Here is a 56,704-nt window from a genome sequence, read left to right as displayed (position 1 = left end):
GGAAACACGCTTGCAACCGGTACGACCACCACTGGAGGGGTACTACTCCAGGGTCATGGCCTATCTCTGCGTCGCGCTGGTATTTGCCACCATTGCCCATGAGCGGGGGCTGACCCCCCTTATCGGCGGCGTGGTTCTCTACGCCCTGCTCTACCCCCACGTGCTTCGCCTGCTGACCCGCTGGCGGCAGAAGCGCGGCCGGAGCAATCTCAACCTGATCCTGCTGGCACTGGATGCACTGCATACCGGCGTGTTCATCACCCTGACCAATTTCAGCATGGTCCCCAGCATGATCTTCCTGCTGCTGATCAGTTTCACCAGCATGGTCATCGGCGGACCGCTGTATCTCTTCGTGGCGCTGCTGCTGGGCCTCACCGGGACTGTTATCTCGGCAGCGATACTGGCGCCGGTGCCGAACCTGATCACCAGCCCGCTGCTCACCCTCTGCACCCTCGCCGGCGGCGGACTGTTCACCGTGGTGATGGCCAGCTTCATCTACCGTCAGGGCCGCCGTCTGGAGCACGCCCAGCATCTGGTCAGCGCCGAGCAGGAAAAGGCCGAGCAGCTGGCCAACAGCCTGTCGAAATACCTGTCACCCCAGGTCTGGCAGTCGATATTCTCCGGCAACCAGCGGGTCACCCTGGAAACCCGGCGCAAGAAGCTGACCGTGTTCTTCTCGGACATCCGCGGCTTTACCGAGCTGGCAGAGGAGATGGAAGCCGAGGCGCTGACCGATCTGCTCAACAACTACCTCAACGAGATGTCACGGATCGCCCTTGAATATGGCAGCACCATCGACAAGTTCATCGGCGACAGCGTGATGGTGTTCTTCGGTGATCCGGTGAGCCGGGGCGCCAAGCAGGATGCCGAGGCAGCCGTGTCCATGGCGATAGCCATGCGCAAGCACATGAAGGTGCTGCGTCAGCAATGGCGCAGCCAGGGCATCACCCGGCCGCTGGAAATCCGCATGGGCCTGAGTACCGGATACTGCACCGTGGGCAACTTCGGCGCCGACATGCGCATGGATTACACCATCATCGGCCGTGAGGTGAACCTGGCCAGCCGGCTGGAGAGCGCCGCCGAGGCCGGCGAGATCCTGATATCCCATGAGACCTGGTCGCTGACCAAGGACCTGGTCATGTGCCGTGACAAGGGCCAGCTCAACGTCAAGGGTTTCAGCCGGCCGATGCAGATCTACCAGGTGGTGGGGCTGCGCCGGGATCTGGGCGCCGCGCCGACCTTTGTCGAGCATGAGCTGCCCGGCTTCTCCATGTATCTGGACACCAACGGCATCCGCAATTACGACCAGGAGGAGATCGTCCGGGCCCTGGAGCTGGCGGCGCGCAAGCTGCGTGACAAGGTGATCATGTAGGCGCGAGCGGTCCGCTGCTCATACCGCCTCGGGCAGCTTCTCTTCCAGCCCATCCGCTTCAGGCTGCTGCGCCGAGTCAGACTCCGTCCAGCGGTACTGGATGATGCTGCCGTCCCAGTTCTCGATCAGCGCAGTACAGGACTCAACCCAGTCTCCGCAATTGTGATAGGTGACGCCCTTCACTTCACGGATCTCGGCGTGGTGGATGTGGCCGCAGATGACACCCTGAAAGTCACGTTTGCGGCACTCATGGGCCAGCGCATCCTCGAAATCGCTGATGAAGTTAACCGCCTTCTTCACCTTGTACTTGAGGAATCCCGACAGCGACCAGTAGCCATAGCCGCAGCGGCTGCGCCAGTAGTTCAGCCAGCGGTTCAAGCGCAGGCTGAACTCATAGGCGTGGTCGCCGAGGAAGGCGAGCCAGCGGTGGTAGCGAGTGATCACGTCGAACTGGTCACCATGGGTTACCAGTAAGCGGCGACCGTCGGCGGTGCGATGCTCGGCCTCGTCCACCAGCAGCAGATTGCCGATGTTGAGTGCGCCATAGCGGCGCAGGAACTCGTCATGATTGCCGGTCACATAGACCACCCGGGTACCGTGCCTGGCCATGCTCAGGATGCGGCGGACCACATTCGTGTGGGACTGTGGCCAGTACATGCTCTTGCGCAGCCGCCAGCCATCTATGATGTCGCCAACCAGATACAGATGATCGCAGTCGAACTCCCCGAGAAATCCATCGAGCTTTTCAGCCTGACAATCCCGCGTGCCCAGATGCACATCGGAAATCCAGATGCTGCGAACCCTCTGCCTGCCCGATGCAGCAAACTCTTCCACCTGGGTCATGAGACACCCCCTTGCCATCCATGCGTCCACCCTAGAGCCCATGGGTGAATGCCGCATGACACCTGTGTGACAGTCGGGTGACGGTCTGCAGGGGAACAGCGCGACGGGGTGTTCGCCAGAATGGAACCCAAGTCCGTATACTATGCCGCGTCCATTCCGCACCACTGCCAGACATCAGGCCTTACCATGTTCAGACCTGCGCTTTTCCTGTTGCTCATCCTCTTGCCCCTGCTGGGCGCGGCACAGCCCATGCCCTCGACCGAACTCCGCACCGGGCTGGTGCTGTCCGGCGGCGGTGCCCGCGGACTGGCCCACATCGGCGTGCTGAAGCAGATCGAGAAAATGGATATCCAGATCCACGCCATTGCCGGCACCAGCATGGGTGCGGTGATCGGTGGTCTCTATGCCGCCGGCTACAGCGCCGATGAGCTGGAGCGCATCGCCCTGGAAATGGACTGGCCCGCCACCCTGAGCGATGCGCCCCAACGTGAGGACGTGCCGTTCCGGCGCAAGCAGGACGACCGGGATTTCCTGGTCAAGCAGCGCCTGTCGTTCAAGAATGGCAAGCTGAGCTTCCCGCTCGGCCTGCTGCAGGGGCAGAACCTCGGGCTGGCCCTTGAAAGCCTGCTGGTGCACACCAACGACATCGACGACTTCGACCGTCTGCCGATCCCCTTCCGCGCTGTCGCCACCGACATCGCCACCGGCGAGGCGGTGGTATTCGATCACGGGCATCTGCCCCAGGCCATCCGGGCCAGTATCGCGCTGCCCGGCTTCTTTGCGCCGGTCAGTCTCGACGGCCGCATGCTGGTAGACGGCGTGCTGTCGAAGAACCTGCCGGTCGATGTCGCCCGGGAAATGGGCGTTGACCGGGTGATAGTGGTGGACATCGCCACCCCGCTGAAGCCGGCCAGCGACATGCACAGCATCCTCGACGTGATGGACCAGACCACCACCCTGCTGACCCGGCACAACACCCAGGAGCAGCTGGCGACCCTGACCGAGGCGGACATGCTGCTGCAACCCGAGCTGGGCGCCATCGCCTTCAGCAGCTTCGCCGAGGCCCCGCAGGCGATTGCCGCCGGTGAACAGAGCATTGCCGAGTCGCCCCTGCTCAGTGCTTATGCCCAGCCGGAAACTGCCGGCCGGTCCGGGGGCAACCTTGCGCGCCAGCGCCCCCAACGCCAGCCGATCATCCACGAGATCCGCGTGGTCAACAGCGGCAAGGTGGCCGATGCCGTGGTGCGCAGCATGGTGCGCCAGGAGGCGGGCGAGCCGCTGAATACCGACCATCTGGCCAAGGACATGGGCACCATCTATGGCACCGACTACTTCAGCCAGGTGAATTACGAGATCCTCCATGAGGGCGAGCAGAATACCCTGCTGATCCGCACCCACGGGCGGCAGACCGGGACCGACTTCCTGCGTCTGGGTCTCAATCTGGTGGACGACTTCGAAGGGGGCAGCCAGTTCACCATCGGCGCCAGTTTCCGCGTCAATGGCGTCAATCCGCTGGGCGCCGAGTGGCTCACCCGGCTGCAGCTGGGCGAGCATCAGCAGTTCTACAGCGAGTTCTACCAGCCACTGGATTACGGCTCCCGCTACTTCGTCGCCCCCTTCGTGGATGCCGAGGCGCGCAACGTCGAGGTGATCATGGACAACGACCCGGTCGCCGACTACCGCCAGCAGCGCTACGGCGCCGGCATCAATTTCGGGCGGCAGATCGCCAATAACGGCGAGGTGCGCTTCGGCCTGTCACGCTACGACGGCGAGTCGGAGATCCGCGTGGGCGACCCGGAGCAGCCGACCCTGAAATTCAACGAGGCGTTCTATACGCTGCAGATTGACCGGGACACCCTGGACAACGTCAACTTCCCCCGCTCGGGGGATGCGGCGCGCATCATCTGGCGCCAGTCGGAGCCGGACCTCGGGGCTGACGAACGCTACCAGCAGCTGGAGGTGCGCGCCAGCCGAGCCTTCGCCCGGGGGCCGCACAGCCTGCAGCTGGGCGGTTTCCTCGGCCGTACGAATGATGACGTGGACGTGGCGCAGAGCAGCTTCATTCTCGGCGGGATGGGCGAGTTCTCGGGCTTTCGCGAAAATGGCCTGGCGGGGCAGAACTACAATCTGGCCCGGGCGATCTACTACCGGCGCCTGAACCCCAGCAGCATGCCGCTGACCATCCCCATGTACCTGGGCGGCACCCTGGAATACGGTCGCGTGTACAACCGGGGCCACAACGGCCTGGACACCGGCTACATCGGTGCGGGAAGCCTGCTGCTGGGGATGGATACCTTCCTCGGCCCGCTGTTCCTGGGTATCGGCGCCAACGAGGAAGGCGAGAGCGCCATCTACATGAATCTGGGCCAGACGTTCTGACGCTGACGTGCCCCCGAAGGGAGGCGGGGGCCGCGCAGCTCAGCCGCTGATCTCCAGCACCAGCGCTGCCCGGATACAGTGCAGCACGCCCTCTTCCAGCGGCTCGTCCAGTTCTGCGGCCACCGCCCGCACACTGGGCAGATCGTCTTCCGCGTCGTTGAGGAACAGGTCCTGGATCCGCTCGAGCTGCCCGGGCGGCAGATCCACTGCGTGATGCAACTCGATGTGACCGGCGCTGATCGCCTGGGCCAGCTTCTGGTACACCTGCCTGATCGGCAGTCCCGCCTGCCGTGCGATCTGCTCCGGCTCCATGCCGGACAGTGCCAGCGCCTGGATCTCCTGCGCCTCGTGCGCCGGCGCTGCGCCGCTATCCCCAGCGTCCCCCAGCAGCACCTGCAGGAAGTCGGCACCGTAGCGCTCCAGCTTGTGCGCGCCGATACCGCTGACCAGGCCCATGTCCTGCATGGTGGTCGGGCGCTGGCGCAGCATGTCGACCAGGGTGGAGTCGGCAAACACCACGTAGGGTGGCACGCCCTGCGCGTCGGCTAGGCGCTTGCGCAGCGCACGCAGCTGCTCCCACAGCTCCCGGTCCGCCTCGGCGATGACCGGCTTGTCGCCCTTGCGGGTCGGCAGTGTTGCCGAACGGGCAATATCCTTGCGCAGTGCCAGTGATTCCTCCCCGCGCAGCAGCGGGCGGCAACTTTCGGCCAGGCGCAGACTGCCGAAGCCGTCCAGATCAATCTCGACCAGTCGACGGGCAATCAACTGGCGGAACACCGACCGCCACTCCTGCTCGGTAAGCTGCTTGCCGATGCCGTAGGTAGACAGATGCTGATGGCCGGCGCCGCGTATCTTCTCATTGTCCCGGCCCAGCAGAATGTCGGTCAGATGGCCGACACCATAGCGCTGGCCGCTGCGGTAGATGGTCGACAGCGCCATACGTGCGGCCTCGCTGCCGTCCCAGGTGTCCGCCGGCTCGATGCAATTGTCGCAATGCCCACAGGGCTGCTCCAGGTTCTCGCCGAAGTACGCCAGCAGCGACTGGCGACGGCAGCTGGTCAGTTCGCACAGCGCCAGCATGGCGTCGAGCTTGTGACGCTCAATGCGCTTGTGCCGCTCATCCCCTTCGGAACCGGCCATGATCTGGTTGAGCAGCAGCACGTCCTGCAGCCCATAGGCCATCCAGGCATCCGCCGGCAGCCCGGCGCGTCCGGCACGCCCGGTTTCCTGGTAATAGGCCTCGATGCTCTTGGGCAGATCCAGATGGGCGACGAAGCGCACATTGGACTTGTCGATGCCCATACCGAAGGCGATCGTCGCCACCATGATCAGCCCTTCCTCGTTGAGAAAACGCTTCTGGTGAGTCGCCCGCAGCTCCGGTGGCAGTCCGGCATGGTAGGGCAAGGCCGGCCAACCCTGCTCGCTGAGCCACTGGGCAGTGTCCTCGACCTTCTTGCGCGAAAGACAGTAGACGATACCGGCGTTGCCCCGCTGGTCCCGCAGAAAGCCGAGCAGCTGCTGGCGTGGACGGTCCTTGGACACGATGCGGTAGAAGATGTTGGGCCGATCGAAACCGGAGACGAAACGCCTGGCCTGCTCGAGCCGCAGACGCTGGGCGATTTCCTCGCGGGTGCGTTCGTCAGCCGTGGCGGTCAGCGCGATGCGCGGCACCGCCGGGAACAGCTCGGCCAGTTGCCCCAGTTGCAGGTATTCCGGCCGGAAGTCGTGCCCCCACTGGGACACGCAGTGCGCCTCGTCAATGGCGAACAGACTGATGTTCAGCCCCTGCAGAAACTGCAGGGTGCGCGGCTGCAGCAGGCGCTCAGGTGCCAGATACAGAAAATCCAGCTTGCCCTGGCGCAGCTGGTCGGCGATATCCCGGCGCCCCTGCACATCCAGTGTCGAATTGAGCGCTGCGGCGCGCAGCCCCAGCTCGTTGAGGGTGGCTACCTGATCGTCCATCAGCGCAATCAGCGGCGATACCACCACGGTCAGCCCCGGGCGCAACAGGCCCGGAATCTGATAGCACAGGGATTTGCCGCCGCCGGTAGGCATCAGCACCAGCGCATCACCGCCATTGGCTACCTGGTCGATGATATCCGCCTGCTGGCCGCGAAACTCGCCATAGCCGAAAACATCCCGCAGCTTCTGTAACGCTTGCTCGCGCATGATTCTCCTTGCATGATAACCGTGCACAGCCGCTGAGGGCTGAAAAGGGGCGAGTATATCAGTCCTGGGGATGACCGCTGTGGCCGGTGTCACGGGTTGCGTATATACCGTTGCCGCTTTGGCAAAAATCCGGTCACAGGCGTACAATGCCGATCACTATTCATGATGAGGTGTGCCATGTCCTTTGCCGACCAGCTCGAGCGCCTGCAGCAGTTCCTTGATGCGGACGATCTTCACGATGAAGCTCTCGATTATCTTGCCGGGCATGGTTACCTGACCGCCCTGTCCATCAGCCCCGTGGAAGTGCCCGAACAGGAGTGGATGTTCGAGCTGTTTGCCGAAGAGCCTAAGTACACGGACGACGCGCAGAAAGCCGATATCGAAACCACCCTGCGCGAGCTCAAGGCGCTGATCGGTCGTATTCTGGCCAGCGACGAGGAGCTGGAACCGCCGTGCGAGCTGACCCTGGGCGATGAGCCCGACCTGTCGGACCTGCGCAGCTGGTGTGTCGGTTTTCTCGAGGGTGTGTTCCTGCGTGAGGAGGACTGGTTCGCCCGTGACGAGGAAACCGTCAGCGAACTGCTGCTGCCAATCATGGTGGGCTCCGGCCTGTTCGAGGACCAGCCCGAATTTGCCGAGATTGCCCAGGACGAGGAAATGGTCCAGGACATGCTCGATCATATCCCCGATGTGCTGACCCAGCTCTACCTGCTGTTCCAGGCCCCCGAGGAACAGCCCCGCCCGGCACTGCTGGATCCCCGTCACTGATATAGACCCGTCAGCATCTGCCATGATGCTGGCTGCCGGATTTGCAGGCGCCCCGCCGGAACGCGCGGGGCGCTGCTAGCCGCGCAAAACCCCAGCACTACGGACACATCGGATCCATCATATGGATCAGGCGCTGGGACATGCGGCAACTCCGGTCTCAGCTGGCGTTGGGGCTGGCCAGCTCGGGTGGCAACCCGATCGGATGCGGCTGGTTGCGCATCTTCGCCAGCTGTATCTGGCGCTGCCGCTCCTCGGCCCGACGGCGGGTTTTCTCCGGCAGGCTATCGTAGCAGTGCGGACAGCTGATGCCCTGCTCATAGAATGGCGATGCCATATCCTCGGCAGACACGGGATGGCGACAGGCGTGACACTGATCGAAGGAGCCCGGCGCCAGGTCATGGCGAACGGTGACCCGGTTATCGAAGACGAAGCATTCACCCTGCCACTTGCTCTCCTCGGCCGGCACGTCCTCGAAATACTTCAGGATACCGCCCTTGAGATGGTAGACCTCTTCGAAGCCCTCCCGGAGCATGAAGCTGGAGGCCTTCTCGCAGCGGATGCCGCCGGTGCAGAACATTGCCACCTTCTTGTGCTTCTGCGGATCGAACTGTTCGCGCACGTACTCGGGGAATTCGCGGAAGGTCCTGGTCTGCGGATCGATCGCACCCTCGAAGGTGCCGATGGAAACCTCGTAATCGTTACGGGTGTCGATCAGCAACACCTCCGGATCGCTGATCAGCGCGTTCCAGTCCTTCGGTTCGACGTAGGTGCCGACCCGCTCGTTGGGACTGACATCCGGAATGCCCATGGTGACGATTTCCTTCTTCAGCTTCACCTTGGTGCGGTAGAAGGGCATCTCGTCGCAGTACGACTCCTTCCAGTCGAGGTCACTGAGACGCTCGTCCCGACGCAGCCACTCCAGCAGCGCACTGGTGCCTTCGCGGCTGCCGGCCACGGTACCGTTGATACCTTCCCGCGCCAGCAACAGTGTGCCCTTGACGCCATGCTCGTTCATGGTATCCAGCAGCGGCTGGCGCAGCGCTTCGAAATCTTCCAGGGTGACGAATTTGTACAGCGCCACCACGACTATGTCGGACATGCAGACCCCTCTACTCCAGTTTGCGCCCGCGTAAAGGGCGTACTTTGAAAGGCGGCGATTCTAACAAAGAATCAGCCGGGTCAGACGACCATCCGGCCATTTTCAGCGATCAGTCTTGCTGCCTCCCATGCAGTCGGGCGAATCGGGAGCGCCACTGCGCGCCTGCCATTCGGCAGGCGAATAGGTATGCAGGGCCAGCGCATGGATCTGCTGCATCAGATCGCCGAGGGTGCGGTACACGGCCTGATGGCGCTTGACGGCATTCAGACCTTCGAACTCCTGACTGACGATCACCAGTTTGAAGTGAGATTCGGAGCCCGGCGGCACGGCGTGCATATGGCTCTCGTTGAGCAGCTCCATGTGCAGCGGTGCGAGGCGCTGCAGCGCCTGTTCCAGGGCGGACTGTGTTGTACCCATGTCATTTCTCCTGAAGACGTTTCCCGGCATTGTACCTGTTTGACCCGCTACTCTCTCCCCGCTGCGCTGCCGGTCTGCCGGGCCTCCACCTCCGCAGCCATCTCGACGACCAGCTGTTCGAGCTGGGGTGCGATCACCTGCTCCACCCGCCGGCGGGCGATACCCATGGAAGCACGCGTCAGCTCGGGCAAGTGCTTCATCAGCTTGCTGCCGGCAGGTGACTGATAGAACACCGCCAGCTCATCGAATTCCTGTTCGCTGAACACCGGCAGATACAGCTCGATCATCTCGTCGCGCATCGCCTTCCAGCTCAGCTGCGCATCCAGCATCACCTTCGCCCGCTCGCGGTACTCCCGCAGAATGGACTCGTATTGCATGGAGCCACCCATCTGGGCAAACCGGGCGGCCAGCACCTGCTCGGCCTGGCGATAGACCGGCGCTGTCATCTCCTCGGCATTGGCCAGTTTCAGAAAGCGCTCGGCAGCGGCGCGGTGGGATTCGGCATCCGCCATGACAGCAGGCGCCAGCAGCAGGCTGCTCAGCACCAGGGCACAGGTCTGTCGCATGGGCAATCGTTCCTGGTTGTCGGAGTATCTATACTGGCAGGCGATCCATCCATTCTCCAGCACAGGGGCAATCATGAGTACGCGCATCGAATCAGACAGCATGGGTAACATCGACGTCCCGGCCGACCGCTACTGGGGCGCACAGACGCAGCGGTCCCTGCAGAACTTCGCCATCGGCCAGGAGCGGATGCCGCTTGCCGTGGTGCACGCCCTGGCGCTGATCAAGAAAGCCGCAGCGCTGACCAACCAGCAGCTGGACAATCTGGACGACGAGCTGGCCGGGTTGATCTGCCGCGCGGCAGATGAGGTCCTGGCCGGCCGGCTGGACGATCACTTCCCACTGTCGGTATGGCAGACCGGCAGTGGCACCCAGAGCAACATGAATATCAACGAGGTGCTGGCCAACCGTGCCAATGAACTGGCCGGCCAACCCCTGGGCGGCAAGAGCCCGGTTCACCCCAACGATCATGTCAACCGTGGGCAGAGCTCGAACGACACCTTCCCCAGCGCCATGCATGTGGCGGCGGCACTGCAGGTCACTGAACAACTGCTCCCCGCTGTGACAGCCCTGCGCGACAGTCTGGATGAGCAGGCCCGCCGCCATGCCGAGCTGATCAAGATCGGCCGCACCCACCTGATGGACGCCACACCCGTGACCTTCGGTCAGGAGCTGTCCGCCTTCGTTGCGCAGCTGGATATGGGCACCCGGGCGCTGGAGCAGTCGCTGCCGCAGGTCCTGGCCCTGGCACAGGGTGGCACTGCGGTGGGCACCGGCCTCAACGCGCCACCTGGCTTCGCCACCCTGTTTGCCGATCAGGTTGCCAGCCTCACGGGCTTGCCTTTTACCAGCGCCCCCAACAAGTTTGCCGCACTTGGTGGCCATGAGCCGCTGGTGCAGCTGCATGGAGCCTGCCGGATGCTCGCTGCCACGCTGATGAAGCTGGCTAACGACCTGCGCCTGCTCGGCAGTGGCCCCAGGGCCGGTCTGGCCGAAATCCGCCTGCCCGCCAACGAGCCGGGCAGTTCGATCATGCCGGGCAAGGTCAACCCGACCCAGTGCGAGGCGCTGTCGATGATCGCCTGCCAGGTGATGGGTAATGATGTAACCCTCAGCATGGCAGCCAGCCAGGGTCAGCTGCAGCTCAACGTATACAAGCCGGTGATCATTCACGCACTGCTGCAGTCCATACAGCTGCTGACCGATGGCTGCGACAGCTTCCGCCGACATTGCGTGGAAGGAATGGACCCGGACACCGGGCGCATGCAGGAACACCTCGACAACAGTCTGATGCTGGTCACCGCGCTGAACCCGGTGGTCGGTTATGACAAGGCAGCCGACATTGCCAAGAAAGCCTATGCCGAGGGCACCTCGCTACGCCAGGCTGCACTGGCGCTGGGTTATCTCGACGAGCAGGCATTCGATCGTGCAGTACAGCCGCGCAAGATGCTGGGTGAGCACTCGCCGCGTGGCGATCAGCGCTGAGCTCGGCGCAGGCGCCGGGTCTTCCATTGGTGTAGCAGCGTCGGCGCCAGGGCAATCAGCGCCGAGCCTGAGACCACCAGCAGCGCGCCGAGGTAGGCGAGGCTGTTGAGCAGTTCAGGCTGGATCATTGCCGGCCACAGGGTCGAGCCCAGCGCCACCAGCGCGAAGGTGAACAGCGGCGTGGTTGCCACCGTCGCGCCGACCCGGGATGCTTCCCAGTGCACCAGCGCCTCGGCAAAGGCCCCGTAGGCGATCAGTGTATTCAGGCAACAGCCCAGCAGCATCCACAGCTGCAGGGCATCGAGCCGGAAAATCTGCTCCGGACTCGCCAGCGGCAGCATCAGCACTGCGCAGGCCAGGTAGATCACCAGCATGATGCTGACCGAAGACCACACCGACAGCAGCTGTTTCTGCGCCAGACCGTACAGCGCCCAGGCAAAGGCAGCCGCCAGGGTAATCAGGATGCCAAGGGTGTACTCGGTGAGCTGGGTGAACAGTTCCTCTAGACGCTGGTTGAAGAACAGGCCGAACCCCGCCACCAGCACCCCCAGGCCCAGCAGTTGCCCGATGGCGAAGCGCTCCTTGAACACCAGCATGCTGCCGATCATCAGCATGATCGGAGCCACCTGGATCATCAGCTGCATGGTGCCCGGTGTCAGCCGGTCCAGCCCCTGCACATAGAGCACATAGTTGAAGCCCAGCCCCAGCACCGCCACCAGCAAGAGAACCCGATTGCCACCAGACAGCACCCGCAGCGAGGGCAGCCTGCCCCTGGCTGCCAGCCAGACGAACAGCACGACCCCGGAGGACAGCATGCGGTACCAGGACACGGTGACCGCATCCATGCTCTCAAGCACCTGTTTGAGCATGATGGGCAATACGCCCCATAACAGGGTAGTGGTCAGCGCCAACAGAAAACCGTACAGCCAGCGGCCGCTCGCGACATGCATGATTTGTTTCTCGGTAAAGGGAGGGAAGACGCCTATTGTAGGCCTGTTCAGCGCTGAGCAATATCAGACATGTAGCCAATTGGTCTAACAGTGCCGCCCCACTTTACTACCCTAGAATAGGAGGCGAGTAGCGCCACACCTTCGCGTTACGTGACTACCGCCTGCGGATACTGTCCGAGCCGTCTACCCGGCACCAGCGGGTCGGGCCTCTTACAAAGGGGCTCGCATAACAACAAAAGGTATTGCCATGAAACTCCTGTCCCGGGGCAGATTGACCAGTGTTGCCCTCATCCTGCTCGCCACCTGGCTGCTGCTCATCCTGCCCAACATGAGCTGAAGCGCCCCGCGCGAAGGCTGCCGCTCACAACCGCAGGAACCCCTCATTCACCCGCTTCACAGGTACAATGATGCGCTTTCTGCACCTGTGCCGGAGATACCGTGAGCACCTCATCACCCCAGGACACTTCCGCCTTCGCCGAGCTGAGCTGGTCAGAGGATGGCCAACCCTTCTCTACCCGCTTCGATGACGTCTATTTTTCCCGCGAATCCGGCCTGGCTGAGACGCGCCACGTCTTCCTCCAGCACAACCAGCTGGATTCGCGGTGGGCTGCACTGCCCCCCGGCGGCAGTTTCTGCATAGGAGAGACCGGGTTCGGTACGGGATTGAATTTTCTCTGCGCCTGGCAGTGGTGGGATCGGCTGGCGCCGGCGGACGCCCGGCTGAGCTATGTCAGCTGTGAAAAATATCCGCTGAGTCGCGAGGACCTGCAGCGCGCCCTCGCCCTGTGGCCGGAACTCGCGCCCTGGGCCGACCAGTTGCTGGCCCAGTACACCGACCTGACTCCCGGCTGGCAGCACTTCAGCCTGGGAGAGGGGCGGGTCACATTGACCCTGCTGATCGGGGATGTGCTCGACACCCTGCCCCAGCTGGATGCTCGTGTAGATGCCTGGTTTCTCGACGGGTTCGCACCGGCACGGAACCCGGACATGTGGCAGCCGGCCCTGTATGACCAGCTTGCACGACTCTGCGCGCCAGACGCCACGCTGGCCACCTTCACCAGCGTCGGTGCGGTACGCCGCGGCCTGCAGGAGGCAGGCTTTGCCATGCACAAGGTCAAGGGATTCGGCCGCAAGCGGGAGATGTTGCGCGGGGAATTTCAGGGCACCCGGCCTGGCGGCTGGGAAGCCCCCTGGTACCAGCGCCCCGCTTCCCCCGGTGGGGAACGCAGCGCACTGGTCATCGGTGCCGGGCTGGCCGGTTGCGCCACTGCCCGCTCGCTGGCCACCCGGGGATGGCAGGTGACCGTACTGGAGCGCCATGGCCACGCCGCTGCGGAGGCGTCAGGCAACGCCCAGGGCATTCTCTACTGCAAGCTGTCGCCGCATCAGACCCTGCTTTCACGCTACGTGCAGGCCAGCTATTGCTACGCCCTGCGAGCACTCCACCAGCTGCTGCCCCAGGGGGACAGCACCTGGCGGGCGTGTGGCGTGCTGCAGTTGAGTACCGATGAGAAGGAACGCGGACGTCAGCTTGCCTTCGCCGGCCAGGGCTATCCTGCCACCTTCCTGCAGGCGGTGGACAGCGATCAGGCCAGCCGCATCGCCGGCGTTCAGGTCGACCGACCCGGCCTGTTCTTTCCGACCGCCGGCTGGGTCAACCCGCCCAGTCTGTGCCACGCCTTGCTGCAACATCCGAACATAACCCTGCTGACCCACAGCGAAGCCCTGACGCTGGAACGACGCGGCGAACGCTGGCATGCCCTGGCTGACGATCAGCAAAGCCTGGCAAGCGCTGCGGTGGCGGTGATCTGCAGCGCCAATGACAGTCGCCGCTTCGCGCAGACCGCCGGCATGCCGCTCAAGCCCATCCGCGGGCAGGTCAGCCAGTTGGCGGCCACTGCTGCCAGCAGCGCCCTGCGTACCGTGCTGTGCGCCGAGGGTTACATCTCCCCTGCCCGGGGCGGCGAGCACCACGTCGGCGCCAGTTTCCGCTTCGACCGCCTGGACAGCGAGCCCAGCGTCGAGGAAAACCGGAGCAATCTGGAGCTGCTCGACAAGCTGTCTGCCGAGCTGGCCGCCGGGCTGCAGCCCGGGCAGCAGGATCCGGCAGCGCTACCGGCTCGCGCAGCGTTGCGCTGCACCACCCCCGACTACCTGCCGTTGATCGGCCCCGTCGCCGATGCACAGGCCTTCGAGCAGGACTACGCAGTGCTGGGCAAGGATGCATCGAAGCAGCCGGACGCTCCTACCCGCTGGTATCCGGGGCTCTACATGAATGCCGGGCACGGGTCCCGTGGCATGGTCAGCTGTCCGCTGAGCGGGGAACTCATTGCGGCCTGGCTGGACAACGAGCCGCTGCCCCTGCCGCGGGATGTCGCCGAAGCGGTGCATCCGGCCCGCTTCATGCTGCGCCGCCTGATCCGCGGCCGCTGATCACCAGCCCATCAGGGTCCTGCCACCGTCATACAGCAGCTTGCAGCCGGTGAGAAACAGGAACACATAGCACAGCTGGTAGATCAGTTCCTGGTTGGTCTTCTGCAGCATCCAGAACCCAAGGCGAATGCCGATCGGCGCCAGCGGCAGCAGCACCAGCGCAGTAAGCAGGTTGCTGGTATCGAACTGCCCCAGCTGGATGTAGAACGGAATCTTGGAGAAATTCACCACTGCGAAGAACACCGCGATGGTACCCATCAGCAGCGTCTTCTCCATTTTCTGCGGCAGCAGGTAGACGTTGATCGGCGGCCCGCCGGCGTGGATGCCGAAACTGGTGAACCCGGCGATCGTGCCCCAGATCCCTCCGCGCCAGCGGCTCACACCCCGTGCCGGCGGCTCGCCCCGGCGCAGCCAGATGTTCAGGGTGAAGCTCAGCGCGATGAGGCCGATCATCACCTGGATGTGCGCATCACTCATCCAGTGGAAGCTGAGCCACGCCAGCACGGTACCGACCAGTGCCGCCGGGATGATGATGCGCAGGTTCGGCTTGCTCCAGCGCCCTCGAAAGGTCCGCAGAGCGACCAGATCCATGGTGCAGAGTATCGGCAGCAGAATGGTCGCCGCCTGCTGGGGCGGCATGACCAGCGACATCAGCGGCACCGAGAGAATCGCGATATTGCCGCCGAAGCCACCCTTGGCGATGCCATACAGCAGCACCGCCGGAATGGCGCAGAGGTAGAAGAACGGATCAGTGATCATGGACACCGCAACAGCCGGAACAGGGACGAAAGTGTATCATTGACCCCGCCGGCGCTGCCTTTGTTCAGCGCCGGTACCCGTCAGGCTGTCATCCGGAAGTGAGAAGATGCTGATACCCCATACCCTGCTCGAACCCGAAACATTCCAGCGTCTGCTGGAGGACTTCGTCACCCGTGATGGCACCGATAACGGTTACGAGGATAGCCTGATACAGCGGGTCGAGCGCCTGCGCCGACAGATTGAACGGGGCGAGGTGCTCATCGTGTTTCACCCCGAAACAGGGGATGCAAGCCTGGCTCACCGCCGGGACGTACCCGCCGACATGCTGCGCGAACTGGAGCAGCGGGATTGACCTGACCTGCTACCAGGTGCCGCAGCCCGCTCTGCGTGCTTGGATGATGCCGGGCAAAGGACTAATATAGATCTCCTGATACCCAAGCGGGTCCTGTGAGGTTACTGATGAAATTGCGCTCCCCCCTGTTGCTGGCTGCCCTGCTGGGCTGCACATCCTCCGTATTCGCGGCCACCGAGACCACCGTGATATGCACACCGGAAGAAGCCCTGAAGAAGGCCGAGGAAACGGCCATCACCATCAACCGCATTGCCGGCGGTGATGCGCAGAAGGCCGCCCGCCTGCACGAGCAACTGGTGGAGTTGCAGCAACGCGACCCGACCCGCAGCGACCATGGCGCCTGTGAGGCCTACGACCGGGTCATCAAGGAACTGGAAAACCGGAACGCCGGGGCTCAGTGAGTCCCGGTTTTTCTTCCATCAGCTGATCAGGGTACGACCGGCCAGGGCGTGTGCCAGGGTACCTCCATCGATGAACTCCAGCTCACCGCCCAGCGGCACGCCGTGGGCGATGCGCGAAACACGGATGCCCAGCGGCCGAAGCAGGCCGGCGATGTAATGGGCCGTAGCCTCCCCCTCCACCGTGGGATTGGTCGCCAGAATCACCTCTGTTACCGCACTGCCCTCCAGTCGCTCGATCAGCGCGGGGACGCCGATCTCGTCCGGTCCCAGCCCGTCGATGGGCGAAAGGTGCCCCTTGAGCACGAAATAGCGACCGCGGAAGCTGCCGGCCATTTCAACCGCCCAGACATCTGCCGGGCTCTGCAGAACGCACAGCAGGCTGTCGTCCCGCCGAGGATCGCTGCACAGCTCGCAAATCTCCGCCTCGCTCAGGGTGCGACAGCGGCTGCAATAACCCACCCCTTCCATGGCCTGCTGCAGCGCCTCGGCCAGCCGCAGACCACCCTGACGGTCCCGCTCAAGCAGACTCAGGGCCATGCGCTGCGCGGTCTTCGGTCCCACACCGGGCAGACCGCGCAGCGCATCTATCAGTTGCCGTATCAGCGGACTGAAACTCATGGAATCAGGTTGCTCCTCAGAACGGCATCTTGAAGCCGTCAGGCAGATTCAGCCCGGCTGTCATGCCGGCCATCTTTTCCTTGCTGTTCTGCTCGATCCGCCGCACTGCATCGTTCACTGCCGCGGCGATCAGGTCCTCGAGCACTTCCTTGTCTTCGCTCAGCAGGCTGTCATCGATATTCACCCGGCGCACGTCGTGGCGACCGGTCATGACCACCGATACCAGGCCGGCGCCGGACTGGCCGGTGACCTCGGCATTGGCCAGCTCTTCCTGCATCTTCTGCATCTTTTCCTGCATCTGCTGGGCCTGTTTCATCAGGCCTGCCATGCCACCTTTCATCATGTCGTCATCCTCACTGGCTGTAGTTCATGCATCTATCGGGCGGATGCTGTCGGCGCAGATCTGCGCCGCAAAGTCGTTGATCAGCGCCTGCACCAGCGGATCTGCCTGGATGCTGGCTTCGGCCTGCTGCTGCCGGGCAATGCGCTGGCGCGCAGCGGCGATAGCCGGGGTTTCCTGGTCCGGTGCCTGAACCTGCACCTCCAGTGTTACCGGAGTTCCTTCCAGTTCGGCAATGGCCTTCTGCAGACGCTGCCGATGATTGTCGTTGTACAGGGCGCTGTGGCCGGGATCCAGATGCAGCCGCCAGACGGCACCGTCGATGGCCACCAGCTGGCAATGGGCGGCAATGCTCGCGGTCAGCCCGGCCACACCGAGTCGGGGGCATATATCCAGCCAGCGCGCGGCCAGCCCGGTAGCCGGAGGCAGGTCGCTCACCTCATCCTCGAGGGTGGTCGCAGCGGCGGGCTCCTCGGCGGGCTGCCAGTCGTCAAGATAGACCGCGGCATCGATATCCTGATCACCGATGTCGTCGTCATCCTGCTCAGAGAATGCGGAGTCAGAGGTCATCGCGTAGCTGTCCCCCGGCGGCGCGTCCTGCAGCCAGGCCGGCGGTTCCTCGTCGGACGCAGGGGCCGGCTCGGTATGTCCGGTGGCCCCGGCGGCCCCGGCGGCTGGTGCCGGCGGGGTCACCTCGGCGGTGCTGGGGGGCGCTTTCGGAGTGGGCTCGACAACCTGTTCGCTGCGGGGTTGCGGCTGCGGTGCAGGCGCAGGCTCAACGGTCCGGGGCGGCGCGGCAACGGGGGCGACCGGCGCTGGTTGCACTGTCGGCCCCGGTGCGCCGGAATCAGCTCTGGGCTGGCTGATCCCCGGTGACTTTCCCGGCCCGGGATCGGCCTTCGGGGCAACAGCCGCCTGCGCGCCCCCGGGTGCAGCCGGACCAGTATGCTCCAGCGTGCCCGGGCGGAACGCCAGCATGCGCAGCAGCGCCATCTCGAAGCCGCCTCGCGGGTCCGGTGCCAGCGGCAGGTCCCGCCTGCCGTGCAGGGCCAGCTGATAGAACAGCTGTACGTCCTCGGCGCTGATGCGCCCCGCCAGGTCCAGTACCCGCTGCTGGTCGCCCAGACTGTTGTCCGCTGCCTCGGGCAGCACCTGGGCAATCGCCACACGCTGCAGGGTGGAGATCAGCTCGGCCAGCACCCCGGCGAAGTCGGCCCCCTGCTCGGCCAGCTCCGCGACGGCGGCCAGCAGCCCGCGGGCATCACCGCTTGCCAACCCTTCCAGCAAGCCGAAGACCTGGCCGTGGTCAATGGTGCCGAGCATGCTGCGGACCTCTGCGGCACGCAGCTGGCCGTTGCCGAAGGCGATCGCCTGATCGGTGAGACTGAGCCCGTCACGCATCGAGCCGTCCGCGGCCCGCCCCAGCAGCCAGAGAGACTCCTCATCGAAAGGTACCTGCTCCTCCCCCAGCACATGCCGCAGATGCTCTACCACCTTCTCCGGCAACATGTTCTTCAGCGAGAACTGCAGGCAACGGGAAAGAATGGTCACCGGCAGTTTCTGCGGATCGGTGGTGGCAAGCAGGAACTTGACGTGGGCAGGCGGCTCTTCCAGGGTCTTGAGCAGGGCATTGAAACTGTGGCTGGAGAGCATGTGCACTTCGTCGATCAGGTAGACCTTGAAGCGTCCACGGGTCGGCGAATACTGCACGTTGTCGAGCAGCTCGCGGGTGTCCTCGACCTTGGTGCGGCTGGCGGCGTCGACCTCGATCAGGTCGACGAAACGGCCTTCGTCGATCTCCCGACAGGCCGAGCAGCTGCCGCAGGGCTCGGAGCTGACTCTCACTTCGCAGTTCAGGCACTTGGCCAGAATGCGGGCGATGGTGGTCTTGCCGACCCCCCGGGTGCCGGTGAACAGATAGGCATGATGCAGCCGATTGTGGTCCAGGGCATTGATCAGCGCCTGCAGCACGTGGGTCTGGCCGACCATTTCACGAAACAGGCGCGGACGCCATTTGCGGGCTAATACCTGGTAACTCATCGAGGGCTGCTATCCGGTGTCATTGACTGGCAGCTACTGTACCTTAAAGGGCCCGGTGAATGCGAGATGCAGACCCGGGCCCGCTCCTTCAGTCCTGCTGATAATCGTTGAATATCAGCGATATGCGATGGCCTGACGACGCCCAGTTCGGCACATTGAGTACCTGCTGCAGGGCGCTGTCGCCCCGGGGCGTGCTGACCACAGAAATCACGCCGTTGGGCGGCGTTGCCGCCGGCATGTAGACATCCACCCCCTCCTGGAACGGCTGGTCGGAGAAATAGGGAAGCGGCAGCCCTGTGGTCAGCAGTGGCGAGGCGCTGTCGTCATGCACGTGGATACCGATGCTGCCGTTGCCCATGGCGGGGCTGATGATATCCACCGCCGCCTGATCGCCCGACCCGCTGTCGGTGGAAATCTCCAGAATGTCGGTATCCGCACCCCGATCACCCCACCATTCCATATCCCGGGTAATCACCAGAGCCGCATGATCATCGCTCACATTGGTATTGAGCTCGATCTCCGAGCCTGCCGGCGAGGTGTTCAGGCGCACGAGATGGCTGTCCCTGATCAGCGGCTGACGGTAGAAATGATGGTCTGCGCGACCGGGACGCAACAGCAGGAACTCGTAGTGGGCGTCGGGATCCAGCCTCGCCGGTCCCCATCGACCGTCACTGCCGATATCGAAAGCGGCAATCGGGTCGCTGTCGAGCCGCGCCCCGGAATCGGCATCCACTTCCCATATCTGCAGCCGGGCACCTGCAGCGCCAGCGTTGGCCGGGAAGTAGACTGCCCGCCCGGAAATGTCCACTTCACCGCGCTGGGCCAGGATCCTGACCCGCTCGGGCTCGGTGCCGGTAAGGAACTCGAACTGGGCCGCGAAGGATGCCTCTGAGGTCGCCACCTGCACGTGGGTCTCGTCAGGCAGATGGGTGTTGACCGTGCCCATCCTGCTCGCCTCATTGACGAAGATGCCCATGCAGTTGGAATCGCCGGGGCAGCTCTCCGCCGTCAGCCCATCAATGGCGATATAGCCCGCGACCTTGGCCGCCCGCTCCGGGGCGGAGAGGTAGTGGCCGCACACCCTGGTGCCCAGGGAATGACAGGCGAGATAGACCTGTTCGGCGTCCAGTTCTTCCATCGCATCGTCGATGAAGGCGTCCAGCTCGGGGCTGAGTTCGCCATTGGCGGCTTGCCCTATTGCAGGCAGCCCCGCTGTGCTGTACTCGAAGGCCAGGATGTGGTCATCAGGGTAACCGTTGCTGGCAAAGCGCATGGCCTGGGTCTGGTACTGGGAAGCCGAGCCGGCGAGGCCATGGACGAATATCAGCGGGCGGATGCGCTCCTCGGGAATGTCGGGCATATCAGGCCCGGGCAGCAGTCCCCTGCCGGAGCTGGACCCCGATCCATCGAAACAGCCACTCAGCAGAACGGCTGCGCCCAGAATGGCAACCACGGCGCCGCGCCTGCACAGCCGGCGCATGATGTCGGTGCGTTTCATCGAATTTGTCCTTTGTTGTTGTTATTCACGGGCTGGCTCATCCAGCCATCCAAGTCTGGATCAGGTATCAGCATTGATCAATTGACCCATCCGTGTCAGGACGGACAGAAGCGGGGGGCCGTATCAGCGGACCGAGCAGGGGCGGCCAGGCGAACAGCAGCCGATACATCCGGCCCGATTCGGGCAGGGGCAATGCAGCGTGGTATGAAAAGGGGGAAGTTGCGAAGAGGTCATGGGTGGCAACCCTGCCAGCCACACCCCGGCACACGATGTCACCGCTGCGGCTGCTCCCTTCCGGGCCTGACCGGGTTCACGGCTGATCGTTGCGAGGGGACCGACAGGGTCACCATGACAAACCCTGCATGACAGGGCCGCGCTATTGTAACGGCTTGCGCACAAGTTACAAGCCATTCATTCCGCAGAACGTTCATCTGACCGCTCTGGCACGCCGGTAAAGGCTATAATACGTCCCAGTCCATTGCCGGAGCCCTCCCCATGAAACCTGAAGACCTGCAGCTGCTGGTCACCCGCGAAATGCCCTTCGGCAAGTACAAGGGCCGGCTGATTGCCGATCTGCCTGGTCATTACCTCAACTGGTTCGCACGGGAGGGCTTCCCGAAGGGAGAAATCGGCCGCTTGCTTCAGCTGATGCAGGAAATCGACCATAACGGCCTCTCCCCCCTGCTTGCTCCATTGCGGGTCCGCATGCCCTCACAGCCACGCTGAACCGTCCCGCATCCAGCTGGAGGTGGTAGGATTCGGCTTCCTTGAAAACGCTGCGGGCCCCTGACTGATGGAAGTAATGAATACCCTGTTTGTGATATGCGCTGGATTGCTGGCTGTCAGCATTCTGGCGAGCTCCATGTCATCACGACTGGGTATTCCGCTGCTGCTGATGTTTCTCGTGATCGGTATGCTCGCGGGGGAAGAAGGCCCCGGCGGCATTGCTTTCGACAGCGTGGATACAGTTTACGTCATCGGCAGCCTGGCCCTGGCTATCATCCTGCTGGACGGCGGCATGCGGACCCGCGCAGAGAATTTCAAGGTGGCGTTATGGCCGTCACTGTCGCTGGCCAGCTTCGGTGTCCTGTTCAGCGCCCTGCTCACCGGTCTAGCCGCCGCCTGGCTGCTGGATCTGCACTGGTTACAGGGTTTGCTGCTCGGGTCGATTGTCGGCTCCACCGATGCTGCAGCCGTCTTTTCACTGTTGCAGGGCAAGGGGCTCAACCTGAAGCGCCGGGTCAGCGCCACCCTGGAAATCGAGTCAGCTTCGAACGACCCCATGGCGATCTTCCTGACCATCACTCTGGTGGAGATGCTGGTCAGCGGCCAGACCTCCTTCACCTGGTCGTTCCTGACCATGCTGCTCCAGCAGTTCGGTATTGGTGCCGTCTGTGGGGTGGCGGGCGGTTTTTTCCTGACCTGGCTGGTCAACCGGGTGAGTCTCGACACAGGGCTCTATCCTCTGCTCATTACCAGCGGCGCCATTCTGGTTTTTGCGGTCGCCAACATCGTCGGCGGCAGTGGCTTCCTGGCGATTTTCATCACCGGGCTGGTACTCGGCAACATGCGTCTGCGCAGTCTGCAGAATATTCTGCACATGCAGGATGGCATGGCCTGGCTCAGTCAGATCGGTCTGTTCCTCATGCTCGGTCTGCTGGTCACCCCATCGCAAATGCTCGAGCTGGCGTTACCCGCGCTGGCTATCGCCTTCTTCCTGATTCTTGTAGCGCGGCCCGTCGCAGTTCTCCTCTGTCTGGCTCCCTTCACCTTCTCCTGGCGGGAGCGGGTGTTCATCAGCTGGGTGGGGTTGCGCGGGGCGGTGCCGGTCATGCTGGCGATATTCCCTCTGGTGGCCGGACTGGACCAGGCACAACTGCTGTTCAACGTGGCCTTCGTCGTGGTGCTGGTTTCACTGTTGCTGCAGGGCGCCAGCCTGCCCATGGCCGCAAGGCTGTGTCGGATGGAAATTCCGCCAATCCCCGAACCGCTGCACCGCACCAGTCTGGACGTGGTGGTGGAAAGCGATTACGAGCTGATTGTGTACCAGCTCAGCGACACCAACTGGTGTGTGGGCGTGCAGTTGCGTGATCTGCAGATGCCCAGGGATACCCGCATCGCCGCCGTGTTTCGCGGCCGCAAGCTGCTGCACCCTTCGGGCAGCACACGACTGGAGCTGAACGACGTACTGTGCGTCATCGGCCATGCCAGGGATCTGCCGGCATTGTCCAGGCTGTTCAGCATCTCCACGACGCAACGACACCTTAACAACCGCCAGTTCTTCGGGGAATTCATTCTGGAGGGCTCCGCCCAGCTGGGCGAGGTCGCCCGCTTCTATGGTTTTGATACGCCCGATGACATGGCAGGCATGACCCTGGCGGAATTTTTCATCAAGCAGTTTGGCGGCTACCCTGATATAGGTGATCAGACCGAATGGCAAGGCCTGACCTGGGTGGTCGCCGACATCGAGGATGGTTGGATTCAGAAGATCGGTCTGAGGCTGAACCGGCAGACCGATGGCTCGGCAACGCGCAGATGAGGTGGGAGCGTTCAGCTGCGTCAGACGGTCAGGCCAATCGTGATAACGGAGTGCAGGCATGAATATCAGCCAGGCCGCCAGGGCCAGCGGCCTCACGCCGCGCATGATCAGACATTACGAGAAGATTGGCCTGTTGCCCGGCACGCTGCGAACTGCGGCAGGCTATCGGCTGTTCAACGAGCAGGACCTGCATACCCTGCGCTTCATCCAGCGGGCCCGCGGGCTTGGCTTTTCCATCGAGCAGATTAGGCAACTACTGGCTCTATGGCAGGACCGCGAGCGCAGCAGCGCGGTGGTCAAGCAGCTGGCCCGCCAGCATCTGAAAGAGCTGGAAGACAAGATTACCGGGCTGCAGGCGATGCACGCCAGCCTGTCGGAACTGGCCAGCTGCTGCCTCGGCGATGACCGCCCGGACTGCCCCATCCTGGAGCGCCTGGCCGACAATCATTGAACACTCCCGCAGAAGCCCCGCCCTCTCATCGGCAGGCGCCCGGGCCCGTGGCGATCGGGCGGCGACAGCAGCCCCGTTGGAAGGATGCGGCGTCTGTCGGGCGCGCCGGGCGCGCCATCGCGGCGAGGTCGCCGCTCCTACAAAAACGGAACATTCTCTCGCCCGTAGGAGCCCCGACCCCGGGGCGATCGGGCTGCGACAGCAGCCCGGCCTGTTCCGCTGTGCCGATAATCAGCGCAGGAAGTTGAACAGGCTCAGTCCGCTGACCTTGACGAAACTCTGCTGCGCCGCCTGCAACACGATGCTCTGCATGCTCAGTCGGCTCAGCGCCTCGGCGTAATCCAGATCGGCCAGTCCGGACTGCACCTGGGTGTTGATCAGGCTGGCTTCGTCATTTTCCAGCTGTGCGGACTCGATCACGTTGAGTCGCGCCCCCAGGCTGGTCTGCACACCCAGCACCTGGTTCATGGCATTGTCGATGTTCTGCAGGCTGACGGCGAGCATGTCGCGGCGCTGCAGCTTGCCTTCGGTACTGTCATCGCCCTTCTCCAGGGTCTCACGCAGCAGGCGGATGCTGTCGAGCACATTGCGCCGTTCCCCATGTCCTTCTTCGCCAACCTGAACACTGAACTCATCAGCCGCTGCCAGGTCACCGTCCAGAGTCACCATCACTCCGGCGTGGCGAATCTCGTAGCTGCCACTTTCATTGGCCTGCAGCTCGCCGGCAACCGGCGGAGCCAGGGCATTGCCGTCGGCATCGAGGATCTCATACCCGGCAGCTGCGCCTTCGGCGTCGGCGGTGATGCGAATACTCATTGCCCCCTGGGGATGGAACCGGCTGTCGTACAGCTGTTTGTTCTCCACCACGCCCAGCGAGATACGGACCCTCGCCTGCTCGTCCGGATCGGCCGGCACGGTTACCCCGGTCGTCACCCGGTTGACGTTCGCGACGTCGACGAACAGTTCCTTGCCATTGTCATTCATCGCGACCATCTTCGAGCTGCCGATCTGGATCGAGCGCTGCCCTTCGTCACCCTGGTAGCTGTAGCTGCCGTCGGGTTGGCGAACGAAGGGCTGGGTGTCGCTCCGGAACCCGCCGAACAGGTATTCGCCGCGGGCATTCTGGCTGTTCATCAGCCCGTAGAGCTCGTCCTCCCGTTCGACCAGCTCCTGTGCCAAGGCCTGCCGTGCGCCGGCGTCCAGCGCACCGTTGCCCGCTTCCAGGGTGATTTCCCTGACCCGCTGCAGGACATTGTTGACCGAGTTGAGCACGGCTTCCTGCTGGGTCAGGCTGTTGGTCGCGGCGGTGATGTTTTCACGGTACTGACCGAGCTTGCTGGCTTCCTGCTCCAGCTGCAGCAGACGGACCGATGCCACGGGGTCATCCGCCGGCGTCAGCATGCGCTTGCCGGAGCTGATCTGCTCCTGGGTGCGGGTCACCGAGGAATAATTATCCTGGATGCCCCGCACGCCGCTGTTGAATGCCTGAATGGTGGAGATACGCATGCCTGTCCTCTCCTCAGCGCATCGTGTTGATCAATGTATCGAACACGGTACGCGCAACTTGAATGATCTGCGCCGAGGCGTTGTAGTACTGCTCGAACTGGATAAGGCTTGCCGCCTCTTCATCGAGGTTGACCGCCGATACAGAGTTGCGGTTGTTGGTCGCCTGCACCAGCATCGCCTGGTTGGCCTCGCTCTCGGTCCGCGCCTGGGCGGTGAAGGTGGCGACTCGCTGCACCAGATCGCCGTAACCATCCAGCAGGGAGAAACCACGGGCGCCCTCGGTCTTGCCGAGCACCGGGCGATTCTGCAGCTCCGACAGCTGCAGCGCGTTGCGGTTATCGGCCACCCCGCCCTGGTTGAAGCTGACGGTAAAGGTGTCGCCATCCAGCGCACGGCCGGACAACCCCATGCTGAAGGACTGCCCGCCGAGGGTGAACTCGAACTGCTGCGCCGCGCCCGGTGCGGCAATGGTGATGGCTGCGGGCGAGACCGGCCCGGGGTCCGCGCTCAGCTCCAGGGTCCCGGTGCCGTCGGCATTGGCCGAGTAGGTGAAGCTGACCCCTTCCGGCCCGGTCAGTGCCACCAGCGCATCCATGTCCAGCGGCCCACTGCCGCCAAGCAGTACCGGCTGGCTGACCGCACCGGTACCTCGGTTATCAAGACCGGCCTGGGCAGCCATCGGCGCGGCAAACGCCAGCTGCTGCGGCTCGGTCATCACCACTGCCATGCCCTGGGCTGCAGAACGGGTGGGTGTGAGCAGATAGCGGTCGCCCGACCGGAAGTTACCCGCATCCGGCTGCTGGCTGAGATCCAGGCCGTCGAAGGCGGGATAGCGACCGTTCGGGTCACCCGGGGCGGCGTTCAGATCAAAAGGTCCGAGCACCCGGTTGTCGCCGATACGGCGCACGGTGAACTCGGTATCGGAGGTGAAGGTCAGCTCGTAATCCGAGGTGCTCAGCTGGCTGGTGTCGGTAATACGCACATCCAGCGAGGCATCCGACTGGTTGCTCTCGCGCCCGCGACTGCGCAGGTCGAGCATGTCGCGACTGTTGATGTCATTGAACAGAGGACCGCCGACATTGCCGTTGAGGTCCAGCCCCTTGGCCAGCTGCTGGTTGAATTCGCTGGCGATGCCCAGGGACATGCGGCCCAGCGCATTCAATGCCAGGTCCAGCACATCCCGACGATAGTCCAGCAGACCGCCCAGCTCACCACCGCTGATCAGGCCGGTGACATCCTGCCCTGCATTGCCGCTGACCAGGCGTATATCCATCCGTGACGGGTCGGCCAGGCCAGGGGCAGCCTGGAGCACGGAGGCCTCCTTGCCGATCACCAGCGGCTGGCCGGAGCCGATGAACAGGTTGATACTGTGGTCATCCTGATTGACCACCGTGACCCCGATATAGCCGCTGAGCTGGCGAATGGCTTCGTCCCGCGCATCCAGCAGGTCGTTGGGCGCAGCGCCATTGGCCGCCGCCTTGGCAATCGCATCGTTGAAGCCGGCCACCGACTGCGCCAGCCGGGTCACCTGCTGCGCCACCGTGGTCATCTGGTCGTTGATGAACCTGTTCTGAGTGCTCAGCTGGGCATGCACCGAGTTGAAACGCCCTGCCAGCCCCTGGGCTTCGGACAGGAACAGCTGGCGTGCCGGCAGGCTGGCGGGGTCCTCGATGGCGGTCTGCAGCGCGCCGAAGTAGTTCTGCATGCCGGTGGTGATGCCGGAAGCGGTGCTCGACAGCGTGCTGTTGAGCTCCTCGATCTGCGTCCGGTAGGCCTCGTTGGCCGCCGCCGCCGAAGTGGTGCTGCGGACCTGGTTGGTCAGGAACTGGTTGTAGATACGCTGGATATCCACGACCTTGGTGCCGTTGCCCATGAAGCCGGCACCGGTGAGGTTGGCCGGATTGGTGGTCTGGATCGCCGTCTGCCGGCTGTAACCGGGCGTATTGACGTTGGTGATGTTCTGACCGGTGACCGACAGCTGGGTCTGTGCCGCACGCAGCCCACTCAAGCCAACCTGAAACAGATCCGACATGGCTTACACCCTACCCTGGCTGGTGGCCGGACTGGCCGACGCGGTTGCATTCTCGCTGATCAGCTTGCGGGCGATCTGCGACACCTTGCTGGCATAGCGCGGGTCGGTGGCATAACCGGCCGCCTGCAGTTCGCGGAAGAAGACATCACCGCTTTCGGTACGCTTGAGCGCCTGGGCGTAGCGTCCGTTGCGATGCAGGAAGTCCACGTAGTCATCGAAGCTCTGCTCGAATGAGTCGTAGCTGCGGAAACTGGCCCGCTCCTGCTGTCGAACCCCGTCACGGTATTCGCTGGTCATGACACTGGCCGACTCGCCCTGCCACTGGCCATGGCTCTTGATGCCGAACAGGTTGTAGCTGCTGGAGCCGTCACCGTTGCGGATGATGGACTTGCCCCAGCCGGTTTCCAGCGCGGCCTGGGCCACCAGATAATGCGGATCGACGCCCAGTCGTGCGGCGGCCTTCTCGGCCATCGGCAGCATGGCTGCGGCAAATTCGGCGGGGCTGTCAAAGCGCGTCGGTGCCGGCTGGGCTGCGGCGGCACGTTCAGCGGCGCGGATACCCCGTACCGGCTGCCAGCTCGCGGCTGGCTCCGCCGCTGCCGTCACCGGGCGGGAAGGCGCAGGCTCGCCAGCAGCAGCCGGCTGCTGACCGAGACTGACTTCGCCACGGCCCATGCTGATCGCCAGACGTCGGCGCGCCAGCAAGGCGGAGTGGTCAGCCGGCCCGTCCCCAGCTGCCGAGACCGCGACAGCCGGCTTCGGCCCGGCGCTGGTCGGCGAAAGCTGGCGGAGCATGACATCGGCCAGCCCCATGCCCTGCCTTTCCGACAGGTGCACAGCCATCTGGCTGTCGTACATGTCCTGATAGAAGCGGGTCTGGGGCGTGTTCAACGGGTTGCCCTCGGCGAACACCTGGTTGGCCTCGCGCATGCTCTTCATCATGACGTTGAGAAACAGCGACTCGAACTGGCGCGCCACCCGCTCCATGTTTTCGGGGGTGTCCGCCTTGCTGCCACTTTTCATCTGCGCCATGGCGTTGAGATCGGTGTAGCTGAGACTCGGGCCGTTCATGTCATTACTCCTCAGATCACGACCAGCTCGGCATTCAGGGCGCCGGCCTGCTTGAGTGCTTCGAGAATCGCCATCAGGTCACCCGGGGCAGCGCCCACCTGGTTAACCGCGCGCACGATCTCGTCCAGCGAGACGCCGGGATTGAATACGAACATGCGGCTGTCACCCTCTTCGATGGCGATCTGAGAGCTGGGGGTGATCACCGTCTGACCGCCGCTGAAGGGCTCGGGCTGGCTGACCTGATAGTTCTCGCTGATGGTCACGGTCAGTCCGCCATGGGTCACCGCTGCCGGCTGCACCCGTACATCCTGACCGATGACGATGGTGCCGGTACGCGAGTTGATGACGACCCGGGCGGCGGCGTTGCCCTGCTCTATCTGCAGGTTCTCGACCATGGAGAGGTAATCCACCCGCTGATTCGGATCCAGCGGCGCCCGCACGCGGATGGAACCGGCGTTCATCGCCTGAGCCACATCCGGGCCGAAGGTGTTGTTGATCTGGTCCACCACCCGCTTGGCGGTGGTGAAGTCCGGCCGGTTCAGGTTGAACACCAGGTGATCGCCGCTGGCGAAGGGGTTGGCCACGGCCCGCTCCACCGTAGCACCGTTGGGGATGCGCCCGACGCTGGGCACATTAACGGTGATGCGCGAGCCATCGGCGCCCTCGGCACCGAAACCGCCGACGACCAGGTTGCCCTGGGCAATGGCATAGACATTGCCGTCGATGCCCTTGAGCGGCGTCATCAGCAGGCTGCCCCCGCGCAGGCTCTTGGCGTTGCCTATCGAGGACACGGTGATATCGATGGTCTGGCCGGGGCTGGCGAAGGCCGGCAGCTCGGCGTGGATGGCCACTGCCGCGACGTTCTTCATCTGGATGCGGGTGCCCGGCGGCACGGTGATACCGAACTCGGTGAGCATGTTGTTGAAGGTCTGCACGGTGAACGGCGTCTGGGTGGTCTGATCACCGGAGCCATCCAGCCCCACCACCAGACCGTAGCCGATCAGCTGGTTGCTGCGGATACCGGCGATGCTGGCGATGTCCTTCAGGCGCTCGGCCTGGGCCAGCGGAGCCACCAGCGCCAGACAGAGGCAGATCAGCAATGTACGCATGGGCAACTCCTCAGAACGGCCACACCGGGCTCATGAAAAACTGGCTCAGCCAGCCCGGCTTGCTGGCATTGGCAAAGGCGCCGGTGCCGGAATAGGTGATGCGGGCATCAGCGATGCGGGTCGAGGGCACGCTGTTGTCGGCACCGATGTCATCCGGGCGAATCAGGCCGGACAGGCGGATCAGCTCGTCGCCGTTGTTCAGGGTGATCCACTTCTCGCCGCGCACCGCGAGCAGCCCGTTGGGCAACACATCGGCAACGGTGACGGTGATCGAACCGGTCAGGCTGTTGCTCTGGTTGGCATCGGCCTCGCCGTTGAAACCACGGCTGCCGCCCAGCTCGACACCGGTGTTGATGCCGGCAATGCCACTGCGTCCGAACAGCATGGGATTAGCGATGCTGACACTGCTGTCCTTGCTGATTTCGTTCTCGGCCTTCTTCTGCGCTGCCATCCGCTCGGTGAGCACCACGGTGATTACGTCACCGATGCGGTTGGCCTTGCGATCCTCGTACAGATTGGTCTCGAAGCCGGCCTGGTAGATGGCCCCGTTGTTCAGTTCCTGGGGAATGGGCGTGCGCGGCATGACCGGAGCATAGGCCGGATCGTCAGGCTTGGGCGGGGTCTGTACGCAGGCCGCCAGGGTGGCCATGCACAGCAGCATCAGGGTGGCACGCAGGGCTTTCATCTCGTTTCTCTCCGGGAACCGATCAATTACAGGTTCTGGCTGATGTACTGCAGCATCTGGTCAGCGGTGGAAATGACCTTGGAGTTCATTTCGTAGGCACGCTGGGTGGTGATCATGTTCACCAGCTCCTCGACCACGCTGACGTTGGAGTTTTCCAGGGTGTTCTGCAGCACGGTACCCAGACCGTTCTCACCGGGGTTGCCGACCTGCGGGGCGCCGCTGGAAGCGGTCTCCAGGAACAGGTTGCCACCGATGGCCTGCAGCCCCGCCGGGTTGATGAAGTCGGCGGTCTGGATCACACCCACTTCCTGCACGCCCGGGTCGCCGAATACCGAGATCGAGACGGTGCCGTCCTCGCCCACGGTGAAGGTCTGCACGTCCTCGGGCAGGTTGATGCCCGGCTCCAGCGGGTAGCCGTTGGAGGTGACGATGCGACCATCCGCATCCAGGTGGAAGCTGCCGTCCCGGGTATAGCCGATGTTGCCGTCGGGCATCAGGATCTGGAAGAAGCCCCGGCCGTTGATCGCCATGTCCAGCGGCTGCTCGGTGGTCTGCAGGGTACCGGTGGTGAAGATCTTCTGGGTGCCGGCCACGCGCACGCCGCTGCCCAGCTGCAAGCCGGAGGGCAGCTGGGTGTCCTGGGTGCTCTGGGCGCCGGGCTGACGCTTGATCTGATAGAGCAGATCCTCGAACTCGGGGCGGTCACGCTTGAAGCCGGTGGTCGAGACGTTGGCCAGGTTGTTGGAAATGGTGGTGAGCATGGTGTCCTGGGCGGACAGCCCGGTCTTGCTTACCCAAAGTGCTGCGTGCATCTGTCTTCTCCTTGCGCATCAGTGACTGACACGCCTGCTGAATCCGCTTAGCTGATCTGCAAAAGCTTGTTGGTGGACTGGGCGTTCTCTTCGGCGGTACGCATCATCTTCACGTGCAGCTCGAACTGCCGCGCCAGCGACAGCATCGCGGTCATCTCTTCCACCGCATTGACGTTGCTGCCTTCAAGAAAACCGGTCGCCAGCGTCACCGCGCCGTCGGCCGGCTGCGGCTGGGCATCTGCGGTGCGCATCAGCCCATCCGGGCCCTTGACCATGTTCTGTTCGGGCCGCACCAGCTTGATCCGGTCAACTTCCGCCAGCACGTTTGGCGCTTCGCCCTGGGCGCGGAAACTGATGGTGCCGTCGGTGCCGATCTCGACCTTGTCCGCCGGCGGAATGGCAATCGGGCCGGCGTTGCCCAGCACCGGCAGGCCACTGCTGGTGCGCAGGACGCCGAACAGGTCTATCTGCAGGCTGCCGGCGCGGGTATAGGCCTCGGTACCATCGGGCGCCTGCACGGCAATCCAGCCCTCGCCGTTGACAGCCACATCCAGGTCACGCCCGGTTTCCTGCATCGCACCGGCGGACAGGTCGGTGCCAGGCCGTTCGGTCATGGCGTAGACCCGCGTCGGAAAACTGTCGCCGAAAACCGGCATGGAACGGGCTTGTTCGAAATCCCGGCGGAAGCCGGTGGTTGCCACGTTGGCCAGGTTGTTGGCGTGGGCACGCTGGGCCAGCATGTTCTGGCTGGCTCCGCTCATGGAAATGAAGAGTGATTTGTCCATTCACCTGCTCCGCTCCGGCGTTCCGCGACGGGAAACTGCCGATTGTGAATTAAGTCACAGTTGATCAAGCAGGGTTCGTGCCAAGTCCAGGCAGCCGGGGCGAAGGCGCAGAAGTGCGGGGTTGGAGGGTCTGCACAAATGAAAAAGCGGCAATAGCGGCAACCGGAGTTGCCGCTATTGCCGCTGCTGCAGCCGGGATCAGCGCAGGTTGATGATGGTCTGGGTCACCGCATCTTCGGTCTGGATGGTCTTGGCGTTGGCCTGGTAGTTGCGCTGGGCAACGATCAGGTTGATCAGCATCTCGGACAGGTCGACGTTGGACTGTTCCAGGGCGCCGGACTGCACCATACCCAGGGTACCGCTGCCCGGTGCACCGACCACCGGCTCGCCGGATGCGCTGGACTGGGCCCAGGCGGTGTCCCCCAGCGGCTTGAGCCCCTGCTGGTTGGCAAAGGTAGCCAGCACCAGCTGGCCCTGGGTCTTGGTCTGGCCATTGGTGTAGCGTGCAATGAGCATGCCCTGATCATCGATCTCGAGCCCCGCCAGCTCACCGGTGGTGTAACCGTCCTGCACCACCGAGGTCACACCGAAACCGGAGGCGTACTGGGACGAGCCGGTCAGGTCCAGCGTCAGCTCCTGAAGCTCGGCACCTGCCGGCTGACCGTTGGCATCCAGCGGACGCCATTCGGGAATGGTAGTGGTCTGCCCCGCCACCAGCGCGCCCGCGGCGTTGAATCGCAGCTGGTACGGCTCGCTGCTGAACTCGGGATCGGTGGCAGCCACCCCGGCCAGGTTGCGGCCATCGATCAGCACGTGCATGTCCCAGGTGTTGGCGTCGGTCTTGATGAAGTACTTGGACATCACATGGGAATTGCCAAGACTGTCGTATACCGTCACCGAGGTGGAGCTGTTGTAGGTGGAGGAGTCCGACGGATCGAAATTGGCCACCGCTGTGGTATTGGCTGCGGTGCGGGCCGCCGCCGCGGCAATGCCATCCGCTGCTGCCCGCTGCTCTGCGGTAGGGGCATCCGGGTCGGCCCCGATGTCGACCAGATGGTCCCTGTAGGCCTGTGCATAGGTGGAGTCGTAAGTGTTCTGCGCGGCAACCGGCCTGACACTGGACGAGTTGAGGTTCAGCGTCGAGTTGATCACGCTGGTGCGGTTCGGGTTGGCCGCGCGGGTGTCGACCCGGAGGTCGGTCGGCACACCTTCGTTGATGCGACCGGTCACCGCATTCACCCCGTAACCCTGCAGCCGTCCGCCCAGGTTGTTGACGATGAAGCCTTCGCGGTCGGTGCCGAAGTAGCCGGCCCGGGTGTAGCTCAGGGCGCCGTTGTTGCTGGTGACGAAGAAGCCGTTGCCGTTGATCGCCAGGTCCAGGCTGTTTTCGGTGTAGTTGATATTGCCCTGGGTGAAGATCTGCGCCACGTTGTTCAGCACCACCCCGCTGCCCTGGGCGTTGGACCCGGTGCCGAGAATGGATGCCGCATACACATCGCCGAATTCGGCACGTGCACTCTTGAAGCCAACGGTACTGGCGTTGGCGATGTTGTTACCGGTGATATTCAGATCGGAGGATGCCGCCCGGATACCACTGAGACCAATATTGAAAGACATGATCGACTCCTTTTCGCTGTACGGACGACGTTATTTACCGATAGTGAAGACTTCCGACAGGCCGATACTGCCCAGGCCCGCCAGATTGAGAACCATTTCACCGCCATGCCCCACCCCGAGTGAGACGCTGTCCACATTGGCCGGCAACAGGGTGGCCAGCTGAGTGGTCTCGCCGTTGATGCTGGCCTGGGCCTCGAAGCGGTATTTGCCGGCCGGCAAGGGATTGCCGCTGGCATCCAGCCCGTCCCAGGCAAAGTCGCGGATACCGGTTTCCTGCGCTCCGAGGTTGACCGTGGCCACCATGCTGCCGGCATCGTCATAGACGTTGACCAGTACCGCCGGGCTGGACTGCGGTAACACCAACTGGCCCGAGAAACCTGCCGCCGGGTCGACCATGGCCCGCTCGCTCGGGAATACCACGGTGCGGCCGACCATGGAGGACGCCTGCAGCGCCTGGGACGACTGGAAGCTGCTGGCCATGGCGTCGATGCTGGAGTTCATCTTCTCGATGCCCTCCACGGTGCTGAACTGCGCCAGCTGGGCAATGAACTCACCGTTCTCCTGCGGCGCCAGCGGGTCCTGGTTGTTCAGCTGGGCCACCAGCAGTTCGAGAAACTCGTTCTTGCCCAGCTCGTCACCCTTGGCAAACCGGCCCTGGTCCAGCTGATACTGGTCGAGCAGGCTGTTACCGACACTGATGTTCATTCAAGGCTCTCCTATTGCCCAAGGGTCAGCACGCGCTGGAGCATGGTCTTGGCGGTATTCATGATTTCCACGTTGGTCTGATAGGCCCGGGAGGCAGCCATCATGTTGGCCATTTCCTCGACCACGTTGACGTTGGGGTAGTACACATAGCCCTCTTCGTTGGCCATGGGGTGATCGGGCTCGTAGCGGGCCTGCAGCTCCGCGTCGGATTCCACCACGCCCACCACATTGACGCCCTGCCCCGCCTGGTCATCAGGCGCGAACAGCGATCCACCGAGCGCCTGCTGCTGCTCGTTGAACATGGTGGCGAACACGGCCTGGCGCGCCCGGTAGGTCTGGTCGATGCTGCTGGAAACGGTATCGGCGTTGGCGATGTTGCTGGCCGTGGTATTGAGCCGCACGGACTGGGCATTCATGCCGGAGCCGGCAATATCGAAGATTCGGTCAAGGGACATGGTCAATCACCCCGCAGGGCCGTCATCAGGCCCTTGAACTTGCTGTTGAGGAAAGTGAAGCTGGCCTGGAAGTCAACGGCGTTCTCGGTGTAGCGAGCCTGTTCGGCCTGCACCTCCACGGTGTTGCCGTCGATCGAGGGCTGGCTCGGCGTGCGATAGCGCAGCCCTGCGGCCTGGTCGATCAAGCTCTCCACCTGCAGATGGTTGGCGTGGGTACGGGTCATCTGCACCGAACGCTGGTCGCCGCTCTGCTGGGCCTCCAGCACACTGACAAAATCCAGATCGCGGGCCTTGAAGTTGGGGGTGTCGGCGTTGGCAATATTGTTCGCCAGCACGGAGGCGCGCTCGGCCCGAAAGGCCAGGGCCTGCTCATGTACTCCCAGGGCGCGGTCAAAACTCAAACTCATGGTGGGCAATCCTCACAACGGCCCGAGGGGCCAGTGGTTCCTTGCCAACCATGAAGCAATAGCCGTGCCAGAAGGGTGAACCCGCCGGTTATGCGGCGTTCAACGGAAAGGGGCACCGGCGGAGCGGCAAGCGCTTACCGCCCTGCGGCAAGCCGCAGCGGCAACCGGCAGCGTGCCGCCCGCCTGTTACCGTGCCTGATAGATGATGCCGGGATTGCACTGCACCATGCTGTACAGTTCGGGCAGTCCATTGAGCGCCTCCGAGGCGCCGAGCACCAGGTAGCCGCCGGGCCTGAGGGTGGCGTGAATGCGCCGCAGGATGTCCTTCTTCACGTCGGCGGAGAAATAGATAAGTACGTTGCGGCAGAAAACGATATCGAACCTGCCGAGGATGCTGTAGCTGTCCAGCAGGTTGAGCTGGCGGAACTCCACCCGGTTGCGCAGAGCCTGCCGCACCTCCCACTGTCCCGGCGCTACCTCATCGAAATAACGGTCCCGCCGCTCCCGCGACAGGCCCCGGGCCATCGCCAGGGTATCGTAGCGGGCGGCCCGGGCGGCATTGAGCATGGTGGCGGAAATTTCCGTGGCGACGATCTGGGCCCCGCCGCGCAGCTGCCCGGGATTGGCGCGCTCGAACTCATCGATCGCCATGCTCAGCGAATAGGGCTCCTGACCCGAGGAGCAGGCCGCCGACCAGATGCGCAGACGCTGCCCCGGCTGGCCACGCAGGAACTCCGGTATCAACCGGGACTTGAGCACTTCGAACGGATAGCCATCACGGAACCACAGGGTCTCGTTGGTGGTCATCGCGTCGACCACCAGCTCGCGCAGGCCCGAGCGGGGCTGCAGCTGCACCTGTCTTACCAGCTCGCCGAGGCTGCGGATTCCCCGCTGCTCCAGCAACCGCCCCAGACGGCTGGATACCAGGTACTGCTTGTTGTCGCCCAGCACAATGCCGCTGGTCTGCTCGAGATAGTCCCGAAACAGATTGAAATCCGGATCAGCCAAGCTCACGCATAAGCTCCATCATGTTCCCACCCCCTGCATACGCGCCAGCACCCGCTCCGCCAGCTCGTCGGGGCTGAATTTGGCGAGGAAGTCATCCGCGCCTACCTTGCGTACCATGGCCTGGTTGAATACTCCCGACAGCGAGGTGTGCAGCATGACATGCAGCCCCTTCAGTCGCGGATCGTTTCGCACTTCTGCGGTGAGAGTGTAGCCGTCCATCTCCGGCATTTCGATGTCGGAGATCATCATCAGCAGTTCGCCGGGCACGTCGACGCCCTGATCCGCCTGGGCCTGAAGCCAGTCCAGTGCCTGCCGCCCGTCATTCAGCGCGTGCACTTCGATGCCCAGCGCCTCGACGCAGCGGATGATCTGCCGGCGCGCCACCGACGAGTCATCGACGATAAGTATGCGCCGCGAGCCGGGGCCGGCTACCGGTCCGCCTTCACGGGCCCGCTGCGGAACCGGATCAACCACGGCGATCACCTCGGCCAGCACCTTCTCCACGTCGACGATCTCGACCATCTGCTCTTCCACCCGGGTTACCGCAGTCAGGTAGTGATCCCGACCCGTGCCACGGGGCGGCGGATGCACGTCGCTCCAGTTCAGGTTGACGATGCGCTCGACCGCCCGCACCAGAAACCCCTGCACCCTATTGTTGTATTCGGTGATGATGACGAAGGCGCTCGAAAGATCCTCCAGCGCCCGGCCACCGGTTGCCCGGCCCAGATCGATGATCGGCAGCGTACCACCGCGAATGTGAGCGACACCGCGCACCATGGGGTTCAGGCGCGGTATCGCGGTCAGCCGTGGACACTGCAGCACCTCCTTCACCTTGAATACGTTGATGCCGTACAACTGGCGACCGTTCAGCCGGAACAGCAGCAGCTCCAGACGGTTCTGCCCGACCAGTCGCGTGCGCTGGTCCACCGAGTCCATAATTCCAGCCATGGATTGCTCCCGTAGCGATGATCTTCAAGCGGCATGAAGCTTGCTTGATTCATCAGAAGGTTTGGGGCGCGCCGGCATATTGACAGCGCCGCCTGATTTCAAGAGGTTGGATTATATGCAGTTACCGGCATTCGCCATCAGAATGATTGCCACCCTCGTACTGCTGGGGTGTGGCAGTCTGCATGCCAATCCGCTTATCGATCAGCTTATCGGCACCACTGGCGCATATCTTGAGGAACAGGTTGTCGCTCACCTGGAAGGCAATACCCGGCACACGCGCCACGAGATCAGCGTGAACCGTCTCGACCCGCGATTGCGGCTGCCGCTTTGCCCGGAGGATTCGATAAGCGCCCAGCTGGAAAGCCCGGCGGTGCCTGTGGGCCGGGTTACCGTAAGGGTCAGCTGCGACAGCACCGAGGCCCAGTGGCGGCTGTTCGTGCCGGCCACGGTGGATCTGTTTCAGCAGGTGGTCATCAGCAGCCGACCGCTGGCACGCCACGCCGTCATCGGGGCCGGCGACCTTGCCCTGCGCGAGCGCAATGTCGGCCAGCTCAGCGGCGGCTACCTGACTGAAGCCGAACAGGCCATCGGCATGCGGGTGCGCCGCCCCATCCCGGCGGACAGCGTCATCAGCCCCAACCAGCTGGAACAGGACGAGACCGTCAAGCGCGGTGACCGGGTGGTGATCACCGCGGCCAACAGCCGGGTTGCCGTTCGCATGCCAGGAGAAGCGCTGGAAAGTGGCAGCACCGGAAGCCAGATACGGGTGCGCAACACCCGCTCGGACCGCGTCGTACGGGCACGCATCATCGGCCCGGGCCAGGTGGAAGTCGGCATGTGAGCCTGCAGCATGGGTTATACTTGCCAGCAGATCCGGTTCCCATGCAAACTGTGCGATTCGTCACAAAATCAGCCGCAGCCTGATTTTTTTCGCTGAAGGGCTAAAGTTTCCAGTGAGGCGGTCGTTACAGATGCTGATGAAGCATTCAGGCTGAGGACAAGAACATGGTCATAGATTTCAACACCAGCAGCGCCGGCGGTGCCGCGCGCAGCACGCAGAGCAATGCCACCGCCGCCAGGCGCGACGTCGCCGCCGAGCGCCCCGCTGCCCAGCCCCAGCCCGGCAACCAGACAGCGGCGGCGGACTCGGGAGTGAAGCTGAGCAGCCAGGCCCAGCAGCTGCAGGCGATCGAAGAGCGCCTGCGGGAGCTGCCGGAAGTGGACAGCGCCCGTGTCGAACAGATCAGGCAGGCCATCGCCGATGGCAGCTACAAGCCGGACAGCGGCCGCATTGCCGACAAGCTGATCGCCCTGGAGTCCTGAGTGGCGGCGGGCGCAACCATCAACGGAGAATGACGGATGCAGCATCTTGGTGAGTTGTTCGCCAGCGCCACGGAATATTGCCAGCGGTTTGCCGAGCTGCTCGACCAGGAAAAGCAGGCCCTGCTGGATCAGGACATGGCCGCGCTGCAGGCCCTGATCGACGCCAAGACTCCGCTGATGGCCTCCCTCGCTGCAGCGGAGCGGGCGATCGAGGCACAGTTGAAACAGATGGGCCGGCCCGCCGACCTCGGCCTCGGCGACTTCATCTCCGGCCTGAACGACACCGAACTGGCTGACCGGCACGCCGCCTTCCTGAATGCGGCCCAGGCGTGCCGGGACGCCAATCTGCGTAATGCCCGCCTGATTCGCCACAGTCAGCATATCAACAGCCACCTGCTGGACCTTCTGCGCAACCAGGGGGAAGCCAGCCTTGATGTCTATGACCGACAGGGTAACGCCAGTCGAGCACGACCCGGACGGCCGATCAGTCGGGCCTGACGTCCCGGCAGTTCAGCGGTTGTTTCAGTCAGGATTTACGGATGAGAAGCTGACGTGTCAATGTTAACCGAACACCGGCCGGGCCCCCAGCCACCAAGGGAAGTCACCGCGCCACTGGAAATCCAGTCGCTGCTGAAGAGCCTGCAGAACGCCCGCACGCCACTGGAAATCCGCTTCGAAGGCCGTACCCAGATCTTCCAGAGCTTCCTTGTGGCCATTGACCCGCAGGCCGGCACCCTGTGCATCGACGAGCTCATCCCCTCGGTGGGCGAAAAATGGATCGACCAGGGCGAGCCGTTCCGCATCGATGGCTGGCAGGACGGCGTGCACATGCGCTGGCACTGCGCCAGCGGTACCCGCGTGGAACTGGAGGACGGCGCCCCGGCGTTCGTCGCTTCCCTGCCCACCCAGTTGACCTATCACCAGCGCAGAGGCGCGTTCCGCGCCCAGGTTCACCGCAGCATCGAAACCAGCCTGGAGCTGATCCAATCCGGCGAAGCGCGCAGCCACACGGGCGAACTCCTCGATATATCCGCCACCGGCTGCAAGGTGCGCATGGCCGGCAACCTGGTGGCAACGCTGCAACCGGGCGGGCGGTACGAGCAGAGCCAGCTGCAACTTGATGCGGAGCAGCGCTTTCCCGTCAACGTGGAGATCCGCCACCGTCAGTACTTCGAAGAGCGCGACGAGACCCATGTGGGGGTGCACTTCCATCAGCCGGCCACCCCCGCCCAGCGGCAGATAGACCGCTTCGTCACTCACCTCCAGAGCGAAGCCCGCCGACTGGCTGCCCGCGACGACCTGTTCTGATTTCAGCCGGGCCGATGCTCGGCGTCGTCCTCGTCAACCGCCTCCTCCGCGATCGGCTCCTCGTCCTGCATCTGCTCGATCACCACCTGCTCATCCACCCGCGGGTCAATCGCTGCCGCCAGGGGTGACGTGGCCAGGTTGCCCGCTGCCGGCATGAACTGGACCGGCGCCTCTTCCACCAGGTTCTCTCCGGTAACCCGCTCGGGACGCACGAACACCACCAGCAGCAGGCTGCTGCAGGCCATGAACACGTACAGCATCCCCGGGCCCGCCAGCTCCATCAGCGCCGCACCGAACAGGGGGCCAGCGCTGGCGCCAAGGCCGAAGGTCATCAGCAGCGTTGCGGCCAGCTGGACCCGCCGCTCCTGATCAACGTGGTCGTTGGCCAGAGCTACCGCCAGCGGATACAGGGTAAAAGCCATGAGTCCGAACAACCCGGTCAGCACCATCAGCAACAGGGGCGAGGACGTCAGCGCAATCATCAGGGCGATGGTAGTCAGCAGGATGGCATTCACCTGGATCATCCGGCTGCGGTCGATCCGGTCGGACAGCCAGCCGGTCGGCCCCTGGGCAAACAGCCCTGCGCCGATCGTGACCGCCATGAAGATACCGATGGCATGCGTATCCAGTCCCTGGGTGGCCGCATAGGCCGGGGCCAGCCCATAGAAACCGCCCAGAATGAGCCCGGCGACGGCAATGGTGCTCAACGCCTGGGGAATACGCCGGATGAACAGGCGGACCTCAAGGGGCGCCGGGTGCAGCGGAGCCGGGTGCAGCCGCCGGGTCACTGCCACCGGTACCAGACAGAGCGAGAAGCAGATGGCTACCAGGACCACGTGCCTGAAGGTGAGTTCGGGCATCAGCGTCAGCAGCAACTGCCCGAGCCCCAGACCGAGAAAGGTCACCAGCATGTAACCGGCGAACACCCGTCCCCGCTGATGGGACTCGGCCTGCTCGTTGAGCCAGCTTTCCAGCACCATGTACTGGCACATCATTCCCAGCCCCACCAGCCAGCGCAACGCCAGCCAGACCTCGACGCTGGACGTCAGCGCGTGACAGAGTACCGATGCCGTTACCACCCCGGCGCTGGCCACGAACGCGCGGATATGGCCAACGCGGGCGATCAGCCGGTGGCCGACCGTCGCTCCCATCACCAGACCGACGTAATAGCCGGTCATCAGCAGTCCGATCCATACTGCATTGACGTTGTCGGCGGACAGGCGCAGCCCCAGGTAGGTGCTGAGCAGCCCGCTGCCCACCAGCATCAGCAGGGTGGACAGATAGAGCGAAGAAAACGAGGTGAATGTGCTGGGCAATGGGTCCTCCGGTAGCCTTGCAGTTCTGCCTTGCCTGGCCTGGATGATCGGCCGCCACTCCATGCGACCCGCTATAGCATAGCAGCACCACCCAGCCAGCCGGCGCGCACAGCGAGGAACACCGCTCCGACCACGACCAGCAGCACCAGCAGCCAGGGCAGCAGCCGTGGGCCAGGGGCATAGGGATCGCGCAACGCCCGGTCCGAACCGTCGGGCAACCTGGCCAGCTGGGTGAGCGTGGTGCCGAAGGCAATGTTGATGCGCGCCTGGGTGTTAACCGCCCAGCCATTGGCGTCCAGAATCGGGCCGAGATTGCGACGCCGCAGCTTGAACCAGGCCATCAGCATCGACGGCCCCGAGATCAGCAGCAGCACGCCCGCTATCACCAGCGGCCACTGCCACCACTGCAGCGCCAGCAGCCCCCTGAAGATCGATGCCAGTGCGGCGCCCAGCACGCCCACCGCCAGGCCGAGCGCGGCGAAGATGCCGGCGAACCGGGCAATGTCGAAGGTCCTGGTCATTGCGGTGCTCTCCGCCGGTGCTGCTGCGGCGCCCCCTACCCTGGCCGCCGCGTTGTTGACCAGCGCATCATCCCGGCTGGCAGCGAATTTCTGGATCTGCTCGGATACCAGGCGGGAGACTCTGCGGTACGGCGACCAGAACGCTTCCCGGACACTGATTGCGTTCTGTACCACCTTGACCACGGTAGCGTCCCAGTCGTTGCCCTGGCGATCGTAGAACAGACCATTGCGGCCGACCATGAGCTCGCCTTCGTCTCCCGCTGTCACTGCTGCGACGATGTTCAGAGACTCGCGCTCGCGGACCGGCTGACCGCGACGGGTACAGGCACAGTACAGCAGGAAGCTCTCGCTGTTGGCCGCCACCTTGCTGTGGGCATCCACATCCCCGACCTCGACCACCAGATCGCAGCTGCGCCCGTCTATATAGAGGCGGCCCGCCTGGAACACCGCCTTGTCCCTGCGGCAGTAGAAATCCTGAAAGGAAACGAAATTGCGCAGCAGTGGTACCAGACCCCGCTGCAACCGCAGCAGCCTGTCCAGATCGACCAGTCCGCCGGCCGCCTCCGCTACCTCCATATCCCTGGCCACGAGGGCCAGCAGTCGGCCCTGATAATCTCCCTCCACCAGCTCGGCGATACGCTCCACGGTCAGGTGCTCGAGGATACCCACCTCGGGCTTGGCTGCCTGCCAGGCGAAGTATGCGTTGCTGCGCGCGGTCAACTCCTGCCATTGGCTGCGGCTGAGGCTGTCGACATCCCCCAGCACCGGCTTTACAACATGTTCGCGCAGCGCCTCCATGGCCGCGCGCCACGCCGGGTTGATGCCGGCCACCAGCGGCAGGGATTCCCCATGCTGCAGGCTGGCCAGCGGCAATTCCGCGACGCTGCCCGGATCCGCCAGGTTCATCGCCGACAGGCGCGCCAACTCCCCTTCATCGGCATTCATGATGCTGGCCGCCCGCGGGTCGAAGGCAACCATCTCGACCCGGGTGAAATAATCATCGATCTTGTCCCGCAGCGCGCTGATCGCGGCAATGGCCTGCTCGTCATCCGGGCCGAGGGAGTACACCCCATGCTTTTCTGCGTCCCGCTGCCATTCGTGTACCTGCCTGGCCTGGGCGAAGAAGTCGTTGATACCCGCTTCGGAGACCGCCGGCTCACCACTGCGGTCCTTCTGCGGGCCCAGACACCTGATGATGTCGGCGATGGCCTGCTGCAGCTCCGCATCGGTTGTCAGGGCAGCCGGAACCAGGCCGTCGCCGTTGGGCTCGCCCGGCGGGAACAACGCGGCGAGATCATCCGTGTCGGCCGGGGTCAGGGTGCCTTCCTCACCGCGGCCCAGTACCTGCAACAGGCGGCGCGCGGCTATAGCGAGCTGCTGCCCCTGGGCACCGGCGTGAAGCGAAGCCAGACTCAGCGGCTCTTCCCGGAACAGACTGCCGGGGTCAGCCAGGCGGGCCAGCGTCCAGTCGACCGCGTCGAGGATTTCGGGGGCTCGAATCCGCCCATCGCCATTGACATCTATATAGGCGAGCATGCGCTGATCAAGCTCGAGATTTGCTGTGGGGCAAGCAAGTGCTGCCCAGAGTTTCTGATCCAGATTGCGCAGCGCAGCAAGATCCTCCGGCGCTTCCAGCCGTACCTGATCGAAGCCGCCAGCACGAAAGAACTTCCAGCGATGGGTAGATGGTGAGCCCATGACACTTCCTTACTCGGCAAGTAGAATCGAAGCGTATTCTGGCAGCAAACCGGGAATCGGGCGAGTGCCGCGGAGGAAGATCGAGGGCGTATCGAAAGGAAATGGTGCGCGAGCCCGGATTCGAACCGGGGACCTACCGCTTAGGAGGCGGTTGCTCTATCCAGCTGAGCTACAAGCGCACGAAGGGAACCTTGCCGCGGCAGATAATAACCGATTCTAAGAATACTTGACCACCTTGACAATTGGTGCCAAAGTTCGATTGCAAATGGCCAGCGACGGAAAGCCGTCGCAATCCAGACGTAATTCCGGCGCTTTTCGACGAAAGTCGGAAATAACGGCTGGAAATTGAGCATATTGGCTCGATTCATTGTCCATCACTCTGGAGTTGGGGCCCGCCCCGCAGCTCCAACGAGAAGGCAGATTGGATGGCAGGAAGCCATAGATTCCAACTGGCCGGGATCGATTCATCAGATAAAGCGATTATTGTTGCCCATGAAAACTGCACTCCAGCAATACACCAGCAGAACCGCCGACAAGTTTGTCGTCCGTCTTCCGGAAGGCATGCGAGACCGCATTGCGGAGGTCGCCAAACAACACCACCGCAGCATGAACTCCGAAATCATCGCGCGGCTCGAGCACAGCCTGCTGGACCTTCCCAGCCTTCCCGAGTACCCCTCCCGCCAGACCCTTGGCGAGCAGCGGGTGGAAGAGCTGAATCAGCCCGAGCGGGAACTGCTGATGCGTTTTCGCGAGATGAGCCGTCGCCAGCAGAACGCGCTGATTGCCTTGCTCGCTGCCGAACAGGCCTGATCGCATCCGCATCTGAGAAGGTCTCTGCTGAAAAGCCCGCCCGGGTTATCCCGGGCGGGCTTTTTTCGCGACAGCCTTCAGCTGACGAAGGTCAGCAATATCCCCGCCGCCACTGCCGAGCCAATCACACCGGCCACGTTCGGCCCCATGGCGTGCATCAGCAGGAAGTTATGCGGGTTGGACTCCAGCCCGACTCTGTTGGAGACCCTCGCGGCCATGGGAACGGCGGATACACCGGCTGAACCGATCAATGGGTTGATCTTGTGGTTGCTGAACAGGTTCATCAGCTTGGCCATCAGCACCCCACCGGCAGTCCCCACGCAGAACGCCACCATACCGAGCACAAGAATGCCCAGGGTTTTCAGCTGCAGGAAGGAGTCGGCTGACAGTTTGGACCCGACTGCCAGGCCGAGGGCGATGGTCACTATATTGATCAGCGCATTGCGAGTGGTGTCCGCCAGACGCTCGACCACCCCGCACTCGCGCATCAGATTACCCAGGCAGAACATGCCGATAAGCGGCGCGGCGTCCGGAAGCAACAGAGAAATCAGCAGCAAGAGCACCAGTGGAAATATGATCTTCTCCACTTGCGAAACCGGCCGCAACTGGGTCATGACGATTGCTCGTTCCTTCTCGGTGGTAAGCGCCCGCATGATCGGTGGCTGGATGAGCGGCACCAGAGCCATGTAGGAATACGCTGCCACCGCGATCGGGCCGAGCAGGTCCGGCGCCAGCTTGGAGGTGACGAAGATCGATGTCGGCCCGTCCGCTCCACCGATGATGGCGATCGAGGCAGCTTCCCGCATGGTGAAATCAAACCCCGGGACGCCCCAGACAGTAAGCGCCAGCGCGCCAAGCAGCGTGCCAAAGATGCCCAGTTGCGCAGCCGCGCCCAGCAGCAGGGTACGGGGGTTGGCCAGCATGGGACCAAAATCGGTCATCGCCCCTACCCCCATGAAGATCAACAGGGGAAACACGCTGGTAGGTATGCCGACCTCGTAGATCAGCATCAGCAGACCGCCCGGCGCCGCCATGCCCGCCACCGGCAGGTTGGCCAGCAGCCCGCCGAACCCGATCGGAATGAGCAGCAGCGGCTCGAAGCCCTTGCGGATTGCAAGATATATCAACAGCAGACATATCAGGATCATCAGCAGCTGGCCCGCCGTCATATGATACAGGCCGGTGGTCTGCCAAAGCAGAGTCAGTTTATCCACGACGCTCTCCTCAGCCGATGGTCAGCAGGGTGTCGCCGACCGATACCGCGTCGCCCACCTTCACTTTGACGGAGTCGACAACCCCCGAGCTGATTGCACGGATTTCCGTTTCCATCTTCATGGCCTCGAGAATCAGTATCAGGTCGCCCTCCTCCACCCGCTCGCCGGGCTGCACCAACACCTTGAAAATATTGCCCGCAAGAGCAGCCTTCTGCGGCGTGCCTTCGCCCCCGGCAGAACCGGACGCCGGGGCAGCAGGAGTCGACGACGCGCTACCGATGGGTTTGATACCCGTCACATCGCCGCCTTCGGATACCTGCACCACATACTCGCGCCCGTCCACCGCCACGGTGTATACCTCGGGCTGTGCGGATACTGCGCCAGCCGTACCGGAAACACCATCAGGAGCCGGCTCGAACGCGCTCGGGTCACCGCGATGCTCGAGGAATCGCAGACCGATCTGCGGGAACAGCGCGTATGTCAGTACGTCATCCACTTCATTGTCCGCCAGGGCAAAACCTTTTTCAGCGGCAACGGAGCGCAGCTCGGCGGTCAGCCGCTCCAGCTCGGGCTCAAGCAGATCCGCCGGACGACAGGTGACCGGCTCGGCGCCCTCCAGGACGCGTGCCTGCAATTCCGCGTTGAAGGGCGCCGGCGCAGCACCGTACTCGCCCCGGAGCACGCCCGCCGCTTCCTTGGTGATGGATTTGTACCGCTCGCCGGTGAGGACGTTGATCACAGCCTGGGTGCCCACGATCTGAGAGGTCGGTGTCACCAGCGGAATGAAGCCCAGATCCTCCCGCACCCGGGGGATCTCCTCCAACACCTGGTCGAACCTGTCGCTGGCGCCCTGCTCTTTCAATTGGCTTTCCATGTTGGTGAGCATTCCGCCCGGTACCTGGGCCACCAGAATCCGCGCATCCACGCCCTTGAGGTTCCCCTCGAAGCGGGCGTACTTCCTGCGCACCTCACGGAAATACGCCGCGACTTCCTCCAGCAGCTCCAGATCCAGCCCGGTATCCCGCGGCGTGCCTTGGAACATGGCGACCACCGACTCGGTCGGTGAATGGCCATAGGTCATGGACATGGACGAAATGGCGGTATCGACGTTGTCGATCCCCGCCTCCGCTGCCTTGAGGATGGCCGCAGTGGAGAGCCCTGCGGTGGCATGGCATTGCATGTGGATGGGTATGCTCAGCACCTGCTTGAGCCGGCTGACCAGCTCGAAGGCGACGTAGGGCGAGAGAATGCCGGCCATATCCTTGATTGCCAGGGAGTCGGCGCCCATGTCCTCTATCTGCCGCGCCAGATCGATCCACATCTCGAGGTTGTGAACCGGGCTGGTGGTATAGGAAATAGTCCCCTGCGCGTGCTTACCGACATTCTTCACCGCCCTGAGGGCGGTCTGCAGATTACGCGGGTCATTCATGGCATCGAACACACGGAACACGTCCACGCCATTCACCGCTGCCCGCTCGACAAACTTTTCCACGACGTCATCGGCATAATGGCGATAGCCAAGCAGGTTCTGTCCGCGCAGCAGCATCTGTTGCCGGGTGTTTGGCATCGCTTTCTTCAATGCGCGGATGCGATGCCACGGGTCTTCGCCTAGATAGCGGATGCAGGCATCAAAGGTCGCCCCACCCCAGGACTCGACCGACCAGAAACCAACGCGGTCGAGCTTGTCGGCGATAGGCAGCATATCGTCGAGTCGCATACGGGTGGCAAGAATGGATTGATGGGCATCGCGAAGAATGACGTCGGTAATGCCCAGCGGCTTGGGTTGCAGATCACTCATGAATGTAGCCTTGTTATTGTAGCCAGATAGCGGGATCAGTGGGCCTGGCGCGCGCGATGCCGACGTATCGCCTCGCCTATGGCAATCAGCGTCTGTTGATCGACCTCGGCCGGCGGCGCAGAGGCCATGTGGCGCGGCGCGGCGACCTCAGCTGACTTTTCAGGAATGTAGCGGGTAACCAGGCGGGACATCGCAGTGATGCAACCCACCAACATGATCAGGAAGACGAAAACCGTCCCGATCCCCAGAAGCATCAGTTCGACGCCTTCCACCAGAAGTTCTGTTGAAGTCATTTCTTGTTCTATCCCCATTCTCGTAGAAGCTCAGCGCTTCATGACGCACCCCGCCGATAACCGGGCCGGTCAATGTAACCCTGCGTTTGCGACACTGGCAATAGCGAAGCTGGATTAACACGGTAAGAGCCAACCTCACGCCAGAGAGCAGCAACAGGCTCTGAATGGCAGGCATAAAAAAACCCACTGCCGGGGCAGTGGGTTTCGTATGGCGCACTCGGGAGGATTCGAACCTCCGACCGCTCGGTTCGTAGCCGAGTACTCTATCCAGCTGAGCTACGAGTGCGTTGTTGGTGCGTATTATATAGGCTTTGAACTCTCTGTCAACTGTTTTTTTCTTTTAAATTCAAGAACTTAACAATTAACAACCTAGACAATACAAAAGTGGCGGAGAGGGAGGGATTCGAACCCTCGACACCCTTTTGAGGTGTACTCCCTTAGCAGGGGAGCGCCTTCGGCCTCTCGGCCACCTCTCCGTAACACGCGCAGAATATTAACCGCGCCGCTGCGCTAATGCAATGAAAATATTCAGAAAATTAACTATTTGACGCTTCATCCTTTTCCTTCTGGATGCGCTGGTAGATTTCTTCGCGGTGAACGGCCACTTCTTTGGGGGCATTGACGCCAATACGCACCTGATTCCCCTTCACGCCCAATACAGTCACTGTTACTTCATCACCTACCATCAGGGTCTCACCAACCCTGCGAGTCAGAATAAGCATTCCATTTCTCCTTGCTCTTTAATCAGGACACGTCTGCAAATAACCCGGCCCATTTCATATCCGGTAGTCACGTTCGCATATGTGTGACCACAACCTTCCCCGGGCGTTCGATCAGTAACCTCTTTTTACCGCTTCGCTTATCCCGGCGACGTGATGAACCTCACGCCGCCGCCCTACCGTCCGGGCTCAGCCCAGGTGATCGCCGCCCTGCTCAGGGGCATCGAGCCCGAAAGCCGAGTGCAGGCTGCGCACCGCAAGCTCCAGGTACTTCTCGTCTATCACCACCGAAATCTTGATCTCGGAGGTGGAGATCATCAGGATGTTGATCCCGTGCTGGGCCAGCGCTTCGAACATCTTGCTGGCCACACCGGCATGCGAGCGCATGCCCACGCCCACAATGGAGACCTTGGCGATCGCGCTGTCACCGGCAACCTCACGGGCGCCGATTTCAGCAGCCACCTTGCGCAGGACCTCCTCGGTGCGGCGCTGGTCGTTCTTGTTGACGGTGAAGGTGAAATCGGTGGTCTGATCCTGCGACACGTTCTGCACGATCATGTCGATCTCGATGTTCGCTGCACTGACCGGCCCCAGGATCCTGTACGCCACGCCGGGAGTATCCGGCACACCACGGATGGTCAGTTTGGCTTCATCACGATTGAAAGCGATGCCGGAGATGACGGGCTGTTCCATTGAAAGCTCTTCCTCAAGGGTAATCAGGGTCCCGGGACCCTCTTTGAAACTGTGCAGCACACGCAGCGGCACGTTGTATTTGCCTGCGAACTCGACCGCCCGGATCTGCAGCACCTTGGAGCCGAGACTGGCCATTTCGAGCATTTCCTCGAAGGTGATCTTGTCCAGCCGCCGGGCGCTGTCCACGACTCGCGGGTCGGTGGTATAGACGCCGTCCACATCGGTGTAGATCTGGCATTCGTCGGCGCCCAGCGCGGCGGCCAGCGCCACCGCCGTGGTGTCCGAGCCGCCCCGCCCCAGCGTGGTGATGTTGCCCTGCTCGTCCATGCCCTGGAAGCCGGCAACGATGATCACCTTGCCGGCACCGAGCGCCTCGCGCAGACGTGCATCTTCTATATGCTGGATACGGGCCTTGCCGAAGGAGTTATCGGTGCCGATGCGCACCTGCGGCCCGGTGAAGGATACCGCCGGCACATCAATGGCTTTCAGTGCCATGGCCAGCAGGCCGATGGTCACCTGTTCACCAGTGGACAGGATCACATCCATCTCCCGGGGATCGGGATCTGCGGAAATGCTGCGCGCCAGCTCTATCAGGCGGTTGGTTTCCCCGCTCATGGCGGAAACCACGATAACCAGGTCATGGCCCTGTGCCTTGAACGCCTTGATCTTCTCGGCCACCTGGGTAATGCGTTCCACACTACCCACCGAGGTACCGCCAAATTTCTGGACAATAAGTGCCATCTGTTGCACCAACCCCCATGCAGAAATCGGTTACCCGATCGTCGCGTCAGGCCCGGCGGGCCTGACCCCCTTCAAATCTATTGCTGTGCAACCCATTCAGCGGCGCCGGCCAGGGCAGCATCCAGCGCGGCAACGTCGGTCCCACCGCCCTGGGCCATGTCGGGACGTCCGCCGCCCTTGCCGCCCACTGCCTGAGCCGTGTTGCGAATCAGATCGCCTGCCTTGACGCGACCGGTCAGATCCTTCGTCACGCCGGCCACCAGCACGACCTTGCCGTCCAGTTCACCACCCAGCAGGATCACTGCCGAGCCGAGCTTGTTCTTCAACTGGTCGATCAGTGTCAACAGGCCTTTGCCGTCAACACCGTCAACCCGCTTGACCAGAACCGCCATGCCGTTTAGCTGCTGTGCCTCTCCGGCCAGGTCATTACCGGCGGCACTGGCTGCCCGGGCCTTGAGCTGCTGGATCTCCTTCTCCAGTTGCTGGCTGCGCTCCAGCGCCGCGCCGAGCTTGCTCAGCAGGGTATCGCGGTTACCCTTGACCAGCTGCGCCGCCTGGCGCAGCTGCTCTTCCGTCTCGTTGACCCAGTCCAGCGCCGCCGCGCCGGTAATCGCCTCGATGCGGCGCACGCCGGCAGCAATACCGCCTTCGCTGACAATCTTAAACAGGCCGATATCACCGGTACGGCTGACGTGGGTACCACCGCAGAGCTCCACAGAGAAGCCCCCGCCCATGGTCAGCACCCGCACTTCGTTGCCGTATTTCTCGCCGAACAGCGCCATGGCTCCCCGAGCCTTGGCCGTTTCGATATCGGTGATCTCGATTTCCACCGCCGTGTTGCTGCGGATCTGCTCGTTGACCATGCGCTCCAGCTCACGCAGCTGTTCCGGGCGGATCGCCTCGAAATGGCTGAAGTCAAAGCGCAGGCGCTGACTGTCCACCAGCGACCCCTTCTGCTGTACATGTTCGCCCAGTACCTGGCGCAGGGCGGCATGCAACAGGTGGGTGGCCGAGTGGTTGGCCTTGGTGGCTTCGCGGATGCCGTCATCGACCACCGCCTTGATGGTACTGCCCACCGCGAGGCTGCCACTGGCAACCACGCCATGGTGAAGATGGGCACCGCCGGCCTTGGTGGTGTCGCGCACATCGAAGCGCACCCCGGCGCCACTGAGATACCCGCTGTCGCCTACCTGGCCGCCGGATTCGGCGTAGAACGGAGTGCGATCCAGCACCACCACGCCCGACTCGCCTTCAGCCAGCTCGTCGACCGCCTGGCCGTCACGCAGCAATGCCACTATCTGCGCCGAGCCGGCGGTGGTGTCGTAGCCTTCGAACAGTGTGTCGGTGTCGACCTTGACCAGCTGGTTGTAGTCCACGCCGAACTGGCTGGCGGCGCGGGCACGCTCGCGCTGGGCAGCCATCGCGGCCTCGAAGCCGGCCTCGTCAATGGTCAGCCCGCGCTCCCGGGCGATATCGCCGGTCAGATCCATGGGGAAGCCGTATGTGTCGTACAGCTTGAACACGATATCCCCGGGGATCTCGCTGCCCTTGAGCGCAGCCAGATCCTGTTCGAGGATGCGCAGCCCCTGCTCCAGGGTCCGGGCAAACTGCTCTTCCTCGGTCTTCAGCACCCGTTCGATATGGGCCTGCTGGTTGCGTAACTCGGGAAATGCATCGCCCATCTCGGCGACCAGGGTCGGCACGATCCGGTGGAAGAAGGTGTCAGTGGCACCCAGCTTGTTGCCGTGACGGCAGGCGCGGCGGATGATCCGGCGCAGGACATAGCCGCGGCCCTCGTTGGACGGCAGTACGCCGTCGGCAATCAGGAAGCTGCAGGAGCGGATATGGTCGGCCACCACCTTCAGGGAAGCGGCATTATCCTGGGCGCAGCCGATGGCCTCGGCCGCCCCTTTCAGCAGATTCTGGAACAGGTCGATCTCGTAGTTCGAATTGACATGCTGCAGCACTGCACTGATGCGCTCCAGCCCCATGCCGGTATCCACGCTGGGCGCCGGCAGCGGATGCAGCTTGCCGTCGGCGGTGCGATTGAACTGCATGAAGACGTTGTTCCATATCTCGATGTAGCGGTCGCCGTCCTCCTCCGGGCTGCCGGGAGGACCACCCCAGATGTGCTCGCCATGGTCGAAGAAGATCTCGGTACACGGGCCGCAGGGACCGGTATCACCCATCGCCCAGAAGTTGTCCGAGGCATAGGGCGCACCGCCATTGTCGCCGATGCGCACCATGCGCTCGGCGGGCACGCCGATCTCCTTCGTCCAGATGTCATAGGCCTCGTCATCGGTGTGATAGACGGTGACCCAGAGCTTGTCCTTCGGCAGCCCCAGCCAGTTGGCGGAGGTCAGGAACTCCCAGGCGTAGTGAATGGCGTCGCGCTTGAAATAATCGCCGAAGCTGAAGTTGCCCAGCATCTCGAAAAAGGTGTGGTGACGCGCAGTGTAACCGACGTTCTCCAGATCATTGTGCTTGCCACCGGCGCGCACGCACTTCTGGCTGCTGACCGCCCGGGTATAGGCCCGTTTCTCCAGGCCCAGAAAGCAGTCCTTGAACTGGTTCATGCCGGCGTTGGTGAACAGCAACGTCGGGTCATCTGCCGGCACCAGCGAACTGGAGGCGACTCGGGTATGCCCCTTCTCTTCGAAGAAACGAAGGAAGGCTTCACGTATCTCAGCGCTTTTCATAGGTCCCTTACCACGGATCAGGTCAGCCGGGCTCACGCCGGGCAAAGTGAGACATTATATAGGCATCGCCGCGACGCATGCATCAGCGTCTCGGCAGATATCTCTATCGGGCCCATACAGGAAATTGAACGGACTGGCAGCTCAGCGGGCGAGTGATCCATAGGGATCAACATCCTGAGGCGCACCGACCAGGGCTACCGCGCGCACCGGCGTGCCGGCCCGCAGACGCAGGCACTCGGCGGTATCCGCGGCCACCACCAGGGTACCGGCCGCCACCCTCGCCGGACCGGCGGTGATGCGGCAGTCGGCGCGCCCGCGGTTATGGATCAGCCAGTTGGCGGCGTCCTCTCCCGGCGTGCCGATGGCGAGCAGCAGAGTCTGGCTCTCGCGGATGCTGCGCACCTGATTGAACTGGGCCTCCAGGGTCACGCCACCGTCAAAGATATCAATATAGCCCTGGTCCTGCAGCCCCTCTTCCAACAGCATGGCCAGGGCCGGCTCGGAATCCGGGTGCACCCGCCCCATGGCGGCCCGTGCCTCCTCGCTGAGGAAACAGGCGTACAGTGGGAACTTCGGCATCATCTCGGCGATGAAGGACTTGTTGCCTGTGCCGGTGAGGAAATCCGCGCGGGCAAAGTCCATGCGGAAGAAATGATGACCCAGACTGTCCCAGAACGGCGAGCGGCCCTGACTGTCCGAGAGGCCACGCATCTCGGCGATGATCCTGGGCGCAAAGTCACCTGCGAATTCGGCCATATGAATGAACCGGGCGCGGGACAACAAACGGCCGTAGAGGCTGTGCCGGTGCGGCTGACTGAGAAACAGCGAGCAGAGCGCGGAGGCGCCGGTGAGGTCGTTGGTCAGGAACAGCGTCGGTTGCTGGCGGTAGACATTCAGTTCACGGCTGGCGGTGACCGTCAGCCCGCGCCGGTAGCTGTACCAAGGCTCCCGCAGGCCGGCGGCGGCCACCACGCCACTGGTGCCTACCACCTGCCCCTGCTCGTTTTCCAGCACGAAGAGATAATCGGCATCGGCAACGGGCAGCTTGCCGGCAAAGCTGGCAGCCACCGTATGCAGACGGCGCTCGAGACGCTCCTCGCTGGCAGGCAGGCTGGTCAGGCCGGAACCGGCTTCCACGGCCAGGCCAAGCAGCGCGGGCAGGTCATTGATCCGGGCAGCGCGCACCAGCATGTCAGGCCCCTCCGATCAGTCTGAGGCTGTCGCCATCGGTCACCTTCAGTAACTGCGCCAGCATCGGGTCCAGCACCACCGGGGCTCCGGGCGCCCACTGCAGCGGATGCAGGCAGGCGCGGAATTCCCGGACCCGCTCGTTGGCCATCAACCAGGTGCCGGTTGCCGGCAATGGCTCGCCAATCTGCACGGTAGCCACCTGGCTGCAGCGTACCGTGGTCAATTCGGCGGTGTGAGCCTGAACCACCGGCCCGCCATCGAAGATGTCGATATAGTTCTCGCTCTCGAAGCCTTCCTCCATGAGGATGTCGTAGACCTCCTGCGAAGCCGGGCGCACCTGCCCGATCACTTCCTGAGCCGAGTCCGGCAGCATGGGCACATACAGCGGGTAACCCGGCAACAGCTCGGCCAGCACGCTGCGTCCCAGGGTACTGCCCAGCCGTTCGACCTCGGTGTAGTCGATGTCCAGAAAGTGCCGACAGACCCCGTCCCAGAACGGCGAATTGCCCTCTTCGTCACTGATGCCGGAGATCTCCACGGCGATGGAGTCGGCGAAGCGCTGGGGATGCGAGGCAGCGAACAGCAGCCGCCCGCAGGCGTTCAGCCTGAGCGCATCCAGGCTGCGCCAATCCGGGTCCAGGTAGAAGCCGGTCAGCAGGCTGTGCCCGGTAAGGTCGTGGCACAGCGACAGCACGTGAATGCGGTTGTGCAGGCCCAGCTCGCGGGAAGCGTGCACGAACATCTCATTGCGGAAGGTGTGGAACGGCTGGCTGAAGCCCGCCGCGGAGATGATGCTGCTGCAGCCCACCAGCCGGCCGCTGTCGACATCCTCCAGCACGAAGAAATAACGCTCGTCGCCGGTAAAGACCACACCCTCATCCATCGCCGCTTCGGTGCCTTCGATGATCGCCGAGAGCCGCTCGCGGTCCGCCGGCAGGGAGGTGATCCCCACCGGACTGGCAAGGGCCAGACGCTCGATCTGCTCCAGATCGTTGAGAGTGCACAGGCGCTGGATGAGCATCGCCGCTGTTACTCCGCCAGCTTCAGCAGCGCCGAGCGCAACCGGCCCAGGGCGTCGCGGATGTCCGCCTCGGGGATGATCAGGCTCGGGGCCAGACGCACCACGTCCGGACCGGCCTGGAGCACCAGCACGCCTTCGCTCTGGGCCAGACGCATGATCTGGCCGGCCTTGCCCTGATAGCGCTCGGACAGCACGGCGCCGATCAGCAGCCCCTGCCCGCGCACGGTGGAAAACACCCCGAGCTCGTCGTTCAGGGTTCGCAGGCCGGCGACCAGCTGGGCGCTGCGTTCGTTGACGCCATCCAGCAGCTGCGGTGTATTGATGATATCCAGCACCCGCTCGGCCACTGCACAACCCAGCGGGTTGCCGCCATAGGTACTGCCATGGGTCCCGACGCTGAGCGCCGGGGCGACGCGGTCGGTGGTCAGCATGGCCGCAATCGGGAAGCCGCCGCCGATGCCCTTGGCGCTGGTCATGATATCCGGTGCAACGCCGCTGTGCATGTACGCAAACAGCTTGCCGGTACGGCCCATGCCGCTCTGCACCTCGTCGAAGATCAGCAGCGCATCGTGGCGATCACACAGCTCGCGCACCGCCTGCAGGTACTCGGCGGTGGCCGGGATGACTCCGCCCTCGCCCTGTACCGGCTCCAGCACCACCGCGCAGGTGCGCTCTGAAATCCGCGCTTCCAGTGCGGCGATGTCGTTGTACGGAACGTGGCTGATGCCGGCGATCGCCGGGCCGAAGCCCTGGGAGTACTTGGCCTGACCGCCGACACTGACAGTGAACAGCGTGCGACCGTGAAAGCTGTTGCTGCAGGCAATGATCTCGTGCTTGTCCGGCCCGAAATTGTCGTGCGCCCAGCGCCGCGCCAGCTTGAACGCGGATTCGTTGGCCTCGGCCCCGGAGTTGACGAACAGCACGCGCTCGGCAAAGGTCGCCGCCACCAGCTTACTGGCAAGTCGCAGGGCAGGCTCGTTGGTCATTATGTTGGACACGTGCCACAGCTGCTGCGCCTGGCGCGTCAGCACTTCCACCAGCTCCGGGTGGGCATGCCCCAGCGAGTTGACCGCAATACCGCCGGCCAGGTCTATGTATTCGCGACCCTCCTGATCCCACAGGCGCGAGCCCTGCCCTCGCACCGGAACCATGTCCACGGGGGCGTAGTTGGGCATCATGACCCGATCGAAGTCGGCTCGACTGACCTGCATGGACTGCGACATCTGTTCAACTCTCCTGTGTTCGCCAATGGCGGATAACGATAAGGCATGCCTGGCATGCCGGACCTACATGCTGACCCGGCCGTCCTGTGCCTGCTGAGCACGGTACTGATTCCGATCCTCTCGCGGAGTGACGCCGAAACAGTTGCGGTAGGCACTGGAAAAATGCGGGCCGGAGGAAAAGCCGCAGGACAGCCCGATCTGGATGATCGACTTGCTGGTCTGCTGCAGCATCTGCCGCGCCCGATTCAGGCGCAGCTCCAGATAATACTGCGACGGCACGCTGTTCAGATACTGTTTGAATATCCTTTCCAGCTGCCGCCGCGAGACTCCGACGTGCCGGGCGATCTCGTCGGTGGTGAGGGGCTCCTCGATATTGGCCTCCATCAGGATCACCGCCTGGGTGAGCTTGGGATGGGTACTGCCCAGCCGGTTGCGCAGGGGCACGCGCTGCTGTTCGCTGCCAGCACGTATCCTTTCGACATTGAGATCCTCGGCCACCAGCGCGGCGAGATCGGCACCATGGTGTTCGGCCACCAGCGTCAGGAACAGATCGACAATCGCCAGGCCGCTGCCGCTGGATCGTCCCTCGTCCTGCTCGAACAGGCGGGTGCCGGCCTGCACCGCAGGAAAGCGCTCACGGAACTCCTCAAGCATGCGCCAGTGCACGGCGCAACGCCGTCCGTCCAGCAGGCCGGCCATGGCCAGCGGAAACACGCCCTCTTCCAGTCCGCCGAGCAGCACGCCCTGGCGGGCCAGGGAACGCAGCTGCAACACCAGGGACGGGCTGATGGTCGACGGCAGCTGCGCCACATCGGCCACCAGCCACAACTGGGAAAGCGATTCCGGCACCCCTTCCCAGCGGCGTGCCGGCAGCAGCCAGCCTTCCGGCGACGCCAGCGGCTGATCATCCAGGGTGTAGCAGTCGATCTGATAGAGCAGTGATTCCGCCATCCGGTTGGCGGAGCGCAGCACGGCCAACGCCGGCATGAAGATGGACGGGTGACACCCTGGCCACAGCAGAAATGCCATGCGACGCACGTCAGCTGTCATCCAGAGATCCAGATATTGCTAAGAGGGGCACCCATTTTCACGCCTGGTCCGCGGTTCCGAGTCAGTGCTGCATTGTGCCACATGCAGCCGAACATGACAGCGGAGCAGTCGCGCCGGCAGCAAAAAATGCCGCCGGCCCACCGGCGAGCGGTCAGCCGCCCGCAGACATCTTCTTGACGGCCAGACGGACCATCTCGTCGTGTATCGCCTGCGGGTTGGCCTGCTTGACCGCCCAGGCCTCGCGCCCCTTGTCGTGGGGCAGAATCATGAAGGTGCCGGCCTCGCTCTCGCGGAAGATGATATCGGCGATATCGGCGGCGGAGATCGGCGAGCTTTCCAGCAGCCGGGCGATATCTTCCCTCGACTCGCTGTCCGGACCACGGAAGGAATCCAGCAGGTTGGTCTGGAAGAACGACGGGCAGACGACATGGACCTGGACGCCCCGTGGCCGCAGCTCGCACAGCAGGCT

The 56,704-nt window shown here is 63.4% G+C and carries 52 protein-coding genes, 3 tRNA genes and 1 other RNA gene (2 of these 56 only partly in view); 15 read left to right on the top strand and 41 right to left on the bottom strand.

The features are described 5' to 3' along the window. Positions 1–1,372, top strand: the 3' portion of a protein-coding gene (locus IEW63_RS03475) for an adenylate/guanylate cyclase domain-containing protein (RefSeq protein ID WP_188635176.1). Its footprint begins 8 nt before the window's first position; only the last 1,372 of its 1,380 coding nucleotides appear in the window; its start codon lies off the left edge, out of view; it ends in the stop codon at positions 1,370–1,372. A gap of 18 nt (positions 1,373–1,390) precedes the next feature. Here the strand turns inward: IEW63_RS03475 and IEW63_RS03470 are convergent, their stop codons facing one another. Then, the gene (locus IEW63_RS03470) at positions 1,391–2,215 is read right to left on the bottom strand and encodes a UDP-2,3-diacylglucosamine diphosphatase (protein ID WP_188635175.1); all 825 of its coding nucleotides are present in this window, start codon (positions 2,213–2,215) and stop codon (positions 1,391–1,393) included. A gap of 186 nt (positions 2,216–2,401) precedes the next feature. On the opposite strand from IEW63_RS03470, the gene IEW63_RS03465 reads away from it, so the two are divergent. Continuing rightward, a complete protein-coding gene (locus IEW63_RS03465) occupies positions 2,402–4,594 on the top strand; it encodes a patatin-like phospholipase family protein (RefSeq protein ID WP_188635174.1) in 2,193 nt (730 codons plus the stop codon). 39 nt (positions 4,595–4,633) lie between these two features. On the opposite strand, the gene recQ is transcribed toward IEW63_RS03465, so the two are convergent. Further along, positions 4,634–6,763: a DNA helicase RecQ gene (gene recQ / locus IEW63_RS03460; RefSeq protein WP_188635173.1), complete on the bottom strand. Its 2,130-nt coding sequence runs from the start codon at positions 6,761–6,763 to the stop codon at positions 4,634–4,636. Between the two features lie 177 nt (positions 6,764–6,940). Here recQ and IEW63_RS03455 point away from each other — a divergent pair, with 177 nt between their 5' ends. Further along, positions 6,941–7,531, top strand: a complete 591-nt coding sequence (locus tag IEW63_RS03455) for a UPF0149 family protein (RefSeq protein ID WP_188635172.1) — start codon at positions 6,941–6,943, stop codon at positions 7,529–7,531. 157 nt (positions 7,532–7,688) lie between these two features. Here IEW63_RS03455 and trhO read toward each other — a convergent pair whose 3' ends face one another. From trhO to IEW63_RS03440, 3 genes are all read right to left on the bottom strand, one after another. Then, complete coding sequence (gene trhO / locus IEW63_RS03450) at positions 7,689–8,630, bottom strand: oxygen-dependent tRNA uridine(34) hydroxylase TrhO (RefSeq protein WP_188635171.1); 942 nt, start codon at positions 8,628–8,630, stop codon at positions 7,689–7,691. Between the two features lie 102 nt (positions 8,631–8,732). Then, positions 8,733–9,047, bottom strand: a complete 315-nt coding sequence (locus IEW63_RS03445; protein ID WP_188635170.1) for a BolA family protein — start codon at positions 9,045–9,047, stop codon at positions 8,733–8,735. Positions 9,048–9,094: 47 nt separating this feature from the next. Then, on the bottom strand, positions 9,095–9,613 hold the full coding sequence (locus IEW63_RS03440; RefSeq protein WP_188635169.1) for a DUF2059 domain-containing protein: 519 nt from the start codon (positions 9,611–9,613) through the stop codon (positions 9,095–9,097). A gap of 73 nt (positions 9,614–9,686) precedes the next feature. Between IEW63_RS03440 and fumC the strand changes: the two genes are divergently transcribed. Beyond that, positions 9,687–11,096, top strand: coding sequence for a class II fumarate hydratase (fumC, locus tag IEW63_RS03435; RefSeq protein ID WP_188635168.1), 1,410 nt, complete (start codon positions 9,687–9,689; stop codon positions 11,094–11,096). On the opposite strand, the gene IEW63_RS03430 is transcribed toward fumC, so the two are convergent. Continuing rightward, the gene (locus IEW63_RS03430; RefSeq protein ID WP_188635167.1) at positions 11,087–12,046 is read right to left on the bottom strand and encodes a DMT family transporter; all 960 of its coding nucleotides are present in this window, start codon (positions 12,044–12,046) and stop codon (positions 11,087–11,089) included. The two genes, fumC and IEW63_RS03430, sit on opposite strands and share 10 nt — an antisense overlap. Before the next feature lie 438 nt (positions 12,047–12,484). Here IEW63_RS03430 and mnmC point away from each other — a divergent pair, with 438 nt between their 5' ends. Then, the gene (gene mnmC / locus IEW63_RS03425) at positions 12,485–14,479 is read left to right on the top strand and encodes a bifunctional tRNA (5-methylaminomethyl-2-thiouridine)(34)-methyltransferase MnmC2/FAD-dependent 5-carboxymethylaminomethyl-2-thiouridine(34) oxidoreductase MnmC1 (RefSeq protein WP_188635166.1); all 1,995 of its coding nucleotides are present in this window, start codon (positions 12,485–12,487) and stop codon (positions 14,477–14,479) included. Here mnmC and IEW63_RS03420 read toward each other — a convergent pair whose 3' ends face one another. Beyond that, positions 14,480–15,238 carry a sulfite exporter TauE/SafE family protein gene (locus IEW63_RS03420; protein WP_188635551.1) on the bottom strand — a complete coding sequence of 253 codons (759 nt, stop codon included), beginning with the start codon at positions 15,236–15,238 and terminating at the stop codon, positions 14,480–14,482. 106 nt (positions 15,239–15,344) lie between these two features. On the opposite strand from IEW63_RS03420, the gene IEW63_RS03415 reads away from it, so the two are divergent. Both IEW63_RS03415 and IEW63_RS03410 read left to right on the top strand, forming a co-directional pair. Further along, positions 15,345–15,590, top strand: a complete 246-nt coding sequence (locus IEW63_RS03415) for a YheU family protein (RefSeq protein WP_188635165.1) — start codon at positions 15,345–15,347, stop codon at positions 15,588–15,590. Between the two features lie 107 nt (positions 15,591–15,697). Continuing rightward, positions 15,698–15,991: a hypothetical protein gene (locus IEW63_RS03410; protein ID WP_188635164.1), complete on the top strand. Its 294-nt coding sequence runs from the start codon at positions 15,698–15,700 to the stop codon at positions 15,989–15,991. A gap of 18 nt (positions 15,992–16,009) precedes the next feature. On the opposite strand, the gene recR is transcribed toward IEW63_RS03410, so the two are convergent. The 5 genes from recR to ffs form a co-directional block, all read right to left on the bottom strand. Further along, positions 16,010–16,609, bottom strand: a complete 600-nt coding sequence (gene recR, locus IEW63_RS03405) for a recombination mediator RecR (RefSeq protein WP_188635163.1) — start codon at positions 16,607–16,609, stop codon at positions 16,010–16,012. A gap of 16 nt (positions 16,610–16,625) precedes the next feature. Then, complete coding sequence (locus IEW63_RS03400; protein ID WP_188635162.1) at positions 16,626–16,952, bottom strand: YbaB/EbfC family nucleoid-associated protein; 327 nt, start codon at positions 16,950–16,952, stop codon at positions 16,626–16,628. A gap of 24 nt (positions 16,953–16,976) precedes the next feature. After that, on the bottom strand, positions 16,977–18,989 hold the full coding sequence (gene dnaX, locus IEW63_RS03395; RefSeq protein WP_188635161.1) for a DNA polymerase III subunit gamma/tau: 2,013 nt from the start codon (positions 18,987–18,989) through the stop codon (positions 16,977–16,979). Positions 18,990–19,077: 88 nt separating this feature from the next. Continuing rightward, positions 19,078–20,487 (bottom strand): alpha/beta fold hydrolase, encoded by a 1,410-nt coding sequence (locus IEW63_RS03390; RefSeq protein ID WP_188635160.1) that lies wholly within the window; start codon positions 20,485–20,487, stop codon positions 19,078–19,080. A 243-nt stretch (positions 20,488–20,730) separates the two neighbouring features. After that, positions 20,731–20,827: signal recognition particle sRNA small type (gene ffs / locus IEW63_RS03385), an RNA gene on the bottom strand. 155 nt (positions 20,828–20,982) lie between these two features. Between ffs and IEW63_RS03380 the strand changes: the two genes are divergently transcribed. The 3 genes from IEW63_RS03380 to cueR all read left to right on the top strand — a co-directional run bounded on the left by IEW63_RS03380 (position 20,983) and on the right by cueR (position 23,477). Continuing rightward, positions 20,983–21,213 carry a DUF3820 family protein gene (locus tag IEW63_RS03380; protein ID WP_188635159.1) on the top strand — a complete coding sequence of 77 codons (231 nt, stop codon included), beginning with the start codon at positions 20,983–20,985 and terminating at the stop codon, positions 21,211–21,213. Positions 21,214–21,289: 76 nt separating this feature from the next. Then, the gene (locus IEW63_RS03375; protein WP_373288200.1) at positions 21,290–23,026 is read left to right on the top strand and encodes a potassium/proton antiporter; all 1,737 of its coding nucleotides are present in this window, start codon (positions 21,290–21,292) and stop codon (positions 23,024–23,026) included. Positions 23,027–23,084: 58 nt separating this feature from the next. Then, complete coding sequence (gene cueR / locus IEW63_RS03370; RefSeq protein WP_188635157.1) at positions 23,085–23,477, top strand: Cu(I)-responsive transcriptional regulator; 393 nt, start codon at positions 23,085–23,087, stop codon at positions 23,475–23,477. A 231-nt stretch (positions 23,478–23,708) separates the two neighbouring features. On the opposite strand, the gene flgL is transcribed toward cueR, so the two are convergent. From flgL to IEW63_RS03305, 13 genes are all read right to left on the bottom strand, one after another. Beyond that, complete coding sequence (gene flgL / locus IEW63_RS03365) at positions 23,709–24,983, bottom strand: flagellar hook-associated protein FlgL (RefSeq protein WP_188635156.1); 1,275 nt, start codon at positions 24,981–24,983, stop codon at positions 23,709–23,711. Between the two features lie 13 nt (positions 24,984–24,996). Next, positions 24,997–27,015, bottom strand: coding sequence for a flagellar hook-associated protein FlgK (flgK, locus tag IEW63_RS03360; RefSeq protein WP_188635155.1), 2,019 nt, complete (start codon positions 27,013–27,015; stop codon positions 24,997–24,999). A 3-nt stretch (positions 27,016–27,018) separates the two neighbouring features. Continuing rightward, a complete protein-coding gene (gene flgJ / locus IEW63_RS03355) occupies positions 27,019–28,086 on the bottom strand; it encodes a flagellar assembly peptidoglycan hydrolase FlgJ (protein ID WP_188635154.1) in 1,068 nt (355 codons plus the stop codon). 11 nt (positions 28,087–28,097) lie between these two features. After that, positions 28,098–29,195, bottom strand: coding sequence for a flagellar basal body P-ring protein FlgI (locus IEW63_RS03350; RefSeq protein ID WP_188635153.1), 1,098 nt, complete (start codon positions 29,193–29,195; stop codon positions 28,098–28,100). A gap of 10 nt (positions 29,196–29,205) precedes the next feature. Continuing rightward, on the bottom strand, positions 29,206–29,880 hold the full coding sequence (flgH, locus tag IEW63_RS03345) for a flagellar basal body L-ring protein FlgH (protein ID WP_188635152.1): 675 nt from the start codon (positions 29,878–29,880) through the stop codon (positions 29,206–29,208). A 26-nt stretch (positions 29,881–29,906) separates the two neighbouring features. Beyond that, positions 29,907–30,692 (bottom strand): flagellar basal-body rod protein FlgG, encoded by a 786-nt coding sequence (flgG, locus tag IEW63_RS03340; protein ID WP_188635151.1) that lies wholly within the window; start codon positions 30,690–30,692, stop codon positions 29,907–29,909. A 47-nt stretch (positions 30,693–30,739) separates the two neighbouring features. Then, complete coding sequence (flgF, locus tag IEW63_RS03335; RefSeq protein WP_188635150.1) at positions 30,740–31,477, bottom strand: flagellar basal-body rod protein FlgF; 738 nt, start codon at positions 31,475–31,477, stop codon at positions 30,740–30,742. Between the two features lie 198 nt (positions 31,478–31,675). After that, the gene (locus IEW63_RS03330; protein WP_188635149.1) at positions 31,676–33,094 is read right to left on the bottom strand and encodes a flagellar hook protein FlgE; all 1,419 of its coding nucleotides are present in this window, start codon (positions 33,092–33,094) and stop codon (positions 31,676–31,678) included. 30 nt (positions 33,095–33,124) lie between these two features. Continuing rightward, positions 33,125–33,799: a flagellar hook assembly protein FlgD gene (locus IEW63_RS03325; protein ID WP_188635148.1), complete on the bottom strand. Its 675-nt coding sequence runs from the start codon at positions 33,797–33,799 to the stop codon at positions 33,125–33,127. Positions 33,800–33,810: 11 nt separating this feature from the next. Further along, on the bottom strand, positions 33,811–34,254 hold the full coding sequence (gene flgC / locus IEW63_RS03320; protein WP_188635147.1) for a flagellar basal body rod protein FlgC: 444 nt from the start codon (positions 34,252–34,254) through the stop codon (positions 33,811–33,813). Positions 34,255–34,256: 2 nt separating this feature from the next. Continuing rightward, on the bottom strand, positions 34,257–34,661 hold the full coding sequence (gene flgB, locus IEW63_RS03315) for a flagellar basal body rod protein FlgB (protein WP_188635146.1): 405 nt from the start codon (positions 34,659–34,661) through the stop codon (positions 34,257–34,259). A gap of 186 nt (positions 34,662–34,847) precedes the next feature. Further along, a complete protein-coding gene (locus IEW63_RS03310; RefSeq protein ID WP_188635145.1) occupies positions 34,848–35,675 on the bottom strand; it encodes a CheR family methyltransferase in 828 nt (275 codons plus the stop codon). Positions 35,676–35,687: 12 nt separating this feature from the next. Next, a complete protein-coding gene (locus IEW63_RS03305) occupies positions 35,688–36,617 on the bottom strand; it encodes a chemotaxis protein CheV (protein ID WP_188635144.1) in 930 nt (309 codons plus the stop codon). Between the two features lie 115 nt (positions 36,618–36,732). On the opposite strand from IEW63_RS03305, the gene flgA reads away from it, so the two are divergent. From flgA to IEW63_RS03285, 4 genes are all read left to right on the top strand, one after another. After that, complete coding sequence (gene flgA, locus IEW63_RS03300; RefSeq protein ID WP_229710302.1) at positions 36,733–37,458, top strand: flagellar basal body P-ring formation chaperone FlgA; 726 nt, start codon at positions 36,733–36,735, stop codon at positions 37,456–37,458. A gap of 164 nt (positions 37,459–37,622) precedes the next feature. Beyond that, positions 37,623–37,940, top strand: a complete 318-nt coding sequence (gene flgM, locus IEW63_RS03295) for a flagellar biosynthesis anti-sigma factor FlgM (RefSeq protein WP_188635143.1) — start codon at positions 37,623–37,625, stop codon at positions 37,938–37,940. A 36-nt stretch (positions 37,941–37,976) separates the two neighbouring features. After that, entirely contained in the window at positions 37,977–38,438 is a 462-nt protein-coding gene (locus IEW63_RS03290; protein WP_188635142.1) for a flagella synthesis protein FlgN, read from the top strand. Positions 38,439–38,498: 60 nt separating this feature from the next. Continuing rightward, entirely contained in the window at positions 38,499–39,248 is a 750-nt protein-coding gene (locus IEW63_RS03285) for a flagellar brake protein (RefSeq protein ID WP_188635141.1), read from the top strand. A gap of 2 nt (positions 39,249–39,250) precedes the next feature. Here IEW63_RS03285 and IEW63_RS03280 read toward each other — a convergent pair whose 3' ends face one another. From IEW63_RS03280 to IEW63_RS03270, 3 genes are all read right to left on the bottom strand, one after another. Continuing rightward, positions 39,251–40,564: an MFS transporter gene (locus tag IEW63_RS03280; RefSeq protein ID WP_188635140.1), complete on the bottom strand. Its 1,314-nt coding sequence runs from the start codon at positions 40,562–40,564 to the stop codon at positions 39,251–39,253. 71 nt (positions 40,565–40,635) lie between these two features. After that, positions 40,636–42,783, bottom strand: coding sequence for a hypothetical protein (locus IEW63_RS03275; protein WP_188635139.1), 2,148 nt, complete (start codon positions 42,781–42,783; stop codon positions 40,636–40,638). Between the two features lie 102 nt (positions 42,784–42,885). Beyond that, positions 42,886–42,962 (bottom strand) — tRNA-Arg (locus IEW63_RS03270). A 304-nt stretch (positions 42,963–43,266) separates the two neighbouring features. Between IEW63_RS03270 and IEW63_RS03265 the strand changes: the two genes are divergently transcribed. Beyond that, complete coding sequence (locus IEW63_RS03265) at positions 43,267–43,593, top strand: Arc family DNA-binding protein (protein ID WP_188635549.1); 327 nt, start codon at positions 43,267–43,269, stop codon at positions 43,591–43,593. 77 nt (positions 43,594–43,670) lie between these two features. On the opposite strand, the gene IEW63_RS03260 is transcribed toward IEW63_RS03265, so the two are convergent. The 13 genes from IEW63_RS03260 to IEW63_RS03200 form a co-directional block, all read right to left on the bottom strand. After that, complete coding sequence (locus tag IEW63_RS03260) at positions 43,671–44,807, bottom strand: sodium ion-translocating decarboxylase subunit beta (RefSeq protein ID WP_188635138.1); 1,137 nt, start codon at positions 44,805–44,807, stop codon at positions 43,671–43,673. A gap of 10 nt (positions 44,808–44,817) precedes the next feature. Continuing rightward, complete coding sequence (oadA, locus tag IEW63_RS03255; RefSeq protein WP_188635137.1) at positions 44,818–46,605, bottom strand: sodium-extruding oxaloacetate decarboxylase subunit alpha; 1,788 nt, start codon at positions 46,603–46,605, stop codon at positions 44,818–44,820. A gap of 35 nt (positions 46,606–46,640) precedes the next feature. Beyond that, positions 46,641–46,898 carry an OadG family protein gene (locus tag IEW63_RS03250; protein WP_188635136.1) on the bottom strand — a complete coding sequence of 86 codons (258 nt, stop codon included), beginning with the start codon at positions 46,896–46,898 and terminating at the stop codon, positions 46,641–46,643. A gap of 209 nt (positions 46,899–47,107) precedes the next feature. Then, positions 47,108–47,184, bottom strand: a tRNA-Arg gene (locus tag IEW63_RS03245). A gap of 99 nt (positions 47,185–47,283) precedes the next feature. Then, positions 47,284–47,374 (bottom strand) — tRNA-Ser (locus IEW63_RS03240). Between the two features lie 60 nt (positions 47,375–47,434). Continuing rightward, entirely contained in the window at positions 47,435–47,620 is a 186-nt protein-coding gene (gene csrA / locus IEW63_RS03235) for a carbon storage regulator CsrA (protein WP_188635135.1), read from the bottom strand. 186 nt (positions 47,621–47,806) lie between these two features. Continuing rightward, positions 47,807–49,051, bottom strand: coding sequence for an aspartate kinase (locus tag IEW63_RS03230; RefSeq protein WP_188635134.1), 1,245 nt, complete (start codon positions 49,049–49,051; stop codon positions 47,807–47,809). 77 nt (positions 49,052–49,128) lie between these two features. Continuing rightward, positions 49,129–51,750, bottom strand: a complete 2,622-nt coding sequence (gene alaS, locus IEW63_RS03225) for an alanine--tRNA ligase (protein ID WP_188635133.1) — start codon at positions 51,748–51,750, stop codon at positions 49,129–49,131. A gap of 141 nt (positions 51,751–51,891) precedes the next feature. Then, complete coding sequence (astA, locus tag IEW63_RS03220; protein WP_188635132.1) at positions 51,892–52,941, bottom strand: arginine N-succinyltransferase; 1,050 nt, start codon at positions 52,939–52,941, stop codon at positions 51,892–51,894. A 1-nt stretch (position 52,942) separates the two neighbouring features. Then, a complete protein-coding gene (gene astA, locus IEW63_RS03215; RefSeq protein ID WP_188635131.1) occupies positions 52,943–53,962 on the bottom strand; it encodes an arginine N-succinyltransferase in 1,020 nt (339 codons plus the stop codon). Positions 53,963–53,970: 8 nt separating this feature from the next. Beyond that, positions 53,971–55,185 carry an aspartate aminotransferase family protein gene (locus IEW63_RS03210; RefSeq protein WP_188635130.1) on the bottom strand — a complete coding sequence of 405 codons (1,215 nt, stop codon included), beginning with the start codon at positions 55,183–55,185 and terminating at the stop codon, positions 53,971–53,973. A gap of 63 nt (positions 55,186–55,248) precedes the next feature. Next, entirely contained in the window at positions 55,249–56,235 is a 987-nt protein-coding gene (locus IEW63_RS03205) for a GlxA family transcriptional regulator (RefSeq protein ID WP_188635129.1), read from the bottom strand. Between the two features lie 151 nt (positions 56,236–56,386). Beyond that, positions 56,387–56,704, bottom strand: the 3' end of a protein-coding gene (locus IEW63_RS03200; protein WP_188635128.1) for an SDR family oxidoreductase. The gene runs 492 nt beyond the window's last position; 318 of the gene's 810 nt are visible here — the last part of the coding sequence; its start codon lies off the right edge, out of view; the stop codon is at positions 56,387–56,389.

This window comes from Halopseudomonas pertucinogena, assembly GCF_014646575.1.
GTDB classification, from domain to species: Bacteria; Pseudomonadota; Gammaproteobacteria; order Pseudomonadales; family Pseudomonadaceae; genus Halopseudomonas; species Halopseudomonas pertucinogena.
Note: the sequence above shows the minus strand (reverse complement) of the source record. Positions and strands in the feature narration are given on the sequence as shown.

Coding starts and splice junctions, on each gene's coding strand:
- IEW63_RS03470 (WP_188635175.1), bottom strand. CDS start 2,215: ATGACCCAGGTGGAAGAGTTTGCTGCATCGGGCAGGCAGAGGGTTCGC.
- IEW63_RS03465 (WP_188635174.1), top strand. CDS start 2,402: ATGTTCAGACCTGCGCTTTTCCTGTTGCTCATCCTCTTGCCCCTGCTG.
- recQ (WP_188635173.1), bottom strand. CDS start 6,763: ATGCGCGAGCAAGCGTTACAGAAGCTGCGGGATGTTTTCGGCTATGGC.
- IEW63_RS03455 (WP_188635172.1), top strand. CDS start 6,941: ATGTCCTTTGCCGACCAGCTCGAGCGCCTGCAGCAGTTCCTTGATGCG.
- trhO (WP_188635171.1), bottom strand. CDS start 8,630: ATGTCCGACATAGTCGTGGTGGCGCTGTACAAATTCGTCACCCTGGAA.
- IEW63_RS03445 (WP_188635170.1), bottom strand. CDS start 9,047: ATGGGTACAACACAGTCCGCCCTGGAACAGGCGCTGCAGCGCCTCGCA.
- IEW63_RS03440 (WP_188635169.1), bottom strand. CDS start 9,613: ATGCGACAGACCTGTGCCCTGGTGCTGAGCAGCCTGCTGCTGGCGCCT.
- fumC (WP_188635168.1), top strand. CDS start 9,687: ATGAGTACGCGCATCGAATCAGACAGCATGGGTAACATCGACGTCCCG.
- IEW63_RS03430 (WP_188635167.1), bottom strand. CDS start 12,046: ATGCATGTCGCGAGCGGCCGCTGGCTGTACGGTTTTCTGTTGGCGCTG.
- IEW63_RS03420 (WP_188635551.1), bottom strand. CDS start 15,238: ATGATCACTGATCCGTTCTTCTACCTCTGCGCCATTCCGGCGGTGCTG.
- IEW63_RS03415 (WP_188635165.1), top strand. CDS start 15,345: ATGCTGATACCCCATACCCTGCTCGAACCCGAAACATTCCAGCGTCTG.
- IEW63_RS03410 (WP_188635164.1), top strand. CDS start 15,698: ATGAAATTGCGCTCCCCCCTGTTGCTGGCTGCCCTGCTGGGCTGCACA.
- recR (WP_188635163.1), bottom strand. CDS start 16,609: ATGAGTTTCAGTCCGCTGATACGGCAACTGATAGATGCGCTGCGCGGT.
- IEW63_RS03400 (WP_188635162.1), bottom strand. CDS start 16,952: ATGATGAAAGGTGGCATGGCAGGCCTGATGAAACAGGCCCAGCAGATG.
- dnaX (WP_188635161.1), bottom strand. CDS start 18,989: ATGAGTTACCAGGTATTAGCCCGCAAATGGCGTCCGCGCCTGTTTCGT.
- IEW63_RS03390 (WP_188635160.1), bottom strand. CDS start 20,487: ATGAAACGCACCGACATCATGCGCCGGCTGTGCAGGCGCGGCGCCGTG.
- IEW63_RS03380 (WP_188635159.1), top strand. CDS start 20,983: ATGAAACCTGAAGACCTGCAGCTGCTGGTCACCCGCGAAATGCCCTTC.
- IEW63_RS03375 (WP_373288200.1), top strand. CDS start 21,290: ATGAATACCCTGTTTGTGATATGCGCTGGATTGCTGGCTGTCAGCATT.
- cueR (WP_188635157.1), top strand. CDS start 23,085: ATGAATATCAGCCAGGCCGCCAGGGCCAGCGGCCTCACGCCGCGCATG.
- flgL (WP_188635156.1), bottom strand. CDS start 24,983: ATGCGTATCTCCACCATTCAGGCATTCAACAGCGGCGTGCGGGGCATC.
- flgK (WP_188635155.1), bottom strand. CDS start 27,015: ATGTCGGATCTGTTTCAGGTTGGCTTGAGTGGGCTGCGTGCGGCACAG.
- flgJ (WP_188635154.1), bottom strand. CDS start 28,086: ATGAACGGCCCGAGTCTCAGCTACACCGATCTCAACGCCATGGCGCAG.
- IEW63_RS03350 (WP_188635153.1), bottom strand. CDS start 29,195: ATGCGTACATTGCTGATCTGCCTCTGTCTGGCGCTGGTGGCTCCGCTG.
- flgH (WP_188635152.1), bottom strand. CDS start 29,880: ATGAAAGCCCTGCGTGCCACCCTGATGCTGCTGTGCATGGCCACCCTG.
- flgG (WP_188635151.1), bottom strand. CDS start 30,692: ATGCACGCAGCACTTTGGGTAAGCAAGACCGGGCTGTCCGCCCAGGAC.
- flgF (WP_188635150.1), bottom strand. CDS start 31,477: ATGGACAAATCACTCTTCATTTCCATGAGCGGAGCCAGCCAGAACATG.
- IEW63_RS03330 (WP_188635149.1), bottom strand. CDS start 33,094: ATGTCTTTCAATATTGGTCTCAGTGGTATCCGGGCGGCATCCTCCGAT.
- IEW63_RS03325 (WP_188635148.1), bottom strand. CDS start 33,799: ATGAACATCAGTGTCGGTAACAGCCTGCTCGACCAGTATCAGCTGGAC.
- flgC (WP_188635147.1), bottom strand. CDS start 34,254: ATGTCCCTTGACCGAATCTTCGATATTGCCGGCTCCGGCATGAATGCC.
- flgB (WP_188635146.1), bottom strand. CDS start 34,661: ATGAGTTTGAGTTTTGACCGCGCCCTGGGAGTACATGAGCAGGCCCTG.
- IEW63_RS03305 (WP_188635144.1), bottom strand. CDS start 36,617: ATGGCTGGAATTATGGACTCGGTGGACCAGCGCACGCGACTGGTCGGG.
- flgA (WP_229710302.1), top strand. CDS start 36,733: ATGCAGTTACCGGCATTCGCCATCAGAATGATTGCCACCCTCGTACTG.
- flgM (WP_188635143.1), top strand. CDS start 37,623: ATGGTCATAGATTTCAACACCAGCAGCGCCGGCGGTGCCGCGCGCAGC.
- IEW63_RS03290 (WP_188635142.1), top strand. CDS start 37,977: ATGCAGCATCTTGGTGAGTTGTTCGCCAGCGCCACGGAATATTGCCAG.
- IEW63_RS03285 (WP_188635141.1), top strand. CDS start 38,499: ATGTTAACCGAACACCGGCCGGGCCCCCAGCCACCAAGGGAAGTCACC.
- IEW63_RS03275 (WP_188635139.1), bottom strand. CDS start 42,783: ATGGGCTCACCATCTACCCATCGCTGGAAGTTCTTTCGTGCTGGCGGC.
- oadA (WP_188635137.1), bottom strand. CDS start 46,605: ATGAGTGATCTGCAACCCAAGCCGCTGGGCATTACCGACGTCATTCTT.
- IEW63_RS03250 (WP_188635136.1), bottom strand. CDS start 46,898: ATGACTTCAACAGAACTTCTGGTGGAAGGCGTCGAACTGATGCTTCTG.
- csrA (WP_188635135.1), bottom strand. CDS start 47,620: ATGCTTATTCTGACTCGCAGGGTTGGTGAGACCCTGATGGTAGGTGAT.
- IEW63_RS03230 (WP_188635134.1), bottom strand. CDS start 49,051: ATGGCACTTATTGTCCAGAAATTTGGCGGTACCTCGGTGGGTAGTGTG.
- alaS (WP_188635133.1), bottom strand. CDS start 51,750: ATGAAAAGCGCTGAGATACGTGAAGCCTTCCTTCGTTTCTTCGAAGAG.
- astA (WP_188635132.1), bottom strand. CDS start 52,941: ATGCTGGTGCGCGCTGCCCGGATCAATGACCTGCCCGCGCTGCTTGGC.
- astA (WP_188635131.1), bottom strand. CDS start 53,962: ATGCTCATCCAGCGCCTGTGCACTCTCAACGATCTGGAGCAGATCGAG.
- IEW63_RS03210 (WP_188635130.1), bottom strand. CDS start 55,185: ATGTCGCAGTCCATGCAGGTCAGTCGAGCCGACTTCGATCGGGTCATG.
- IEW63_RS03205 (WP_188635129.1), bottom strand. CDS start 56,235: ATGACAGCTGACGTGCGTCGCATGGCATTTCTGCTGTGGCCAGGGTGT.